The sequence below is a fragment of the Mesorhizobium sp. M0030 genome (genome assembly GCF_040323695.1).
Lineage (GTDB): Bacteria > Pseudomonadota > Alphaproteobacteria > Rhizobiales > Rhizobiaceae > Mesorhizobium.
In genome coordinates this window covers 227,154-284,824 of the sequence record NZ_JAMYVE010000008.1, presented here as the reverse complement: position 1 = coordinate 284,824, position 57,671 = coordinate 227,154, and the positions used below count along the sequence as shown (strand labels likewise).

The 57,671-nt window shown below is 64.6% G+C and carries 45 protein-coding genes and 2 pseudogenes (2 of these 47 cut by a window edge); 31 read left to right on the top strand and 16 right to left on the bottom strand.

The window, feature by feature from the left end:
• From NKJ80_RS18325 to NKJ80_RS18305, 5 genes are all read right to left on the bottom strand, one after another.
• Nucleotides 1–242, bottom strand: partial view of an LLM class flavin-dependent oxidoreductase gene (locus NKJ80_RS18325; RefSeq protein WP_352498085.1) — the 5' end (the start) only. 1,114 nt of this gene lie to the left of the window's left edge; only the first 242 of its 1,356 coding nucleotides appear in the window; the start codon lies at nt 240–242; its stop codon lies off the left edge, out of view.
• A gap of 275 nt (nt 243–517) precedes the next feature.
• Nucleotides 518–3,655: an efflux RND transporter permease subunit gene (locus tag NKJ80_RS18320; RefSeq protein ID WP_352498084.1), complete on the bottom strand. Its 3,138-nt coding sequence runs from the start codon at nt 3,653–3,655 to the stop codon at nt 518–520.
• A 249-nt stretch (nt 3,656–3,904) separates the two neighbouring features.
• The gene (locus NKJ80_RS18315) at nt 3,905–5,044 is read right to left on the bottom strand and encodes an efflux RND transporter periplasmic adaptor subunit (RefSeq protein ID WP_352498083.1); all 1,140 of its coding nucleotides are present in this window, start codon (nt 5,042–5,044) and stop codon (nt 3,905–3,907) included.
• Nucleotides 5,045–5,102: 58 nt separating this feature from the next.
• Nucleotides 5,103–5,708: a TetR/AcrR family transcriptional regulator gene (locus NKJ80_RS18310; RefSeq protein ID WP_352498082.1), complete on the bottom strand. Its 606-nt coding sequence runs from the start codon at nt 5,706–5,708 to the stop codon at nt 5,103–5,105.
• A gap of 449 nt (nt 5,709–6,157) precedes the next feature.
• On the bottom strand, nt 6,158–7,798 hold the full coding sequence (locus tag NKJ80_RS18305) for an acyl-CoA synthetase (protein WP_352498081.1): 1,641 nt from the start codon (nt 7,796–7,798) through the stop codon (nt 6,158–6,160).
• A 190-nt stretch (nt 7,799–7,988) separates the two neighbouring features.
• Between NKJ80_RS18305 and NKJ80_RS18300 the strand changes: the two genes are divergently transcribed.
• The 5 genes and pseudogenes from NKJ80_RS18300 to NKJ80_RS18280 all read left to right on the top strand — a co-directional run bounded on the left by NKJ80_RS18300 (nt 7,989) and on the right by NKJ80_RS18280 (nt 12,295).
• Nucleotides 7,989–8,960 (top strand): sugar-binding transcriptional regulator, encoded by a 972-nt coding sequence (locus NKJ80_RS18300; protein ID WP_352498080.1) that lies wholly within the window; start codon nt 7,989–7,991, stop codon nt 8,958–8,960.
• 94 nt (nt 8,961–9,054) lie between these two features.
• Entirely contained in the window at nt 9,055–11,109 is a 2,055-nt protein-coding gene (locus NKJ80_RS18295) for a bifunctional aldolase/short-chain dehydrogenase (RefSeq protein ID WP_352498079.1), read from the top strand.
• 214 nt (nt 11,110–11,323) lie between these two features.
• A pseudogene (locus NKJ80_RS18290) lies at nt 11,324–11,660 on the top strand (D-alanine--D-alanine ligase A); the annotation flags it as partial.
• A 94-nt stretch (nt 11,661–11,754) separates the two neighbouring features.
• Nucleotides 11,755–12,015, top strand: a complete 261-nt coding sequence (locus tag NKJ80_RS18285) for a ribbon-helix-helix domain-containing protein (protein ID WP_023704832.1) — start codon at nt 11,755–11,757, stop codon at nt 12,013–12,015.
• Complete coding sequence (locus tag NKJ80_RS18280) at nt 12,008–12,295, top strand: type II toxin-antitoxin system RelE/ParE family toxin (RefSeq protein ID WP_023704831.1); 288 nt, start codon at nt 12,008–12,010, stop codon at nt 12,293–12,295. Before NKJ80_RS18285 ends, NKJ80_RS18280 begins: the two co-directional genes overlap by 8 nt.
• Before the next feature lie 71 nt (nt 12,296–12,366).
• Here NKJ80_RS18280 and NKJ80_RS18275 read toward each other — a convergent pair whose 3' ends face one another.
• From NKJ80_RS18275 to NKJ80_RS18265, 3 genes are all read right to left on the bottom strand, one after another.
• Entirely contained in the window at nt 12,367–13,419 is a 1,053-nt protein-coding gene (locus tag NKJ80_RS18275) for a substrate-binding domain-containing protein (protein ID WP_023687049.1), read from the bottom strand.
• A 46-nt stretch (nt 13,420–13,465) separates the two neighbouring features.
• Nucleotides 13,466–14,461 carry an ABC transporter permease gene (locus NKJ80_RS18270; RefSeq protein ID WP_023668572.1) on the bottom strand — a complete coding sequence of 332 codons (996 nt, stop codon included), beginning with the start codon at nt 14,459–14,461 and terminating at the stop codon, nt 13,466–13,468.
• A 74-nt stretch (nt 14,462–14,535) separates the two neighbouring features.
• Nucleotides 14,536–16,047, bottom strand: coding sequence for a sugar ABC transporter ATP-binding protein (locus NKJ80_RS18265; RefSeq protein WP_023807525.1), 1,512 nt, complete (start codon nt 16,045–16,047; stop codon nt 14,536–14,538).
• Nucleotides 16,048–16,185: 138 nt separating this feature from the next.
• On the opposite strand from NKJ80_RS18265, the gene mtnK reads away from it, so the two are divergent.
• The 3 genes from mtnK (at nt 16,186) to fba (ending at nt 19,924) form a co-directional block, all read left to right on the top strand.
• Nucleotides 16,186–17,454, top strand: coding sequence for an S-methyl-5-thioribose kinase (gene mtnK, locus NKJ80_RS18260; protein ID WP_352498078.1), 1,269 nt, complete (start codon nt 16,186–16,188; stop codon nt 17,452–17,454).
• Nucleotides 17,451–18,545: an S-methyl-5-thioribose-1-phosphate isomerase gene (gene mtnA / locus NKJ80_RS18255; RefSeq protein WP_352498077.1), complete on the top strand. Its 1,095-nt coding sequence runs from the start codon at nt 17,451–17,453 to the stop codon at nt 18,543–18,545. The genes mtnK and mtnA overlap by 4 nt, the downstream gene beginning before the upstream one ends.
• A 314-nt stretch (nt 18,546–18,859) precedes the next feature.
• Complete coding sequence (gene fba / locus NKJ80_RS18250) at nt 18,860–19,924, top strand: class II fructose-bisphosphate aldolase (protein ID WP_023729260.1); 1,065 nt, start codon at nt 18,860–18,862, stop codon at nt 19,922–19,924.
• 160 nt (nt 19,925–20,084) lie between these two features.
• Here the strand turns inward: fba and NKJ80_RS18245 are convergent, their stop codons facing one another.
• From NKJ80_RS18245 to NKJ80_RS18225, 5 genes are all read right to left on the bottom strand, one after another.
• Nucleotides 20,085–21,191, bottom strand: a complete 1,107-nt coding sequence (locus NKJ80_RS18245) for an isopenicillin N synthase family dioxygenase (RefSeq protein WP_352498076.1) — start codon at nt 21,189–21,191, stop codon at nt 20,085–20,087.
• 137 nt (nt 21,192–21,328) lie between these two features.
• A complete protein-coding gene (locus tag NKJ80_RS18240) occupies nt 21,329–21,985 on the bottom strand; it encodes a methionine ABC transporter permease (RefSeq protein WP_023668578.1) in 657 nt (218 codons plus the stop codon).
• Nucleotides 21,966–23,054: a methionine ABC transporter ATP-binding protein gene (locus NKJ80_RS18235; RefSeq protein ID WP_352498075.1), complete on the bottom strand. Its 1,089-nt coding sequence runs from the start codon at nt 23,052–23,054 to the stop codon at nt 21,966–21,968. Before NKJ80_RS18235 ends, NKJ80_RS18240 begins: the two co-directional genes overlap by 20 nt.
• Before the next feature lie 83 nt (nt 23,055–23,137).
• Nucleotides 23,138–23,992, bottom strand: a complete 855-nt coding sequence (locus NKJ80_RS18230) for a MetQ/NlpA family lipoprotein (protein WP_023668580.1) — start codon at nt 23,990–23,992, stop codon at nt 23,138–23,140.
• Nucleotides 23,993–24,164: 172 nt separating this feature from the next.
• Complete coding sequence (locus NKJ80_RS18225; RefSeq protein WP_023668581.1) at nt 24,165–24,848, bottom strand: SDR family NAD(P)-dependent oxidoreductase; 684 nt, start codon at nt 24,846–24,848, stop codon at nt 24,165–24,167.
• Nucleotides 24,849–25,061: 213 nt separating this feature from the next.
• On the opposite strand from NKJ80_RS18225, the gene NKJ80_RS18220 reads away from it, so the two are divergent.
• Nucleotides 25,062–26,177: an anhydro-N-acetylmuramic acid kinase gene (locus NKJ80_RS18220; protein ID WP_352498074.1), complete on the top strand. Its 1,116-nt coding sequence runs from the start codon at nt 25,062–25,064 to the stop codon at nt 26,175–26,177.
• Here the strand turns inward: NKJ80_RS18220 and NKJ80_RS18215 are convergent.
• Nucleotides 26,174–26,592, bottom strand: a pseudogene (locus NKJ80_RS18215) (GNAT family N-acetyltransferase). The gene NKJ80_RS18220 and the pseudogene NKJ80_RS18215 overlap by 4 nt on opposite strands.
• A gap of 60 nt (nt 26,593–26,652) precedes the next feature.
• Entirely contained in the window at nt 26,653–27,831 is a 1,179-nt protein-coding gene (locus tag NKJ80_RS18210) for an MFS transporter (RefSeq protein ID WP_352498073.1), read from the bottom strand.
• A 48-nt stretch (nt 27,832–27,879) separates the two neighbouring features.
• Here NKJ80_RS18210 and NKJ80_RS18205 point away from each other — a divergent pair, with 48 nt between their 5' ends.
• From NKJ80_RS18205 to NKJ80_RS18180, 6 genes are all read left to right on the top strand, one after another.
• Entirely contained in the window at nt 27,880–28,419 is a 540-nt protein-coding gene (locus tag NKJ80_RS18205) for an Lrp/AsnC family transcriptional regulator (RefSeq protein WP_023687041.1), read from the top strand.
• A gap of 98 nt (nt 28,420–28,517) precedes the next feature.
• Nucleotides 28,518–29,921 carry an SWIM zinc finger family protein gene (locus NKJ80_RS18200; RefSeq protein ID WP_352498072.1) on the top strand — a complete coding sequence of 468 codons (1,404 nt, stop codon included), beginning with the start codon at nt 28,518–28,520 and terminating at the stop codon, nt 29,919–29,921.
• Nucleotides 29,918–31,351: a DUF5691 domain-containing protein gene (locus NKJ80_RS18195; protein ID WP_352498071.1), complete on the top strand. Its 1,434-nt coding sequence runs from the start codon at nt 29,918–29,920 to the stop codon at nt 31,349–31,351. Before NKJ80_RS18200 ends, NKJ80_RS18195 begins: the two co-directional genes overlap by 4 nt.
• Before the next feature lie 19 nt (nt 31,352–31,370).
• Nucleotides 31,371–32,450 (top strand): ATP-binding protein, encoded by a 1,080-nt coding sequence (locus tag NKJ80_RS18190; protein ID WP_023701533.1) that lies wholly within the window; start codon nt 31,371–31,373, stop codon nt 32,448–32,450.
• Nucleotides 32,451–32,454: 4 nt separating this feature from the next.
• A complete protein-coding gene (locus NKJ80_RS18185) occupies nt 32,455–34,707 on the top strand; it encodes a DUF5682 family protein (protein WP_023834854.1) in 2,253 nt (750 codons plus the stop codon).
• Between the two features lie 2 nt (nt 34,708–34,709).
• The gene (locus NKJ80_RS18180; RefSeq protein WP_352498070.1) at nt 34,710–35,945 is read left to right on the top strand and encodes a VWA domain-containing protein; all 1,236 of its coding nucleotides are present in this window, start codon (nt 34,710–34,712) and stop codon (nt 35,943–35,945) included.
• On the opposite strand, the gene tssH is transcribed toward NKJ80_RS18180, so the two are convergent.
• Complete coding sequence (tssH, locus tag NKJ80_RS18175) at nt 35,946–38,720, bottom strand: type VI secretion system ATPase TssH (protein WP_352498069.1); 2,775 nt, start codon at nt 38,718–38,720, stop codon at nt 35,946–35,948.
• A gap of 324 nt (nt 38,721–39,044) precedes the next feature.
• On the opposite strand from tssH, the gene tssA reads away from it, so the two are divergent.
• The 16 genes in view from tssA to NKJ80_RS18095 are tightly spaced (at most 58 nt apart) and all read left to right on the top strand, a layout consistent with a single transcriptional unit that may run on beyond the window.
• Nucleotides 39,045–40,223, top strand: coding sequence for a type VI secretion system protein TssA (gene tssA / locus NKJ80_RS18170; RefSeq protein WP_023687034.1), 1,179 nt, complete (start codon nt 39,045–39,047; stop codon nt 40,221–40,223).
• A gap of 6 nt (nt 40,224–40,229) precedes the next feature.
• Nucleotides 40,230–40,766 carry a type VI secretion system contractile sheath small subunit gene (gene tssB / locus NKJ80_RS18165; protein ID WP_023673718.1) on the top strand — a complete coding sequence of 179 codons (537 nt, stop codon included), beginning with the start codon at nt 40,230–40,232 and terminating at the stop codon, nt 40,764–40,766.
• A gap of 3 nt (nt 40,767–40,769) precedes the next feature.
• Nucleotides 40,770–42,275 carry a type VI secretion system contractile sheath large subunit gene (gene tssC / locus NKJ80_RS18160; RefSeq protein ID WP_023682611.1) on the top strand — a complete coding sequence of 502 codons (1,506 nt, stop codon included), beginning with the start codon at nt 40,770–40,772 and terminating at the stop codon, nt 42,273–42,275.
• Nucleotides 42,276–42,326: 51 nt separating this feature from the next.
• The gene (locus NKJ80_RS18155) at nt 42,327–42,776 is read left to right on the top strand and encodes an Hcp family type VI secretion system effector (RefSeq protein ID WP_023673716.1); all 450 of its coding nucleotides are present in this window, start codon (nt 42,327–42,329) and stop codon (nt 42,774–42,776) included.
• Nucleotides 42,763–43,518 (top strand): type VI secretion system baseplate subunit TssE, encoded by a 756-nt coding sequence (gene tssE / locus NKJ80_RS18150; RefSeq protein ID WP_023673715.1) that lies wholly within the window; start codon nt 42,763–42,765, stop codon nt 43,516–43,518. Before NKJ80_RS18155 ends, tssE begins: the two co-directional genes overlap by 14 nt.
• A gap of 3 nt (nt 43,519–43,521) precedes the next feature.
• A complete protein-coding gene (gene tssF, locus NKJ80_RS18145) occupies nt 43,522–45,396 on the top strand; it encodes a type VI secretion system baseplate subunit TssF (RefSeq protein ID WP_023682613.1) in 1,875 nt (624 codons plus the stop codon).
• Nucleotides 45,360–46,403, top strand: a complete 1,044-nt coding sequence (tssG, locus tag NKJ80_RS18140) for a type VI secretion system baseplate subunit TssG (protein WP_023673712.1) — start codon at nt 45,360–45,362, stop codon at nt 46,401–46,403. The genes tssF and tssG overlap by 37 nt, the downstream gene beginning before the upstream one ends.
• On the top strand, nt 46,400–47,884 hold the full coding sequence (gene tagH, locus NKJ80_RS18135) for a type VI secretion system-associated FHA domain protein TagH (RefSeq protein WP_352498068.1): 1,485 nt from the start codon (nt 46,400–46,402) through the stop codon (nt 47,882–47,884). Before tssG ends, tagH begins: the two co-directional genes overlap by 4 nt.
• A gap of 3 nt (nt 47,885–47,887) precedes the next feature.
• Nucleotides 47,888–48,340, top strand: coding sequence for a type VI secretion system lipoprotein TssJ (gene tssJ, locus NKJ80_RS18130; RefSeq protein ID WP_023735638.1), 453 nt, complete (start codon nt 47,888–47,890; stop codon nt 48,338–48,340).
• Nucleotides 48,341–48,398: 58 nt separating this feature from the next.
• Nucleotides 48,399–49,733, top strand: coding sequence for a type VI secretion system baseplate subunit TssK (gene tssK, locus NKJ80_RS18125; RefSeq protein WP_023709959.1), 1,335 nt, complete (start codon nt 48,399–48,401; stop codon nt 49,731–49,733).
• Between the two features lie 4 nt (nt 49,734–49,737).
• Nucleotides 49,738–51,063, top strand: coding sequence for a type IVB secretion system protein IcmH/DotU (gene icmH / locus NKJ80_RS18120; RefSeq protein WP_023804377.1), 1,326 nt, complete (start codon nt 49,738–49,740; stop codon nt 51,061–51,063).
• A 1-nt stretch (nt 51,064) separates the two neighbouring features.
• On the top strand, nt 51,065–54,601 hold the full coding sequence (gene tssM / locus NKJ80_RS18115; protein ID WP_352498067.1) for a type VI secretion system membrane subunit TssM: 3,537 nt from the start codon (nt 51,065–51,067) through the stop codon (nt 54,599–54,601).
• Complete coding sequence (gene tagF / locus NKJ80_RS18110) at nt 54,583–55,125, top strand: type VI secretion system-associated protein TagF (protein ID WP_023726336.1); 543 nt, start codon at nt 54,583–54,585, stop codon at nt 55,123–55,125. The genes tssM and tagF overlap by 19 nt, the downstream gene beginning before the upstream one ends.
• Complete coding sequence (locus NKJ80_RS18105) at nt 55,125–56,225, top strand: DUF2169 family type VI secretion system accessory protein (protein WP_352498066.1); 1,101 nt, start codon at nt 55,125–55,127, stop codon at nt 56,223–56,225. Before tagF ends, NKJ80_RS18105 begins: the two co-directional genes overlap by 1 nt.
• Complete coding sequence (locus NKJ80_RS18100; RefSeq protein WP_352498065.1) at nt 56,222–57,247, top strand: 3-oxoacyl-ACP synthase; 1,026 nt, start codon at nt 56,222–56,224, stop codon at nt 57,245–57,247. The genes NKJ80_RS18105 and NKJ80_RS18100 overlap by 4 nt, the downstream gene beginning before the upstream one ends.
• A protein-coding gene (locus tag NKJ80_RS18095; RefSeq protein ID WP_352498064.1) for a DUF4150 domain-containing protein crosses the window boundary here: on the top strand, nt 57,244–57,671 show its beginning. 682 nt of this gene lie beyond the right edge of the window; only the first 428 of its 1,110 coding nucleotides appear in the window; it begins with the start codon at nt 57,244–57,246; its stop codon lies beyond the right edge, outside the window. Before NKJ80_RS18100 ends, NKJ80_RS18095 begins: the two co-directional genes overlap by 4 nt.

Below are 57,671 nucleotides of genomic sequence, written 5' to 3'. Positions count from 1 at the left end.
GGCTCGAACGAGGTCACCGTGTGGCTGCGCCGTAGCGCCTCGATCGGCATGTTGAGAACGGCCAGATGGTCGGCCATGAAGAAGGCGTCGAACTTCGCCGCCTCAAGCGTCTGCGCGAAACGCTTCAGATGGGCGAAGTTGAAGTTGGCATCGGGATATGAGCCGGGATAGCGCCAGGCCCCGGTGTGAAGACTGACCGGACGCATGAAGGCGCCGAGCCGCAATTGCTTATTGTCTACCATGGGATGATCACCTGATGCGAATGAGCGTTGCCGCTCCGATATGTAAGCAGGATCGGACGGCTTTGCCGTCCTGGAAAGGAATTCTGTTTTGCAAAACCGGCGCCGCGAAGCATTTTCATACAGGTGGCCGTTCAACCTATTTTGATGAACCCGCCTGGTGTTGAGATACTTGCCGAGGTGCTCGGTGCCACCGGCAACGAGAAAGCCAGAACGCCGCACGTCAAGCGTACGGCGTTCCAGCCTTTTCCAAGGTGCATCCTGTGCGCCGGCAGCGCTTACTCGGCGGCCAGGGCAAGTGGCGGCCTGTCATTGTCCTGCACCGCCTCATCAGCTGGCTTCTTGCCTTGCTTCGGCTCGCGGCCGAAGAACAGCGCGTAGCCTGCCGGCAGCACCAGGATGGTGAGTACGGTGGCGACGAGGATGCCGCCCATCATGGCATAGGCGAGCGGTCCCCAGAACACCGCACGCGAGATCGGGATCAGCGCCAGCACCGCCGTCATCGCCGTCAGCACGATCGGCCGGAAACGGCGCACGGCCGAGCCGATGATGGCCTCCGATCGGTCCATTCCCCTGGCGATGTCCTGATCGATCTGGTCGACCAGGATGATCGAGTTGCGCATGATGATTCCGAGCAGCGCGATGACACCGAGGATGGCGACGAAGCCGAACGGCGCGCCGCTGATCAACAGAGCCGCCGCCGCACCGATGATGCCGAGCGGACCGGTGGCCAGCACGAGCATCGCCTTGCCGAAATGCTGCAGCTGGATCATCAGGAGCACGACGATGACGGCCAGCATGATCGGCGCCTTGGCAGCAATCGAGGCCTGGCTTTCGGCGGAATCTTCCGCACCGCCCTGGATCTCGATCTTGTAGCCGGGCGCCAGGCCGGCGCGCATGCCCTGCATGTCATTGTAGAGCTTGGTGACGACGTCGTTCGACTGCACGCCATCCGGCAGCGTGGCGCGCACCGAGATGGTCGGCAGGCGGTCGCGCCGCCATTCGACGCCCTGCTCGAGCACCGGCACCACCTTGGCCACCTGCGACAGCGGCACGAAGCCGCCGAAATCGGTCGGGATATAGACCGAGTCGACCGAGGACAGCAGGCTGCGGCTGGCGTCCGGTTCGCGGGCGACGATGGAAACCGTCTCCTCGCCATCACGGAAGTCATCGAGCGGCGCGCCGGACATCGCTGCCTGCAGCATCTGGCGGATGCGCTGCGAGGTGACGCCAAGCGCACGGGCGCGGTCCTGGTCGATGACCAGCTTCATCGCCGGTACCGGCTCCAGCCAGTCGTCATGGACGGCGCCGAGGAGCGGATTTTCGGCGAATTTCGCCTTCACCTGGTCAGCGATGCGGCGCACCTCCTGGCGGTCCGGACCCATGATGCGCATCTGCACCGGCCAGCCGGTCGGCGGGCCGAGGAACAGACGGTCGACCTTGGAGCGGATCGAAGGGAAATCCTGCGCCAGGACTGAGCGCAGCTTGAGGATCAGCCGCTCACGTGCCGGCTCGTCATTGGCCATCACCAGAAGCTGCGCATAGTTCGGATTGCGCAATTGCTGGTCGAGCGGCAGGAAGAAGCGCGGCGCGCCTTCGCCGATATAGGTGGCGATGAAGCGCTTGTCCTTGTCGTCCATCATCCGGGCTTCCAACGCTTTGGCCTGCGTCTCGACTTCCTTGATCGAGGTTCCCTCAGGCAACCAGAGATCGACGAGGATTTCCGGCCGCGAGGATTGCGGGAAGAAGTTTTGTGGGATGAACTGGAACGCCCACAGGCTGGTGGCGAAGGTGACCAGCGTCATCACCAGAACGATGATGCGGTGGCGCACCGCCCAGCCGACCGTGGCGCGCAGCCGCCGGTAGAAGCCGGTGTCGAAGGCGTCATGATGGTTGCCGGCATGCTTGCGCTGCTTGAGGATCATGTAGCCCAGCCACGGCGTGAAATAGACGGCGACGAACCACGACACGACGAGCGCGATCCCGACGACATAGAACAGCGTGCGCACATATTCGCCTGCGGTCGAGGCGGCGAAGCCGACCGGGATGAAGCCGGCGATGGTGATCAGCGTGCCGCTCAGCATCGGGAAGGCGGTCGACGAATAGGCGAAGCTCGCCGCCTCGATCTTGACCAGCCCCTCCTCCAGCTTGCGCTCCATCATCTCGACGACGATCATGGCGTCGTCGACCAACAGCCCGAGCGCGATGATCAGGGCGCCGAGCGAAATGCGCTGCAGATCGATGCCGAGCTCGTACATGATGGCGAAGGTGGCGGCCAGCACTAGCGGAATGGCAATGGCGATGACCAGGCCGGAACGCCAGCCGATCGACAGCAGCGAGACAGCAAGCACGATCAGCAGCGCCTCGCCGAGCGCCTCCATGAACTCGTTGACGGCGTCCTTGACAACCTCGGGCTGGTTGGAAATCTGGTCGACCGCAACGCCGTAGGGCAGCGCTTCCTCAAAGCGCTTGTAGGTCGCCTCGACATCCGTGCCGACGTCCCTGACGTTGAAACCCTTGGCCATGACGACGCCGACCTGGACGCTTTCGTGGCCGTTGAAGCGATACTTGCGCTGATAGGGATCTTCGAGACCGGAACTCACGGTGGCGATGTCGCCAAGACGTGTCACCTGACCACCGGCGCGCAGGCGCAATTCCCTGATGTCGGCAGCCCTGGTGACATCGCCCTCGACCGAGATGCGCACCGAGCGCAGGCCGGTGTCGACGGAGCCCGCCGGATCGACATTGTTCTGGCCCTTGATGGCGTTCTGCAGGTCGGTCAGCGTCAGGCCGCGTTCGGCCAGGGCCTTGGACGAGACGTCGATATAAAGCTTCTCCGGCTGGTCGCCGATGATGACGGCCTTCTCGACGCCCGGCGTCGTCAGCAGCATGTCGCGAGCCTGGGTGGCGAATTTCTTCAGCTCCGGATAGCTGTAGCCGTCGCCGCCGATCGAGTGCAGGGTGATGAAGGTGTCGCCGAACTCATCGTTGAAATAGGGCCCGAGCAGGCCTTGCGGCAGGTCGCCGGAGATGTCGCCGACCTTCTTGCGCACCTGGTAGAAGGCGTCCTTCACCTCCTCTGCATTGGTGTCGCCCTTGATCTGGACGGTGATGATGGCGCTGCCGGCGCGGGTGTAGGAACGGACGAAGTCGAGGTGCGGCGTTTCTTGCAGCTTGCGCTCGATCTTGTTGACGACCTGGTCTTCCATCTCCTGGATCGAGGAGCCCGGCCAGATCGCCTGGACGACCATGACGCGGAAGGTGAAATCGGGGTCTTCCTTCTGGCCCATGCGCATCAGGCCGAGCGCGCCGGCAATGATGATCAGACCGAACAAGAAGCGCGCGATCGAGGGATGGCCGATGGCCCAGCGCGAAAGATTGAAAGGCTGCTTTTCATTGCTGTCGGTGGTGGTCATCGGCGTCAGTCCAATTCGTTGATCGTGAGCGCACACCCTCGGCATGCGGCTTCAGGTATTCCGATGCTGGCTTCCGGGCGGCGAGGCTTTCCGAGCGGAGAGACACTCATCGCGGTGGGACGCGCGGATCGATGCGGGGGAACTCGATCTTGGCGTCTCGACCATCGGGCGCTCGCCGCCCGGAAACCCTGAATTCGCTTGCCCAGCCCTTTCGCCGAAGCGACGATCAAGCCGGCTTCATGCCTGCGGTCAGCGCAGGGCCTTTGCGGCATCGCCTTCCGCAGAGGCGGCCTGGACCGCATCGCCGGTCAGCTTGACCTTGAGATTCTCGGTCATGAACTGGGTGCCGGCGGCAACGACGACATCCCCCGGCTTGAGCCCGTCGGCGACGCTGACGCCGTCGGCGGTGAACTCCGCAACCTTGACCAGGCGCTCGTGCACCGTCTCGCCGGCGCGGTCGACGGTCCAGACAATCTTGCGACCATCCTTTTCCGCAAGCGCGCTGAGCGGGATCGACACCATCTCCTGCTTCTTGGCCACCGAGGCCTTGATGTTGGCGGTCATGCCGAGCAGCACGCGCGGGTCGTCGGGCAGCGAGACGCGGACGGCAAAGGTGCGCGACTGCTGGTCGGCGCTGCCGGCGACTTCACGCACTTTGCCGGAGAGCGCCAGCGCGTCATCGGACCAGAAGCTGGCCTTGACGTCCTTTCCCGGCTTGAAGGCGGCGATGTCCATTTCGGGAACCGCGATCAGCACTTCCTTTTCGCCGTCGACGGCAACGGTCATCACAGGCGTTCCGGCGCCGACCACCTGGCCGACATCGGCCGAGACCGCCGTGACGATGCCGTTCTCGCTCGCCTTGAGATCGGTGTAGACGACCTGGTTCTGCGCCTGGGCAAGGGTAGAGCGGGCGGCATCGCGCGTCGCTACCGCCTGGTTGTAGCTCAGCGTCGCCTGTTCGAGCTGCGACTTGGAGGTGAAGTTCTTGGCAAAAAGCTGTTCGGCGCGCTTGCGGGACAGATCGACCGTCTCGACCTGCCGCTCGGCGGCGTCGAGGCTGGCCTTGGCGCTCTTGACCGACAACTCATAGTCCGTGGGATCGATACGGGCTAGCACATCGCCTGTCGTCACATGCTGGCCGATGTCGACCAGACGCTCAGTGACCTTGCCCGAGATGCGAAAGCCGAGGTTCATTTCGGTACGGGCTCGCACCGAGCCGGAATAGGTGAGTTCGCGACTCTTTTCGGCCTGGCCGATCTCGACCACCTTGACCGGACGGATGATGTCCTGGCCCTCGGTCTTCTCCTGGCTGCAGGCGGCGAGCCCGAGCGTGGCGACGATCAGGCCGGCGACCGGCAGCTTGCGGATGATGGAACTGGACAAAGACACTTTCGTACTCCCGACTGGAGATGAACGGTCGACACCGGCGCCCGGCGGGCGGCGGCTATTACTTCAGAGCCTTGATCGCGTAATCGATGAGATCGTCGGGCATCGCCCGATTGGTCTTGGCAAGGCACTGCGCCACCATTTGCGGGTGGCACAGAATGACGGTGGCGGCGCCGAAGCAGCGCGATGCGATGACCGGATCCTGGTCGGCAAACTCGCCGGCCTCGATGCCCTCGCGGATGACCTCGGCAAACAGGTCGTGAATGCTGTCGATATGCTTGTCGATGACGCCCCAGTCGCGCTCGAGCGCGACGATGACCATTTCGTGGACCTTCTGGTCGTCGAGCATGACTTCCAGCGTCATCTTGTACTGCGCATGCACGTAGCGGCGCAGCCGCTCCTCGGCGCTGATCGGCAACCGGGAAATCTCGTAGGCCATGTTGTAGCTGGCGAGGAGCATGCGGCCGCAGACGGCCTGGTGGATTTCGACCTTGGAGGCGAAGAAACGGTAGATATTGGCCGGCGACATGCCGAGTTCGCGGGCGATGTCGGCGACATTGGTCTTGCCGTAACCATAGTGCCGGAACAGGCGTTCGGCACAGTCGAGAATGCGGGTGACATTCTCCTGGCGGGTGGCGTCGGCCATTACGCTGGCGGCTTCGGACATGGCTCTCTGTCGATTAATGAGTGACGAATTTCAACTTTCGTCAGTCGTAAATCGAAAAGAGGGAAGTGTCAATGCGAATTCGACGTACGCGTATAATTTGGTGACGGATGGTGACAGCGGCTGTGCGATGATCGGCGCTCGCGATTGGCGAACGGCGCCTGTCCGGTCGTCATCCCAGGGCGAAGCAAGGAGCGAAGCGACGCGGCGCAGACCCTAGGATCCATGCCGCGACGCATGGCGAAGAATGCAGCGGTATCAAGAAGTTAATCCAATACCCGCCCAACGTCCGCCGCGGTTGTTCTCGACCGCTGGAGCACTGCCGCAAGGTCGCGGCCTGGATCCTAGGGTTTCCGCGACGTCGCTTCGCGACTGCTCCACCCTAGGATGACGAAGTCGCGGAGGCCTGCGGCAAATTGTCGAGGTCGCTGCAAGACTGCCAATGCCGCCGCCTATGCCCCCTTCGTCATTTCCCGCAGCTGAAACTTCTGGATCTTCCCCGTCGATGTCTTCGGGATCTCGGCAAAAATCACCGCCTTCGGCACCTTGAAGCGGGCGAGCAGCGCGCGGCAGTGTTCGATGATCTCGGTCTCGCTTGCCGCCTTGCCGGGCTTCAACTCGACATAGGCGACCGGCACCTCGCCCCATTTGTCGTCTGCCTTGGCGACGACGCCGCAGGACGCCACGGACGGGTGTTTGTAGAGGGCCTCCTCGACCTCGATCGATGAAATGTTCTCGCCGCCGGAGATGATGATGTCCTTGGAGCGGTCCTTGAGCTGGATGTAGCCGTCGGGATGCATGACGCCGAGGTCGCCGGAGTGGAACCAGCCGCCGGCAAAGGCCTCTTCGGTCGCCTTCCTGTTCTTCAGATAGCCCTTCATGACGATGTTGCCGCGAAACATGACCTCACCGATGGTCTCGCCGTCGGCCGGCGTCTTCTGCATCGTCCCCGGGTCCATCACGGTCAGGCCTTCGAGTGCGGCATAGCGCACGCCCTGCCTGGCCTTTTTGGCGCTGCGTTCACCCTTGTCGAGACCGTCCCACGCGTTGTGCCATTCGTTGACGACCGCCGGGCCATAGGTCTCGGTCAGCCCGTAGAGATGGGTGACGGCAAAGCCGGAATCGGCCATGCCCGACAGCACCGCTTCCGGCGGAGGTGCTGCCGCCGTATTGAAGGTCACCGTCTGGGGGAACGTCCGCTTGTCCTCCTCCCCGGCGTTGATCAGCACCGACATGACGACCGGCGCACCGCACAGATGCGTGACGCCGTGGTCGGCGATGGCATCGTAGATCGGCTTCGGCCGCACCCAGCGCAGGCAGACATGGGTGCCGGCCTGGACGGCCATTGTCCACGGGAAGCACCAGCCATTGCAGTGGAACATTGGCAGCGTCCAGAGATAGACGGCGTGCTTGGCCATGCCGGCATGGATGGTGTTGGTGTAGGCCATCAGGGCAGCGCCGCGATGGTGGTAGACGACGCCCTTCGGGTTACCGGTGGTGCCTGAGGTGTAGTTGAGCGAGATGGCGTCCCATTCGTCGTCGGGCATCGACCAGGCGTAGCCCTCGTCACCGCCGGCGACGAACCCCTCATAGTCGATCGCGCCGATGCGCTCGCCCTTCGGATAGGGTGCATCGGCGGCATAGTCGGGATCGTCATAGTCGATGACCAGCGGCTTGACCTTGGTCAGCGCCAGCGCCTGTTTGACGACAGTGGAAAATTCACGGTCGACGATCAGCACCTTGGTCTCGGCATGGTCGAGCTGGAAGGCGATGACAGCTGCATCGAGCCGGGTGTTGAGCGAATGCAGCACCGCCTTGGTCATCGGCACGCCGAAATGCGCCTCCAGCATCGGCGGCGTGTTCGACAGCATCACCGTGACGGTATCACCCTTGCCGATGCCGCGCTTCGACAGCGCCGAGGCGAGCTTCAGCGAGCGCTGCCAGAAGGTGCGATAGGTGATGCGCTGGCTGCCATGGATGATGGCGACATGATCGGGATAGGTGCTTGCCGCCCGCTCCAGATAAGTGAGCGGCGTCAGCGGCTGATGGTTGGCGGCGTTCTTGCCGAGATCGTGCTCGTAGGGACTGCCCATCCCGTGCTCCCCGAATTTTCATTGTTGAGAACTTCTAACCACAGGTTCCCGCCACGTCACCATCGGCGATTCCCGACCGGGCACATTTGGCGCAATGATCGTCCAGATTCGATCGGCAAAGAGGTATCGTATACCCACGCCAGTTTGACTTTTGTCGAGAGCCGTGAATAATGTCAGCCGAGGAGACGGCATGGCGATCCGACCGGCAGAACAGCTTATTCACAAGGCCGCATGGCTCTATTATGCCCATGGCCTGCGCCAGGACCAGGTCGCCAGCCAGCTTAACATTTCCCGCGCCTCGGTGGCCATGTATTTGCGCAAGGCGCGCGAAACCGGCATCGTCAACATCTCGACCTCGACGCAGTTGTTCACCGACGACGTGCTGGCGCGCCAGATCGAGGATGCGTTGAAGCTGGATGCGGTGTGGATCGCGCCGGAAAACGACTATGTCCTCGATCCATCGACCGACATTGCGGTGCTGGCGGCGAGTGTCTTTCTCGAATTGGTCAAGAAAGGCGACCGGATCGGCGTCGCCTGGGGCCGCACCGTCTACACCATCGCCGACGTCATGTCCTATGCCGACCTGCAGGACGTCACCGTTGTGCAGCTCTGCGGCAATCTCGGCGCGCCCTACTCCTACCGTCCCGACCAGTGCACGATGGAGATCGCCCGCCGGCTCAACGCCAAGGGCCTTAATTTCTACGCGCCGCTGGTGCTGACAACGGAATTGCTGGCGCATGGGCTGCGCGCCGAACCGGTGATCCGCGAACAACTGGCCGATATTGCCAACTGCGATCTGGCGCTCTATTCGGTCGGCACGGTCGATGGCGACAGCCATGTCGTCAAATGCGGCGCGCTCAGCCCCGGCGAGATGGGGCTGTTGCGCGAGGCGGGTGCCGCCGGCGTCGTTGCCGGCCAGATCATCGATGCCGCCGGCAAGGCGCTCGACTGCAGCTACAACCGCCGCGTCATCTCGGCCTCGCTGTCGTCGCTGCGGAAGATCGAAAAGCGGCTGATGGTGGTGCAGGAAGACAGCAAGTTCGAACCGCTGCTCGCCGCACTCGCCGGCGGGCTCTGCACGCATCTCGTCGTCGGCGCCAGCATGGCGCGGCGGCTGCTCGACCATGCCGGAGCCAGTGCGGGGGCAAAAAAGGCTTCCTGACCAACGAAATCCCAGCAGCCGGCGCATTGTCATCAAGGCGTCGCGGCACTCCTGTTCACAGCAACATCAAAGACAGCAAAGCGGACATAGCGACATGAAGAACCTTTGGAATGACGGCGACGCGGAAAGACTGGTTGCCGACTATGCGAAAAAGGGCGTTGCCCGCGACCTCGCGCTGCGCGTCTACACGACCCGGCTGCTCGGCGGCGAGCCGCGGCTGGTGCTGCATGGCGGCGGCAACACCTCCTGCAAGACCAAGGCCACCGATCTCGTCGGCGACGAATGGGATGTGCTGTGCGTCAAGGGCAGCGGCTGGGACATGGGTGTGATCGAGCCGCAAGGCCTGCCGGCGGTCAAGCTCGGCGCGCTGCTGAAGGCGCGTGCGCTGGCCAGCCTCGCCGACGAGGACATGGTGGCGCTGCAGCGGGCGAACCTCATCGACCCCGCCTCCCCCAATCCATCGGTCGAGACGCTGCTGCACGCCTTCCTGCCGCATAAATTCGTCGACCACACGCATTCGACCGCGATCCTCGCCATCGTCGACCAGGCGGACAGCAAGCCGCTGATCAAGACCGTGTTCGGCGACAAGATGGGGTACGTGCCCTACATCAAGCCGGGCTTCGACCTCGCCAAGGTGGCCGCCGATGTCTACGACGCCGACCCCAGCGTCGAAGGCCTGATCCTCGACAAGCATGGCATCTTCACCTTCGGCGACGCTGCGAAGCAGGCCTATGACCGCATGATCCATTATGTGAACGTGGCCGAAGACTATGTGGCGAAGAACGGCAAGCCGAAGACAGCGAAAGCCGCACTGCCGGCCAAGCTCGCAACGCCGGCAGCGATCGCGCCGATGCTGCGTGGCGCGGTGGCGGTGGCGCGTGGCGAAGGCCGCTTCGACCGCATGATCAGCGATTTCCGCACTTCGGACGCCATCGTCGATTTCATCAACTCAGCCGGCATTGCAGACTATGCCGGACGCGGCGTGTCGACGCCCGACCTGTCGATCCGCATCAAGACCGGACCGATGGCGGTTCCGGCGCCAGACGCCGACAAGATTGGCGACTACAAGGCCGTCATCAAGAGCCATGTCGACGCCTTCGCCAACGACTATCGTGCCTATTTCGAAACCAATGACGCGCTGGACGACGTCAAGCGCACCATGCTCGACCCGATGCCGCGGCTGACGCTGGTGCCGGGCCTCGGCATGTTCGGCCATGGCCGCACGCTGAAGGATGCGAAGATCGCATCTGATGTCGGCGAGATGTGGATCGAGGCGGTGCGCGGCGCCGAGGCCGTCGGCAGCTTCCATCCTCTATCGAAGGCCGACCTCTTCCCGCTGGAGTACTGGTCGCTTGAGCAGGCCAAGCTCGCCTCCAACAAGCCGAAGCCGCTGACCGGCCAGGTGGTGCTGATCACTGGCGGCGCCGGCGCGATCGGTGCAGCGACGGCAAAACTGTTCGCCGCCAATGGCGCGCATGCCGTCGTCGTCGATCTCGATGCGGCCAGGGCGGCCGAGGCGGCAAAGGCAGCCGGCAACAATTCGATCGGCGTCGGCGCCGACATCACCAGCCCGGCCGAGATGCGCGCCGCCTTCGACAAAGCTGTCGCTGTCTATGGCGGCGTCGACATTCTGGTCTCCAACGCCGGTGCCGCCTGGGAAGGCCGCATCGGCGAGCTCGACGATGCCCTGCTGCGCAAGAGTTTCGAGCTCAACTTCTTCGCCCACCAGTCGGCGGCGCAGAACGCGGTGCGCATCATGCTGGAACAGGGCACCGGCGGTGTGTTGTTGTTCAACACCTCCAAGCAGGCGGTCAACCCGGGTCCGAAATTCGGCGCCTATGGTGTGCCGAAGGCGGCGACGCTATTCCTGTCCCGGCAATATGCGCTCGACTACGGCGCGCACGGCATTCGCTCCAATGCGGTCAACGCCGACCGCATCCGCTCCGGCCTGTTGACCGACGCCATGATCGCCAGCCGTTCCGGCGCGCGCGGCGTGTCGGAGAAGGAATACATGTCCGGCAATCTGCTCGGACAGGAAGTGACGGCCGAAGACGTGGCGCAGGCCTTCCTGCACCAAGCATTGGCCGAACGCACCACCGCAGATGTGACGACGGTCGACGGTGGCAACATCGCCGCAGCGCTGCGCTAGACATAGACCTGGAGCGGTTCATCGTTCACCAAAACGACGAACCGCTCTCCCACCTGAAGGACTCCAGGCGGAGAACTGCTTTTGCAGGTCGTGCTGAAAAACTGCTCGAACTGGTCAAAATCCACTCCAATCCTTGGCCTATTGCTCGACCACTTTAGGGCGCGCCTTGTGTTTCGCATGCGAGCTCCGACCCTGATCCTTGGTGGAGTTGTCGATGGCTGCGAAGAGACTTCGTGTCGGCTTGCTGTTCGGCGGGCGCTCCGCCGAGCATGAGGTGTCGCTGCTTTCGGCAACCAATGTCATAGCCGCGCTGGACCCGGCGAAATACGACGCCGTTCCCATCTTCGTCACCCGCGAAGGCCAATGGCTGCTGAGCAATTTCAAGGACGGCGCGCTGGCGACACCGTCTGATGGGACGCAGCTTTGCCTGCCGCCGGGCGGGCATGGCGGATGCTGGCGATCCCGCCAAGGGCGCCGCATGACCTGCCTGCCATCGAATATGGTGTTCCGGTGCTGCACGCCTGCATGGCGAGGACGGCGCGGTGGCTGGTGCGCGTCGGGCGGTCATGATGCAGGGGCAGATTCCTAACAGATATTGTTAGATCTTGTTGGCTGCATTATAATGTGGGTATGAAAAACGAACCTATGCGCACCCTCACCATATCCCTTACCGCGCAGCAGATAGCTCGCCTGCAAAGCGCTATCGAAGGTGGCGGTTATGCTTCCAACAGCGAGATTGTCCGCGACGCCCTGCGCTTATGGGAGCAGCGCGAGGAATTGCGCACGCTCGAACTCCAGCACTTGAAGCGGGCCTATGCCGACGGGATGGGCAGCGGTAAGCCAGTGGCTGTCGACCACACCGAGTTCATTCGCAGCCTGAAGGCAGAACGCCGCGCCCGTGGCTAGCCATCGGCTCACACCGCGCGCTTCGCAGGATTTGCGAGACATCTGGCACACCATCGCCGCCGACAATGAAAAGGCAGCAGACAGACTGTTGATGCGCATTTTCGAAAGACTGGAGCTGGCGGCGCAGCACCCCAAGATGGGCAGCGCACGGCCCGAGTTAAGCGCAACGGCCCGCGTGCTCGTCGAAGACCGCTATATCATCATCTACGAGCCGCAGCCCGATGGTGTTATCGCTGTGGCGATTGTCCCCGGGATGCGCGATCCAGACCATTGGTTGTAGGCCGGCAGGCTTACCATCAATATGAAAAGAGCGGCCCATAGCCGCCCTTCGCATCTATCAGACGACCGATCCTACTTCGCGTTCGGGTTCGGCATCCAGGCCGGCATGGCGACATCGGCATGGGCGAATTGCGGCAGCTTGGCCGACAGGTCCTCCATGTTCTTGATGTCCTTGTCGATCAGGTCCTTCTGGGTGATCAGCGTCGGCGGCACGACGACGTTGTGGCCGGGATCTTCACCGGCGAGCAACTGCGCCAGCGCGCGCACCGAGACCTGGCCGACGACGGCAGGGTTGGTGGCGGCGGTGGCGGCCCAGGCGCTGTCGGTCTCGCGCATGGCCGCGATGTCCGAGGTAGAGATGTCGGCGGAGTAGATCTTGATCTTCTTGTTCAGCCCCGCCTCGTCGACGGCGATCTTCACACCCTTGGCGAACTCGTCATAGGGCGCGAACATCACATTGATGTCGGGATGCGCCTGCAGCACCGAGCGCGCCTGGTTGGCGACCGAGTTGGCGATCGGGTTGTCGAGCGTGCCGAACATCGCGACTTCCTTGATGCCGGCATGTTTCTTCTTCACGTCGACCCAGGTCTCGTTGCGGCGGTCGAGCGGCGCGATGCCAGCGACATAGACATAGCCGGCGTTCCAGCTCTCGCCATTGTCCTTGACCGCCTGCTCGAGCGCCAGGCGCGCAAGGTCCTTGTCGGACTGTTCGATCTGCGGGATCTTGGGGTTTTCGACATTGACGTCGAAGGCGACGACCTTGATGCCGGCATCGACCGCGCGCTGGGCGGCGTCCTTCATCGATTCCGTCAGGCCGTGCTGGATGATGATGCCCTGCACGCCGAGTGCGATGGCCTGGTCGACCATGTCGGATTGAAGGGCGGCGTCCTGGCGGCTGTCGAGCACGCGCAGATCGATGCCGAGCGCCTTGGACTGGGACTCGACGCCCGAGAGATAGGCCTGGAAGAAATCGCCGGTCGAGAGATAGCGCACCAGCGCGATCTTGACGCCGGGCTTGTCGAACGGCGCCGGCTTGTCGGCGGCAAAGGCCGGGACCTGCATCAGCATTGTTGCGCCGGCCAATCCGAGCGCGACCTTCCCCAAAAGTCGTCTTGTGATGTTCACGTTCTTTCCTCCGTTTGTTGAACCCAAAACTGTCCCGGCAGCCATTCTATCTCCTGCCCCGGCCGGAAAGGGCGAAGGTAAAGACAAGGGCGACGACGAGAACCACGCCCTTGACGAAATCCTGCGTGTAGTAAGGCGCGTTCATCATCGTCAGGCCTTGCAGCAGGATGCCGACGAACAGCGCGCCGATGGCGGTGCCGAAGGCGTTCGGCTTGGCGGCGCCGAGCACCGCGTAGCCGATCAGCGCCGCGGCAACCGCATCGAGCAGCAGATTATTACCCGACGCGATGTCACCGCGTCCAAGCCGTGCGGCCAGCAAAATCCCGCCGATCGAGGCAAAAACTCCTGAAATGACGTAGGCCCAGATCTTGTATGCCTTGACAGGCGCGCCGGCGAGTTCGGCGGCCCGTTCATTGCTGCCCACGGCATACATCATGCGGCCGAAGCGTGTGTATTCGAGGAAGAACCAGATCAGCACGGCGAGCACGATCAGCACGACCACCGAGACCGGAATGAGGTTCGGGATGAAGAAGTCGAAGCGGTGGCGGCCGAGCGCCAGGAAGGCGTCGGAGAATTTGCCGTTGGCGACCGAGCCGTCCGGCATTGTCATACCGGTGGCGATGGAGCGTCCTTCAGTCGGGATGCGCTGCAGGCCGACGAGCAGGAACATCATGCCGAGCGTCGCCAGCAGATCGGGCACGCGCATATAGACGATCAGCCAGCCATTGATGAGGCCGACAAGGGCGCCGATGAGCAGGCAGATGAGGACAGCGACGACAACGTTCTGCTCCAGCACCACCATGACATAGGCAGCCGCCATCATGGCCGATGTGGCAACCGAGCCGATCGAGAGATCGAAGCCGCCGACAACCAGTGTGGCGGTGACGCCCAGCGCCAGCACGCCGGTGATGGCGACCGACTGGAAAATGAAGACGGCACTTTGCGGCGAGACGAACCCGTCGGCGGCGATGGCGAAATACGCGATCAGCCCGAACAGAAGCACGATGAACCCGTAGCGGATAGCGTAATCGCGCAGCGTCATTCAGCGCCCGCCGTCAATACCCAACTCAAACCCGTGCACTCCATTCCAACCCTCAGTTCTTCAATCATCGTGGCTCAGGCCGCACTGTGCAACGGCCCGCCCGCGACTTCGGCCAGCAGACGGTCGAGATCGACATCGGCGTTGCGGTGTTCGCCGACGATGGTCTGCTCGGACATCACCAATATGCGATCGGCCGTCTCCAGTGCCTCGTCGAGTTCGGTGACGAACAGCAGCGTGGCGCGGCCATTGGCGCTGGCCCTCAGCTTGGCGGCGATGTCGCGCCTGGCGGAGATATCGACGCCCTGGAACGGTTCGTCGAGAATGAACAATCGGGCGTCCTGCGCCATCCAGCGGGCCACCATCACCTTCTGCTGGTTGCCGCCCGACAGAGTGGTCATCTCGTCCTTCTCCGAGCGGCAGACGATGCCGAGATCCTCGATCTGCCGGCGGGCAATAGTGCGTTCAAGGCCGCGTTTGAGAACTGAAAAGCGCGACATGCGCTTGTGGAAGGGCAGGCTGATGTTTTCCTGGATGTTGAAGCCGCCGACGATGCCGTTTTCGCCACGGTCCTTGGCGACCAGAAACACGCCGGCGGCGATGGCTTCGCCGGTCGACGCGGGCGCATAGGGCTTGCCATATAAAGTCATCGTGCCGGACAGCGGCTTGCGCAGGCCGAACAGCGTCTCGGCGAGCGCCGTCTTGCCGACGCCGACGAGGCCGGTAATGGCAACGACCTCGCCGTCGCCGAGCGTCAGCGAGAATGGCCGGGCACCAGGGGCGATGCGCAAGGCATCGACGGTCAGGATCGGCTTGGCAGAACTCCTGGCTTCGATGCGGTCAAGATGGATCTTGCGGCCGAGCATGGCGTTAACGGCACCCTCATAGTCGAGAGGCTTGCTGTCGAAGACGCCTGAGATGACGCCATCGCGCATCGAGACGATGCGGTCGGCCAGCCGCCTGATATCCGACATGCGATGCGAGATGTAGAGGATGGCGACGCCCTGCTCGCGCAAGCGGTCGAGCAGCGCAAACAGCCGGTCGGCCTCGGCGCTGGACAGCGACGAGGTCGGCTCGTCGAGGATCAGCACTTTCGGCTGGTGCGCCATGGCGCGCGCGATGGCCACCATCTGGCGATCGGCCAGCGACAGGTCGCTGATGCGGGCCTTGAGGTCGATGGCGAGCCCCATGCGGTCGGCCACCGCTTTGGCTTCGCGGCGCACCCGGCCGGGGTTGAACAGCAGCGGCGCGCCCTTGCCGCTCAGCCGGTCGAGCGTCAGATTGGTGGCGACATCGAGATCGGCGACGACGCCGTCATTGATGTTTTGGTGCACGGTAACGACACCGGCGCGGATCGCCTCTGCCGGCGTGTTCGGCGCAAAGTTGCCGCCAGCGAGGTGCATGATGCCGCCGTCATGGTCGTAGACGCCGCTGATGATTTTGACGAGGGTGGACTTGCCGGCGCCGTTGGCGCCCATCAGCACAGTGATCTCACCGGCATGCAATTCGAGCGAGACGCCGCCAAGCACCTCGATATGGCCGAAGGATTTCCTCAGCCCGTCCACGCGGAACACGGCATCATTGCCCATTCGTTCCTCCCCTGACGATGACGCTATGGGCTACGTCATCAATTGTCAACTCGATTGACAATTGCCAGTCAGCTTCCTAGCTTGGCCTCACCGCCATCGCTCCACTATGATTGGAGCGAGCAAGCGGGAGGGTTAGGAATGACTGCGAAATTGCCGTTTGAAGCACTGTCGGTGGAGACGCTTGCAACGCGCCTCGGTACGAACGAAGCGCTGTGCGCCAAAATCGGCAAGGGCCCTTGGAAGGTGCGCGAGGTCGGCGACGGCAATCTGAACCTCGTCTTCATCGTCGAGGGCGTGTCGGGTGCGGCCGTGGTTAAGCAGGCCCTGCCCTATGTTCGCCTCGTCGGCGACAGCTGGCCGTTGCCGCTCAAACGCTCCTTCTTCGAGTATCACGCGCTGACGCGGCAAGAGGCGCGCGCGCCGGGCTCGGTGCCGGCGATCCTCCATTTCGACGAAGCCCAGGCGCTGATCATCATGGAATATCTGGCGCCGCCGCACATCATCCTGCGCCGTGCCCTGATCGACGGCCGCGAGTTGCCAAATATCCCCCGCGACATCGGCCTGTTCATGGCCCGCACTTTGTTCCGCGGCTCTGATCTCTCCATGCCCACCAAGGACCGCAAGGCCGACCTGGCGCTGTTTGCCGACAATGTCGAGCTCTGCGGCATCACCGAAGACCTGGTGTTTTCCGACCCATATTTCGATGCCAAGCTGAACCGGCACACCTCGCCGCAGCTCGACGGCCTGGTTGCCGAACTGCGCGCCGACCGCGACCTCAAGGTCGAAGCGCAGCGGCTGAAGCATATCTTCGCCGCCAACGCCGAGACGCTGCTGCATGGCGACCTGCATTCGGGCTCGATCATGGTCACCGACACCGAGACGCGGATGATCGATCCGGAGTTCGCCTTCTACGGTCCGATGGCCTTCGATGTAGGCATGCTGCTCGCCAATTTCTGGATGTCCTACTTCTCGCAGCGCGGCCATGAACAGAAGGGCAAGCGTGACGCCATGCGTGCCTATCTGCTCGGGGTGACCAACGACACCTGGACGGTGTTCCGCGCCGAGTTCTCGCATCTATGGCGCACCGAGCGCACCGGCATGCTTTACCAGAAGAGCCTGTTCGAGGATCAGGGCGACATTCTCGCCTCGGAGCAGGCGCTCGACCATGTGCTGCACCAGATCTGGACCGACCTCTTGGGCTTTGCCGGCATCGAGGTGCACCGGCGCATCCTCGGCCTCGCCCACAATGCCGATTTCGAGACCATCGAGGACGAGGATCTGCGAGCCTCCTGCGAGGCCAAGGCGCTGAAATTCGGCCGTCACATCGCCGTCAACCGGCGCCAGATTCACGGCATGGACGAGGTCAATAATCTGGCCGCTTTGATCGAACGGGAGAGCAGGATTTGAACGTCGGCGAGCGCCACTACCGCACCATCTGGCTGAGCGACGACCAGCGTTCGGTCGAGATCATCGACCAGCGCTGGCTGCCGCACGAGTTCCGGGTCGAGACGATCGGGAGCGTTGCCGGCATCGCCACCGCGATCCGTGACATGTGGGTTCGTGGCGCACCGCTGATCGGCGTCACCGCGGCCTACGGCGTCGCCATCCAGATGGCGGACGATCCGTCTGACGAAGCGCTCGACGCGGTCTGGGAGACGCTGCACAAGACGCGGCCGACTGCGATCAATCTACGCTGGGCACTGGACGAGATGCGGCGGTTCCTCAGGCCGATCGTATTGGGACAGCGCGCGGAGGCGGCCTATAAGCGCGCTGCCGAAATCGCAGACGAGGATGTCGATCTCAATCGCGCCATCGGCGAGAACGGGCTTGCCATCATCAAGGAGATCGCGGCACGCAAGCAGCCGGGCGAGCCGGTCAACATCCTCACCCATTGCAACGCCGGTTGGCTGGCGACGGTCGATTACGGCACCGCCACGTCGCCGATCTATCTCGCCGTCGAGGCCGGCATTCCGGTCCATGTGTATGTCGACGAGACGCGCCCGCGCAACCAGGGCGCCCAGTTGACCGCCTGGGAGATGGCCGGCCAGGGCGTGCCGCACACGCTGATCGTCGACAATGCCGGCGGCCATCTGATGCAGCGTGGCGCGGTCGACATGGTGATCGTGGGCACCGACCGCACCACGGCCAATGGCGACGTCTGCAACAAGATCGGCACCTATCTCAAGGCGCTCGCCGCCTCCGATAATGAGGTGCCCTTCTACGTCGCTCTGCCCTCGCCGACCATCGACTGGACGGTGGGTGATGGCCTGACCGAAATCCCGATCGAGGAACGCTCCGGTGACGAGGTGTCGCTGGTCTGGGGCAAGACGGCGGACGGCAAGATTGCGCAGGTGCGGGTTTCGCCCGAAGCGACGCCGGCGGCCAATCCGGCGTTCGATGTGACGCCGGCACGGCTCGTGACGGGGCTGATCACCGAGCGCGGTGTGGCCAAGGCTTCGCGCGAAGGGTTGAAGGCGATGTTCCCCGAACGCGGATAATCTCCCCCCTTGAAGGGGAGATGTCGCCAAAGGCGACAGAGGGGGTCGGTGCGTCCTGAAGCGTTGACTTTCATCTGCCGCAAGGAGGTCGCACCCAGTCGAACCGACCCCCTCTGGCCTGCCGGCCATCTCCCCCTTTGGGGGGAGATTAGCGCCTCACCGGCTGGCTACCGAATTTCGGCCATGCAACAAGAATTGCGGCCTCGATGGCCGCTGACGGTTGCGGTTCTGGCGAAATCCGGCCAGAAGCATCTAGGCCGGCAACCGGCCGGCCCGCGACGTTGCGCTTGAAACCAGATACGGGAGACTATTGGGTGGCTCGCATAACACTGAGACAATTGCTCGACCACGCCGCCGAATACGGCTACGGCGTACCCGCCTTCAACATGAACAATATGGAACAGGGCCTCGCCATCATGGAGGCGGCCGAGGAGACCAAGTCGCCGGTCATCCTGCAGGCAAGCCGCGGCGCCCGCGCCTACGCCAATGATGTGGTGCTGGCCAAGCTGATCGACGCGCTGGTCGAAATCCACCCCGACATCCCGGTCTGCATGCATCTCGACCATGGCAACAACGAAGCCACCTGCGTCACCGCCATCCAGTACGGCTTCACCTCGGTGATGATGGATGGCTCGCTGAAAGAGGACGGCAAGACGCCGGCCGACTATGCCTACAATTCCGGAATCACCCGGCGCGTCGTCGACATGGCGCATTGGGGCGGCGTGTCGGTGGAAGGCGAGATCGGTGTGCTCGGTTCGCTTGAGAGCGGCGGCGGCGAGCAGGAAGACGGCCACGGCGTCGAAGGCGCCATCAGCCACGACCAGCTCTTGACCGACCCAGTGCAGGCGGTCGAATTCGTCAAGGACACCCATGTCGATGCGCTGGCTGTCGCCATGGGCACCAGCCACGGCGCCTACAAATTCTCGCGCAAGCCGGACGGCGCGGTGCTGGCGATGAATGTCATCGAGGAAATCCACCGCCGCCTGCCCAACATGCATCTGGTCATGCACGGCTCGTCCTCGGTGCCCGAGGACCTGCAGGAGATCATCAACAAATATGGCGGCCAGATGAAGCCGACCTGGGGCGTGCCGGTGGAAGAGATCCAGCGCGGCATCAAGCACGGCGTGCGCAAGATCAACATCGACACCGACAACCGCATGGCGCTGACCGGCGCCATCCGCAAGGTGCTGACCGAAAACCCGAGCGAGTTCGATCCGCGCAAATATCTGACGCCGGCGATGGCGGCGATGCGCAAGCTGTGCAAGGAGCGCTTCGAGCAGTTCGGCACCGCCGGCAATGCCCAGAAGATCAAGCCGCTGCCGGTAGCTGAGATGGCCAAGCGCTACAAGTCGGGCAGCCTTGATCCGAAGTTTGGGTGAAGTACCTGGCGCCTCTTCCTTCTCCCCTTGTGGGGAAGAAAGAAGAGCTCTTGACATAAAAAAGGCCGGGCGCGAAAGCGGCCCGGCCAAAAGAAGGTCAAGAACCTTCAGAGGGGAACACCGCTCGGTGGAATGGGAGGAAACCGCCGAACGATAATTCCTATATGCGCGTATTCGCGGCAGATGGCGACGAACGACTTTCTGAAACAACGCGAGATTCGGAAATTTCGTTCTCGTTTTGAAAGATTTCAGCCGGTGAGGCGTCGGTTTCCAGAAGATCGGCATAGTGCCGGCGCGCCACGTCGGGATGCGAGCGCAGGCGGCTCTTCAGCACATTTGTGCCGACATTGCGAAACAGCGGGTTGTCGGGGTCGCTGGCCGGCCCGCGCGCCTCGGCCGCCAGATTCTCGGGCAGGTCGAGCAGCGGAATCGTGGCGTCGAGCCGGGCGCTGAAGAAGAACGGGACCGAGACGCGCTCGACGCCGGCTGGCGGTGTCACCACACGGTGGACTGTCGCCCGGAGATAGCCGTTCGACGCCAGTTCGAGCAGTTCGCCGATGTTGACCACCAGCGTGTCGGGCAGCGGATCGACGTCGACCCAGGCACCGTCATATTCGACCTGCAGGCCCTTGCTCTCGTCCTGCAGCAGAAGCGTCAGGAAACCGCCATCCTTGTGCGCGCCGACGCCCTGGTCATCGCCGGTGGCGTCCCGACCGGGGTAGCGCACGATCTTCATGCGGTGGTTGGGCTCGGCCCGGTAGATCGGATCGAAGGCATCCTCGGTCTGGTCGAGCGACAAAGCGAAGGCCCTGAGCAGCCGGATCGCTACCGCTGTCGCCTTGGTCTGCCATGCCAGCAGCGCCGGCTTCAGCTCGGGCAGTGCCCCCGGCCACTGGTTCGGCCCTTGCAGCCGCGTCCAGGCGGGCACGCCGGGGCCTTGTTCGATGGCCGGGCGTTCGACGCCGATGTCGAGCTGTTCGCGCCAGTCGGCCTTGCCTTTGGTCAGCTCGCCGCCGGCGCGCGTGTAGCCGCGGAACTGCGAGGACTTCACCATTTCGATCGCCAGTTTGTCGGCTTCCGGCAAGGCAAAGAACCGGCGCGAGGCGTCGAGCACTTCTGCGGTATCCGCAGCCGATATGCCGTGGCCGGTCAAATAGAAGAAGCCGACATCGCGCGCGGCCGTGCGCAGGTCGAAGAGAAACGTTCGCCGTTCCGAAGCGCCCTGTTCGAGGCGGCCGAGATCAAGCACGGGTACGATCCTGGGCATGGTCAAGCTCCTTGTTCCGCTGTCACGGTGGCACGCAGGCCGGTCCGATCAAAGCAACGCGCAATCCAATCTCGGCGCCGATGGAGAAAGCCGGCGCTGCGTTTGGCAGCCTGCCGGCAAATAACGTTCGTGGCCGCTTATCCGCGCCGGTCCAGCCTGGCGACCAGCCGGTCGCCGACCCACTGGATGCCGCAAACGAGGATGATCAGCACAATGACCACGGCGACCATGACGCTGGTCTCAAAACGCTGGTAGCCGTAGCGGATGGCGAGGTCGCCAAGCCCGCCGGCACCGATGGCGCCGGCCATGGCCGAGGCGCCGATCAGCGTTACCAGCGTCACCGTGAAACCAGCAACGATGCCGGGCAAAGCTTCGGGCACCAGCACCTCGCGGATGATCGTCCAGCGATTGCCGCCCATGGCGCGTGCCGCCTCGATCAGGCCGCGATCGACCTCGCGCAGCGACACTTCGGCGATGCGGGCATAGTAGGGCGTCGCCGCAATCGACAACGGCACGATCGCCGCCCAGGTGCCGATCGAGGTGCCGACGATCAGCCGCGTCACCGGGATCAGCGCCACCAGAAGGATGATGAAAGGCACCGAGCGGAAGCCGTTGATGACGGCGCCGAGCGCGCGGTTCACCCACAGGCTTTCGGCAATGCCGCCGCGCTCGGTGGCAATCAATGCCAGGCCGAGCGGCAGCCCGAAGACGAGCGAGATGAGGCCCGATGCCGCCGTCATCAGGACCGTCTCCCAGATCGAGCGCAGCAGAAGTTCAAACAGAACCGGCGACATGGCCAAGCACCTCCACCCGTGCGTCGCGGGCCTTCAGGAATGCGATTACTTTCGACAGATGTTTCGGATCGTTGCCCGCGACCGCAAGGAACAGCGTGCCGACCGGCTGCTGCTGGACATGGTCGATGCCACCATGGACGAGGCGGAAAGGCCCCGGCACCGCCACCGCAAGATCGGACAGCAGCGGACCGCGCGCGGCCTCACCTGCGACGTCGACCCTGAGGATGAGCTCGGCGCCGCCTCCGGGAGCAAGCCGGCCGGCAATCTCGGCCGGCAGTTGCGGGCGGATGCCGCCGAGCAGGCTCCTGGTGATTTCGGAACGCGGCTCGGCAAAGACCGACCACACCGGGCCTTGCTCGACGATGCGCCCGGCATCGATCACCGCGATGCGGTCGGCGATCGAGCGGATCACCTCCATCTCGTGGGTGATAAGCAGGATGGTGAGGCCGAGCTGCCGGTTGATGTCTTTCAGCAAGGCCAGGATGGAGCGCGTCGTCTCCGGATCGAGCGCTGAGGTCGCCTCGTCGGACAGCAGCAGCGCCGGCCGCGCGGCCAGCGCCCTGGCGATGCCGACGCGCTGCTTCTGGCCGCCCGACAGCGAGGACGGATAGGCCTTCGCCTTCTCCGACAGGCCGACGAGGTCGAGCAATTCGGCGGCGCGCGCCAGCCGTTCGGCCTTTGGGCGGCCCTCGATCTTCAGCGGCAGCGCGACATTGTCCTCCACGGTCTTGGCCGACAGCAGATTGAAGTGCTGGAAGATCATGCCGATGCGACGCCGCAGCGGCTGCAATTCACGCTCGCCGAGCCGTCCGATCTCGCGGCCCTCGATGAAGACGTCGCCGGAGTCCGGCCGCTCCAGCCCGTTGAGGCAGCGGATCAGCGTCGACTTGCCGGCGCCGCTGCGGCCGATGATGCCGAGGATCTCGCCCTTGCGCACCGTCAGCGAGACGCCGTCGAGCGCAGGCGTCGCGCCGAAGCGGCGCTTGAGGTCGACCAGGCGTACGACATCTTCCTGCCCGGCCGATATATTGACCGGACCGGATGCTTCGGCCGTGACGTGCTGGTTCATCTCACTGTCCGTTTCAACGCTCGACAAATGCGACAGCGGCCCGCTCAACAGCGGGCCGCCTGCTCCTGACAACCAGGCGCCAATCAATAGGCGCTGATCCCGGTGCCCTTGTAGACCTTGTCGAACTCGGCCTTGACCGCCTCGTTCTGGTAGGACGCGACCAGCGTCTTCACCCACGCCTCGTTCTCGTTGCCGGATTTCACGGCGATGAAGTTGCGGTAGGGGTTGTCGGCCACCGGCTCCTGGGCGATGCGGTTGTCCGGGCCGAGACCGCTCTTCAGCGCCCAGTCGGTGTTGACGACAGCCGCGTCGAGATCCTCGACCGAGCGGCCGACAATGCCGGCGTCCAGTTCCTTGATGACGACCTTCTTCGGGTTCTCGGCAATGTCGGCGGTAGTCGCCAGGATGCCGGTGCCGTCCTTCAGCTTGATCACGCCTTCGTTCTGCAGAACGCGCAACGCGCGGCCCTCATTCGAGGGGTCGTTGGGCAAGCCGATGACGGCGCCTTCGGGCAGGTCGGCAACCTTGGTGTATTTCTTGGAGTAGAGGCCGATCGGCCAGACGCCGGTGTAGCCGACGCGCACGATGTGGTACCCTTGGGTCTTGATCTGGTTGTCGAGATAGGGCTGGTGCTGGAAGGCGTTGGCGTCGATCTCGCCGCGCTCGAGCGCCTCGTTGGGCTGGGTGTAGTCGTTGAACACCACGGTCTCGACAGTCAGGCCTTTTTCGGCGGCCTGGGCGACGACGACGCGCCAGACATCCTCATCCTCGCCGCTGATGATGCCGACCTTGATAGACTTCTTGTCCTCGGCGAAGGACGGCGTCGGCTGAGCCAGACCGGCAAGCGTGACGGCCGAGGCAAAAAGTGCCGCAAGGGCAGCTCGCCGGCTGATGGCTGAAAAAAGAAGAGAGCTGGAAGCGTTTCCGCGTTCGGACATTGTCGATCCCTCGTAATCCTGAAGTCATTGCGGCGAGGTGGAATACCAAGCCTTGACGACATCATCGGCAATGCTGCTTGCCGGATCAAAGAACCGCATTTCTTCTCAAACACGAAGCCGGGAATATTCTCTCAAAGATTTCGCAATTGCGAGAACGGTCACGCCGGACCGGTCAGAATGTCTCGACAAAGGGCCGCAGCTCGACCTCGAAGCTCCAGGCGCTGCGATGCTGGCGATGGGTCGCGAGATAGGTCTGCGCGATCGCATCGGGCGACAGCTGGCTGTCCGGTCGCTCGGGCTTCGTCCCGACCGGCTCGATCTGGCCGTCGATAATGAAATGGGCGACATGGATGTTCTTCGGGAAGAGTTCGCGCGCCATCGACTGAGCCAGACCGCGCAGGCCGAATTTCGGCATGGCAAAGCCGGCCGAGTTGGGAAAGCCCTTGATGCTGGCGGAGGCGCCGGTGAAAAGAATCGAACCGGAGCCGCGCGCAAGCAGCCGCCGCGCCGCTTGCTGGCCGACCAGGAAGCCGCCATAGGCGCCGACAAGCAAGGCTTGTTTGACCGCATCGGGATCGACCTCGGCGATCGGGCCGCGCGTGCGGCCGCTGGCATTGAAGACCGCAAGGGCCAGCGGGCCTTGCTTGTCGGCGGCGTCGAACAGGCCGGCGACGGAGGCCGGATCGGCGACGTCGGTTTCGACGGCCAGCGCGCCGGTTTCCCCGACCAGCGCCGCGAGTTTGGCCGTGTTGCGGGCGGCCAGCACCACACGATAGCCTTCCGTGGTGAGAAGGCGTGCCAAAGAGGCGCTCAGGCCCGCACCCGCGCCGGCGATCACTGCGACTTCGGATGCCATGTCGTTTCTCCTTGGCGATGACCTGTTCGTCTCATAGCTGGCGTCTTGAGCGGCGAGACGCAAGAACGGCGTTGCTCGATTTTCGCTGTTCGGTGAAAAACTCTGCCGGCAGGTTCGGAGCAATCGACCGCGGCCAGGGTCTTGCCTGGCGAGACAATCCGTCCGACAGGTGATTGCGTTGGAATCGCAAACGGTGTCGCAAGGGAGTCGACCGTGGAACCAATCTGGGCGGTCGGCCTGATGACCGGCACCGTGCTTGACGGCAATATCGACGTCGCGCTGATCAAGACCGATGGCGAGCGGATCGCCGATTTCGGCACCTATACGCTGGCCCCCTACCCCGCAGCGATCCGTGCCTTGCTGGAGGAGACGCTGCGTCAGGCCCGGGTGTGGAATTTCGACGGGCCGGAGCCGGCGATCTTTGCCGAAGCCGAGGAGGCGCTGACGCGGGCGCAGTCGGCGGCGGTGAAGGACCTTGTCGAAAGCTACGGCCTGACCATGGGCGATATCGGCGTGGTCGGTTTTCACGGCCAAACCGTGCTGCATCGTGCCCCGCAACCCGGGCGGCGCGGCGATACGCGCCAGTTGGGCGATGGCGCGCTGATGCATTCCATTTTGGGCGCCAAGGTCGCCTATGATTTCCGCTCGGACGATGTGCGCGCTGGCGGCCAGGGCGCACCACTGGCGGCTGCCTACCACGCGGCGCTTTTGAGGGAAGCCGACGCCAGCGGCGACACGGCGGTGCTCAATCTCGGCGGTGTCGGCAACGTCACCTGGTGGGACGGCAAGGACAACATCGTCGCCTTCGACACTGGCCCGGCCAACGCACCGCTCAACGATTTCATCAAGGCAAACGGCCTCGGCGAGATGGACCGCGACGGCGCACTGGGCGCGGCCGGCACCGTCGATGAAGTGCGGCTGGCCAAATTGCTCCAGCATCCGTATCTGACCAAGCCCTATCCGAAATCGCTCGACCGTTTCGACTTCGGCGCCGCCATGGCCGACGGCCTCAGCGCAGAGGATGGGGCGGCGACGCTGACGGCCTTCACCGTCTCGGCCGTCGGCAAGGCGCTCGATTTGTTGCCGCGCCGGCCGAAGCGCCTAGCGGTCAGTGGCGGCGGCCGCCGCAACCCGACGATGATGGCGATGCTGGCGAGGCGCGCCAACGTCGAGGTGGTGCAGGCCGAGACACTGGGCTGGAAAGGCGATGCGGTGGAGGCCGAATGCTTTGCCTTCCTTGCCGTGCGCGTGCTGCGCGGCCTGCCGATCAGCTTTCCCAGCACCACCGGCGTGCCGCAGCCGATGCAAGGCGGGCGGCTGGCAGGTTAGAGCTTCTTCTGCAGGAAGATGCGGCTGCGGCCGGTGGGAAAGTCAGGCAGTTCGCCGAAGCGCCGGTAGCCTTGCCGCTCATAGACTTTGGCCGCTGTCGGATTGAACGTGTCGATCCAGGCGTTCTGGCAGCCCCGGGCGACTGCTTCGCGCTCGGCAGCGTCCAGCATGTCGCCGGCCATATGCTGGCCGCGCAGGCGTTCGTCGACCCACAGCCATTGCACATAGAGCCAGCCCCAGGCGGTGTATCCCGAAATGCCGGCGACGACAGCGCCGTGCTCGTCACGAACGAAGACCGCGATCGGCTTGCGGCCGGAGGGCCGACATCGCCGTCATTGAACGCCGTCAGCCGCTCGGCCAGGAAGGCGAGGTCGTCTGACGAGGGGTCGGCAGTGGTTTCAAGCGTCGTCTTCATCCGGGCGGGGCTCGCATGGCAAGCCAAGCTCTAGCGAAGGACGGGATGAGGACGCAAGCTTTACGGCTTGATGGGCGGAGGCGACCGCCATGACCCCGCTGCTGCCGCAACCAGCATCAGCACGGCGGCGACGATCGCGCAGATGGCAAAGCCGAACGATGAATAAAGCGGCCCGAAGCTGGTGGTGCCGATGAAGACGGCGAGGTAGGTGACCGAACTGTTCAGGCCCATGATGGTGCCACGGCGCGACGGATCGAGCGCGGTAAGGCGCATCACCAACACGTTCAGGCCGAAATGATTGGCAAGGCCCCATATGGCGATCATAGCCAGGATCAGCACAAAATTGCTGCTTGCGAGCGCGATGGCGACATAGACGACGGCGACCAGCAGATAGGCGAAGGGCATGACGCGCCGCGCGCCGATGCGGTCGATGACGCCGTCGAGGAAGGCCGCGGCGCCGAAGCCGGCGCCATAGGCGAGCGCGGCCAGCGCATTGGCGCTGACGGGCTCGCCCAGATCCTGGTGCAGATGATCGCCGAGATAGCCGTAGACGCCGTAAAAAGCGGTCATGAAGGCGGTGCAGGCGATGAGCAGCGGCACGATCCCCGGAATGGCCAGCGCAACGAACGGCGACGGTGCCGGGCCGCTCTTCCTGACGTCGCTGAGCGAGGTCATCGACAAGGCAGCAAGCGCAATGGCGGAAAGCACCGCGACGGCGGCGAAGACGGCGCGCCAGTGCACGAGATCGGCAAGCACGGCCGACAGCGACACGCCGGCCACCATGGAGACCGTCCAGCCGGTCAGCACGACGCCGATCGTGCCGCTTTCGCGGCCGGGCGGCGCAATTGCCGCTGCACTGGCATAGATGGCCGGCATGGCGACGCCGGCGGCGATGCCGGCGACGGCCTGGGCCGCGACCAGCATGATCACCGTCGGCGCCAGCGCGCTGGCGAGAAGCCCAACGGCCAGAAGAAGCAGCGCGCCCTTCAGCATGCGGCGGGCGCCGACGCCGTCGATATAGCGGGCGAGGAACAACGCGCTGGCCGAAGTGCCGAGGCCGAAGGCGGCCGACGCGGCCATCACCGCCGGCACGCTGGTGCCGAAGGATGCGGCGACTGCCGGAGCAATTGGACCCAGGACCAGCGAGTTCGAGCCGATGACGGCGATGCAGCCGGTCAGGAGATAGGCCAGCGCCGGGATCGGCTGATGGAGCGTTGCAGCTTGATGCGCGTTCGTCATCGGGTCATAATGGCCGAACTGAATTCCGCGACAACAAGGAATTTCGATATGGACGAAGAAACAGATGGGGTTCTGCAGAACAAGGTAGCTCCCCGAGAGCTCGACGCAATCGACCGAAAAATATTAGGCGTGCTGGTCGAGGATGCGACGATCAGCTACGCCGAACTTGGCGAACGCGTCTGCCTGTCGCCGCCGGCGGCGCATGAGCGGGTCAAGCGCCTGCGGCGCAGCGGCGCCATCCGCGGCACGGCTGTGATCATCGACCCGAAGGCGGTGAAGAAGCCGCTGCTCACCTTCGTGCATATCGATACCAAGGGCTGGGGCAAGACACCGGAGCTGATGGCCGTCTCCCAATATCCTGAGGTCGAGGAAATCCATTCGGTGGCCGGCGACACCTGCATGCTTCTCAAGGTCCGCACCGAGGACACCAGGGCGCTCGAAGGCCTGCTGGCGCGTCTCTACGAAACGCCCGGCGTCACCTCGACGCGAAGCTATGTCGTGCTGTCGACCTATCTCGAGCGCCCGGTGCAGCCCGAGATCACGGCGCAATGGCCGACGCCCCGGCATATGGCCACGCCGCTGTACTGATCTGCGCTATCTTCGTCTTGCCGGGGCCACAACAATCCTTCACAAAAGGCACCCTATATTGATGCCAGGCATTGATTTGGGGTGACGAGAGGCGCGGCTTGGAATTCGAACTGAAAACCATCGAGGCGCTGGCCCCCGATCAGGCGTCGCTAAGCGCCGCCTCGAAGCTCACCAAGCGCTCGAACTGGCCGCGGCTGGAGAAGAACGAGCAGCAGGCGCTGATCTGGGGCGAATGCCAGGGCTCGGGATCCAACCCCTATCGCACCGTCGTCGACACCGGCGACCACGGCTACAAATGCACCTGCCCGTCGCGAAAATTTCCCTGCAAGCACACGCTGGCGCTGATGTGGATCGCCGCCACGGCGCCGGCCAGCTTCACATCAGCCGAAACAACGCCGGAATGGGTCAATGACTGGCTTGGCCGGCGCTGGAAGAGTGCGCCCCCGCCGGTCGACGCAAAGGCTGGCAGGGGCGCGTCTGGCAAGAGCATTGGCGAGGCCTCGCAGGCAGAGGAAAGCACCGTCGATGACGCCGCCGCGACGGAGCGCCGCGAGACGGCGCAGCGCAAGCGGGCGGAAGATACGCGCACCGCGGTGGCAGGCGCGCTGGACGAACTCGACCAGTGGATTGCCGACCAGCTGCGGCTCGGCCTTTCCGCCTTTGCCGACGCCAGCAGCGAGCGCTGCCGCCGCATTGCCGCCAGGCTGGTCGACATGAAAGCAACGGCGCTTGCGGGACGCATCGACGAAATCCCGGCCCGGCTAATGGCGCTGCGCAGCGAGGAACGGCCGGACGCGGCGATCCGCGAACTCGGCAAGCTGGTTTTGCTGGCCAAGGCCTGGCGCTCGGCGCCAGACGATCCCGAATTGAAGCGGCTGGTGTCGGCATCCGAAACCCGCGACCAGGTGCTGGCCAATCCCGATGCAAGACAGGTCGACAGCCAGTGGGAAGTCATCGGCGAGAAGATCGAGACCCGCCGCGACGGCCTTGTCAGCCATTCTACCTGGCTGCTCGACCTGAAAAGCCCGACGCCGCAATTTGCGCTGCTACTCGATTTCTTTCCGGCCTCGGCCGGCCGCCGCTCTGCCGCGTTCACACCTGGCGACCGGTTCGATGCAAGGCTGGTGTTCTATCCGTCACGCCAACGGCTGCGGGCGCTGGTAGCGGAGCGCAAGGGCGATGTCGTGTCGGGCGCCTGGCCGGATTTCGGCCTCGGCATTGTCAAGGATCCGCTGGCGGCGCATGCGGCGCACCAGGACGCAGCACCCTGGTCGACCGATAGCCCGCTGATGCTGCCTGCCGGCGCGATCCTGCTCGATGAGCGCGGCACCGCCTGGTGGCAAGCGGCGCACGACCCGCAAGGGATCGCCCTGCCTGTTAGCGGGACCGTCGATCAGACCGTGCTTGGCCTCGACCTCGCGGCCACGGCAGCGCTTTGGAACGGCGCGCGGCTCGATCTGCTGGCCGCGCAAAGCGGCTTCGGGAGGCTCGATCTGTCATGAACGAGCTCGAACTAACCGGCCTGGCGACGATGCGCGACTGCTGGATCACCGGCGGAACCGCGTTCGATCTGGCGCCAACCGCATGGAAGGAGATCGCGCGTGGCGCAAGCCCGGACGAACGGGAGCGACGTCTGCTGGCGATCGCGGCGCAGGCGCTCGATGTGGGCTTAAGGCCAGCCGCGCCGAAGACGCTGAAGCGGCGCCCGCCGCTGCCGAGGCTTGGCCTGCCACTGCTGCCGGAGCGGTTGCGGCCGCTGTTGCGGGCGGCCCTGAAGAACGCCGCCGATGCGCGGCGCAAGTCGCGCGTCGCGACGCTCGTCGCCAGCCGCGGCTACGTGCTGCATCCGATGGACTGGATGCCGTCGGCATCAGACCAGAACAGCCCTGACATCTATGCGCCGTGGATCGACTGGCAGGCCAGCGTCGAGGGGCTGAAGATTGCCCCGCAGGAGCAGCTGACGGCGCAGAACTGGGATGACTTTTACCCCGCCGCGCGCCGTATCGCGTTGGCCGAGATGCGCCGTCGCGATCCGGCCACGGCCCGCAGCCTGATGGAAGCCAAGGCGACGGGCGAGCCGGCTGAAGTCCGGCTGGCGCTCATCGAACTCATGCATTTCAACCTGACGCCCACGGACGCGCCATTCCTGAAAAGCCTGGCCACCGACCGCTCCGGCAAGGTGCAGGAGCTGGCGGGCCGGCTGCTGGCAAGGCTGGGCGAGCATGGCCGGCCGGGCAACGACGGAGCCGACGACCCCGTTGCCGAACTCGCCGCCTTCATCACAGAAGGCAAATCCGGCTTCATCCGCCGCCGCACCACATACACGCCGGCAAAACTCAAATCGGCTGCGCAAGAAAGTCGTCGCGTCGACCTGTTCGCAAGCTGTTACCTGGTCGATCTTGCGGCGCATTTCGGCAAAACAGAGTCCGATTTCATCGGGGCATGGCAATTCGGTGCCGATGACAGAGCGGATCTGTCTCTCGTTCGGATGGTCGCCGTGTCCGGCAGCGATGCCACGGTGGCGCTGTTGGCGGATACGCTTGTCGCCGAAGGTGGCAAGTCGGCATTGTTTGTCTTCCACCTCATGTTGCGTTTGGACAGCGGCAGGAAGCGGAACCTGATCAGGCGGATCCTGAAGGACGCTCAAAATCTTGAAGCGCTCAACCTGGTCGAAGGCGCCGAAGCGAGTTGGCTTGAATGGGACGATTTGACAAATGGCAAGGCGCTGTCGGCACTGCGCACCATGGTTGCGGGAAACGACGAGCCCGCGAAGCGAAGCGCGGACCACGCCCTGGAAACGATAGGCTTTCTTGCCAGAGCGGAGACCGCTGAACGGTTGATCGGCGACATTGTTGCGGCCGGCATGCTGCCGGCGGCAGCCTCGCTCGTTTTCCTGCGCCTCAACGCGGCAATGACGGGAACCAAAACATGACAATCCGGAGAACAGCACCATGAACGCAGCCATCCGCCTCCCTGTCGAGCAGGCCTATGCCGCTGAACTGCAGGCGCTGGCGCGCAATGACGAACGCCAGAAGCCGGCCGGATGGAGCTTGTCGCCGAAGGCCGTGCTGACCTATCTGCTCGGCGGCAAGGCAAGCGACGGCACCGTGATATCGCCGAAATATGTTGGTCGCCGCCGGCTGATGGAAACCGCGGTGGCGACACTCGCTACCGACCGCGCGCTGCTGTTGCTCGGCGTTCCCGGCACCGCCAAGTCCTGGGTGTCGGAACATCTCGCCGCCGCCATCATGGGCAACTCGACGCTGATCGTGCAGTGCACGGCCGGCACCGACGAGAACCAGATCCGCTACGGCTGGAACTATGCGCAGCTTTTGGCCAAAGGGCCGAGCCAGGAGGCGCTGGTGCCGACGCCGCTCTACCGCGCCATGGAGAGCGGCAAGCTATGCCGGCTAGAGGAACTGACGCGCATGGGCTCGGACGTGCAGGACACGCTGATCACCGTGCTGTCGGAAAAGATGATGCCGATCCCGGAGCTCAACACCTCGCTCTATGCCCAGCGCGGCTTCAACATCATCGCCACCGCCAACAATCGCGACAAGGGCGTCAACGAACTGTCCTCGGCGCTCAAGCGCCGCTTCAATGTGGTGGTTCTGCCGCTGCCCGAAGACATGGCCGAAGAGGTGGCGATCGTCTCCAAGCGGGTCGACGAGATGGCCGGCGGCCTCGACCTGCCGGTGCCGAAGAATGTCGGCGAGGAGATTGCGCGCGTGCTGACCATTTTCCGCGAGCTGCGCTCGGGCGCAACCGCTGACGGCAAGGTGACGCTGAAGACGCCTTCGGGTTCATTGTCGACCGCCGAGGCGATCGCCACCATGGTCGGCGGCCTCAGCCAGGCGGCGTGGTTCGACAGCGGCAAACTCGGCGCCGAAGGCCTCGCCGCCAGCCTTGTCGGAGCGATCGTCAAGGACCCGGTGCAGGACAAGGTGGTGCTGGAGGAATATCTCGAAACGGTGCTCAAGAAGCGGCCGGACTATGCCGGCTATTACGCGGCACTGAACGCAGCGATCTGAGGTCATGAGCGACGTCGCCTATTTCGGCATCCGCCATCACGGGCCGGGCTCCGCCGACAGCCTGGTGCAGGCGCTGCGGGACTTGCAGCCGGTCGCGGTGCTGATCGAAGGGCCGAGCGACGCGTCCGCCCTGCTGCCATTGCTGGCGCGCCCGCAGATGCAGCCGCCGGTGGCGCTGCTCTGCTACCCCGAGGACGATCCGGCCGCGACAAGTTTCTGGCCGTTCGCCGAGTTCTCGCCGGAATACCAGGCGGCGGTGTGGGCGGTGGAGAACAAGGCGGCATTGCGGTTCATCGACCTGCCGTCATCGGCACGGTTCGCGGCACCGGCAACCGACGACACCGACAAAACGGCTGACGCCGACAAGCCCGAACCCAAGGACGAAACCGGTGAGGATGGCGAGCCCGCATCGCATCGCGACCCGATCGGCACGCTGGCTGCGGCCGCCGGCTATGAAGATGGCGAAAGCTGGTGGGCCGACATTATCGAGCAGAATCCGCAGCCGGGTCCAATCTTCGCTGCCATCACCGATGCGATGACGACGCTGCGCGACGGCGAAGGTGCGATCGCGCCGTTCGAGGCCAAGCGTGAAGCGCATATGCGATTGGAAATCGCCGCCGCGCGCAAGGAATTCGCCGGACCGATCGCCGTCGTCTGCGGCGCATGGCATGTGCCGGCCCTGCAGGCCGCGCACACGCAGAAGAACGACCAGGCGCTGATCAAGGGAATTGCCCGGCGCAAAAGCATCATGACATGGGCGCCATGGACCGGGCCGCGTCTTGCGCTGGGCTATGGTTATGGCGCTGGCGTCGTCGCGCCCGGCTGGTGCAAACATCTGTGGCGCACACGAGGGCGGCGCGACGCCGCGACGCTGTGGCTGGCGACGATCGCGGCGGTGCTGCGGGCGAAGGGCCATCTGGTGTCGACCGCGTCGCTGATCGAGGCCGAGCGGCTTGCGCGCACACTGGCTGCCATTCGCGAGCGGCCGAAGCCCGGCTTCGAGGAATTGCGCGATGCCGCGATCGCGGCGCTGTTCAACGGCGAAGCGGTGCTGTGGGCGCTGGTCGAGGCCGAGCTGCTTTTGGGCGCGGATGTCGGCGAGATTCCGCCCGACACGCCGCTGGCGCCGCTGATCGAGGACCTGCAGCGCAACCAGAAGGCGGCGCGGCTGAAGCCGGAGGCGCTGGAACGCGAGCTGTCGGTCGATCTGCGCAGCGAAAGCGGACTGTTTCGTTCGACATTGCTGCACCGGCTGAACGTGCTTGGCGTGCAATGGGGCAGGCTGGCCGACGCCGGCCGCAGCCGCGGCACCTTTCGCGAAAAATGGACGCTGGCCTGGGAGCCGGAATATGCCGTGCGCCTGGTCGAGAACCTGATCTACGGCCCGACTATCGAAAAGGCCGCCAATGGCCGCCTGATCCAGATGCTCGGTGCGGCCGCGAGCCTCGACACGCTTGCCGCCCTTGTCCAGAGCGCCATTACGGCGGATCTGTCGGAGGCCGCGAGCGCCGGCCTTGTAGCGTTGGAGGCGCGCGCAGCGCACAGCAGCGAATGCCTGGAGATGCTGGCCTCGGTGCCGCCGCTTGCCGACATCATCCGTTACGGCGAGGCGCGCAAGACCGAAACCAACCGGCTGTCCGGTTTGTTGGAACGGTTGATCGTCGAGGGCGCGATCGCGCTGCCCTATGCGGTGCGCGACCTGGACGAGCAGGCCGCCACCACGCTGGTCGGTGCTGTGCGCAAGGCCGACACGGCGATCCGGCTGGTCGAGCCCGGCGAAGGCGTGCTCGATGCCTGGCGCAACGGCCTGACCGGCGTGCTGGAAGGTCCGCGCTCGACGGCGCTGCTCGCCGGCTGCGCCGCGCATCTGCTCTATGAAGCCGGCCAACTGTCGGCAGAGGACGCCGCCGGGCTGCTCGGACGCAGGCTGTCGCCGGGGACGCCGGTCGCCCAGGCAGCGGGGTTCTTCGAAGGTTTCTTCAGCACTGCCGGCCAGCGGCTGATCTATGACGAGGGCCTGCGCGGCGCCGTCGATGGGTGGCTGAAATCGCTCGACGAGGACGCTTTCATCGCGCATCTGCCATTGCTGCGCCGCGTCTTCTCCAATCTGGACTCGATGGAGCGGCGGCGGTTGATCGAGGCCGTGCTCGGCCGCACCGCAAGGTTGCCGGCCGGCCTGACGCCGGCGCCGGATGGCGGCGAGGGCTGGCGCCGTCACCTGGAGCGGCTTGGGCCATTGCTGGCGGGCGGAGTGTGACAATGGATGACGAAGCCGAAGTGCCCGAACCCGGCCCGGCATCCTCCGATAGCGGGCGCGAGCGCCGCTGGCGGCTGGCGATCGGCGCCGATGACGAGGCTTCCTCCGCCCTTTCCAGTGATGACAAAAAACTGTCTTCGGCGCTCGATGCGCTTTACGGCGACGGCGCCAATGCCGATGCCGACCCGCGCAAGCGGCGCGGCGGGCTCGGCCGCTCGGCGCCACGCGTGGCGCAATGGATGGGCGATATCCGCTCCTTCTTTCCCGCCCAGGTGGTCCAGATCGTCCAGAAGGATGCCTTCGAGCGGCTGAACCTGAAGCAGATGCTGATGGAGCCGGAATTCCTCAAGGCGATCGAGGCCGACGTCAACCTCGTCGCCGACCTGATCTCGCTGCGTTCGGTGATGCCGGCCAAGACCAAGGACATCGCCCGCACCATCATCGCCGACATCGTCGCCAAGCTGATGCAGCGGCTGGAGCAGAAGACCGCCGAGGCGATCCGTGGCGCGCTCGACAAGTCGCGACGCACCAACCGGCCGCGCCAACGCGACATCGACTGGCCGCGCACCATCTCGGCCAATCTTCGCCACTACCAGCCTGAGCACAAAACCGTCGTGCCGGAAAAACTGGTCGGCTTCATGCGCAAGCAACGCCGGCTAGTCGATCTCGACGAAGTGGTGCTGTGCGCCGACCAGTCCGGCTCGATGGCGAGTTCGGTGATCTACGCCTCGATTTTCGCCGCGGTGATGGCGTCGCTGCCGGTCGTGCGCACCAAGCTGGTCTGTTTCGACACGGCCATCGTCGACCTGACCGAAGAGCTCAGCGACCCGGTCGAGGTGCTGTTTGGCGTGCAGCTCGGCGGCGGCACCGACATCAACCAGGCGGTCGCCTATTGCGCCGACCGCATCGAGCGGCCGACCAAATCCCACTTCGTGCTGATCACCGACCTCTATGAGGGCGGCAACGGCCAGGACTTGCTGCGGCGGCTTGCGGCGCTGGTCCGGTCCGGCGTCAATGTCATCGTGCTGCTGGCGCTGACCGATCAGGGCCGGCCGGGCTATGATCCGGCGATGTCGGCTTCGGTCGCGGCACTTGGCATACCGGTCTTCGCCTGCACGCCGGACCTGTTTCCCGACATGATGGCGGCGGCGTTGCGGCGCGAGGATATCGGCGCCTGGGCAGCCGGCGCCGACATCAAGCTGATCCGCGCCGAGACGGAGCCGAGCAGTCAGGCCTGACTATTCGAACGAATAGGCAAACCCGTCAGTGGAAGCGCTGACGGTCACCTTGGTCATCTTCTCGCCGTCGAGCGACCGGTTCAGCACGCCGCGGCTGAGTTCCGGCAACAGCGTGTTGGTGAGGATGGCGTCGATCATGCGGCCACCGGACTCGATTTCGGTGCAGCGCGCCTTGACCAGCGCCATGACGCCGTCGCCGATCACCAGTTCGGCGTCGTGGCTGGCGCGCAGCCGCCGCGCGATCTTGCCGAACTGATGGCGGGTGATGGCCTCGATCATCGAATCCGAAAGCGGATAGTAAGGGATGGTCACGACGCGGCCGAGGAAGGCCGCTGGAAACACCTTCAGCAGTGGAGCGCGCAGGGCAGCATCGAGGCCGTCGAGCCCTGCCCTCACCGTGCCGTTGCCGGTCCGCTCCATGATGACTTCGGACCCGACATTGGACGTCAGCAGGATCAGCGTGTTCTTGAAGTCGATGCGCCTTCCCTCGCTGTCATCCATCATGCCCTTGTCGAAGACCTGGAAAAAGATCTCGTGGACGTCGGGATGCGCCTTCTCGACCTCGTCGAGCAGGATCACCGAATAGGGTTTTCGGCGCACGGCCTCGGTGAGAATGCCACCCTTGCCGTAGCCGACATAGCCGGGCGGTGCGCCCTTGAGCGTCGAGACGGTGTGCGCCTCCTGGAATTCGGACATGTTGATCGAGATCAGGTTCTGCTCGCCGCCATAGAGCGTCTCGGCCAGCGCCAGGGCCGTCTCGGTCTTGCCCACACCGGAGGGGCCGCAGAGCAGGAACACGCCGACCGGCTTTTCCGGCGCTCCGAGCCCGGCGCGGCTGGTCTGCACGCGCTTGGCGATCATCTCCATGGCGTGATCCTGGCCGACGACTCGTTCGGACAAAGTGTCGGCGAGCTTGAGCGCCTTTTCGGTCTGGCTGGACAGCATCCGTCCCGTCGGGATGCCGGTCCAGTCCTGGACCACGGCAGCGACCGCATTGCGGTCGACCGATGGCAGGATCAGCGGCGTCTCGCCTTGCGCGGTGGCAAGCTCGGCCATGAGTTCACGCAGCCGCGCCAGATCGGCGACAGGATCTGACGGCGCAGCCTCGGCAGCCGGCGCTTCGGTCTCGGACGCTTCGGCCTTGGGCGTCTCGGCCTTGGGCACCTTGGTCTTTTCTTCGTCCGGCGCTGCCGGTTCGGCATCGGCCTCAGCTGTCGCCACCGCATCGAGCGGGACGCCGTCGCCGCGCAGCCGCGCGCGCAGTTCGAGGATCTCGGCAACCAGCGCCTTTTCGCGCTCCCAGCGCTCCTCGGCGGCGGCGAGCATGGTCCCCGTCTCAGTGAGCCCGGCCTCGACCCGCGCCTGCCGGTCAGTTACTTCGATGCCGATCGCTGCCTCGCGGCCGATGATGCCGCTTTCGACCTCGAGCGCCTGGCGGCGCCGCAAAATGTCCTCGACCTCGGCCGGCGTCGCATGCTGCGAGATCGCCACCCTGGCGCAAGCGGTGTCGAGCAGGCTGACCGCCTTGTCGGGCAATTGCCGCGCCGGGATGTAACGATGCGACAGGCCGACCGCCGCCTCGATCGCCTCGTCCAGGATCTGCACTTCGTGATGCTGTTCGAGCACGCCGGCTACACCGCGCAGCATGAGCACAGCGACCGCTTCCGACGGCTCATCGATCTTGACCACCTGGAAACGGCGGGTCAGCGCCGGGTCCTTTTCGATGTGCTGCTTGTACTCGGCCCAGGTGGTTGCGGCGATGGTGCGCAATTCGCCGCGCGCCAGCGCCGGCTTCAAGAGATTGGCGGCATCGCCGGTTCCGGCGGCACCACCGGCGCCGATCAGCGTGTGCGCCTCGTCGATGAACAGGATGACCGGCGTCTCGGATGACTGAACTTCGTCGATCACCGCCTTCAGGCGCTTCTCGAACTCGCCCTTGACGCTGGCGCCGGCCTGCATCAGGCCGATGTCGAGCATGCGTACGCTGATACCCTGGAGTGGCGGCGGCACGTCGCCCTGGGCGATGCGCAGGGCAAAGCCCTCGACCACCGCAGTCTTGCCGACGCCGGCCTCGCCGGTCAGGATCGGGTTGTTCTGCCGGCGCCGCATCAGGATATCGATGATCTGCCGGATTTCCGGATCGCGGCCGACGACCGGATCGATCTTGCCGTCATGGGCGCGCTGGGTCAGGTCGGTGGCGTATTTGGCGAGGGCCGAATCCCCGCCCGGAACCCGCCGCGGCGCCTCGGCAGTGGGAGCCGCGGCGGCAGTGGCGCCGGCTTCGAGCGAGCCCTCCACCACCTCGGCAAAGCGGGCGATGACCGCGTCGGCGTCGATCTTGTCGAATTCGCCGCTGATCTTCGACACCAGGCCTTCCAGCACCGGCGTCTTCAGGCAGGCGAGCACGACATGGGCGCTGCGGACCTCCTCCATGCCGAATTCCAGCGTCGCTAGGTTCCAGGCCTCCTGGATGGCGTGAAAGATGTGGTCGGAAAATTCCTCGATCGAGGTGGCGCCGTAGGGCAGCTTGTCGACGGCGCGGGTCATTTCGCTGGTAAGCCGGCTGGCATCGACGCCGGCATCGGCAATGATCATCTGCACATCCGAACGCTCGGACAGCACCAGTTGTTCTATGAAATGGACGAGTTCGACGTAAGGATTGCCGCGCAGCTTGGCGCTGTCGGCGGCGGCCTTGAAGGCGCGCAGGCAGACCGGATTGAGCTTGCCAACCAGTTCCTTGCGTTTGAACCCCTGCGACGACCGGCGCTGTTCCATCGAACGTGCTCCTGCAATCTGCCCGTCGACAGCCTGCCACATAAGCAGCCGCTTGACAAAGCGCTTGATGCAGCCGGCCTTTTCCCTTTGTGGAGAGTCCCGCGCCGCCAAATGCAGACAACCACGATTTTTTCTAATCCTATGCGATGCGCTTCACATACGAGGTTGGCCAAGCACGCCATGAATTGCGCCATCCGAGACGCAGTTGCACCGACATTCATTAGCGCTCGTTAACTTTTGAGCGGATGGCGAATTGTGGGAATATGCAACCGTGTGCTAACGTTGGGTCACGTACGGTTTTAGAGCCGGTCGCCGGGGGTATCTGTGATCGATCTCGCACTCTGGCTTGCTCCGCTGGACGGTGAAAATCCGTCAGGCGAAGACTTGCGCAACGATCCGGCTTTTCATGAGCTGGAGCGGCTCACGGAGCCGCAGGTCAAGGTCGTCCATGACGGGCGCAACAAGCCAGCCGCGCAATCGACCATTCCGGTCGACTGGCCTGCCGTGCTCGGCAAGGCCGAGGAGTTGCGTTCGCATGGCCGCGACCTGCGCCTGCTCGTCATTGTCGCCCGGGCGCTGGCCAATGAAGAGGGATTGGCCGGACTGGCACAGGGCCTGACCCTGATTGCAAGGACCTTCGAGACGCATTGGGAGACGATGCACCCGGCGCTGCGGGCCAGCCCCCAACCACGCGAGGCCGCCTTGCGCCGCCTCAACGCGCTGGCCGACCTGCAGAACGGCCAGGAAGGCCTGCTGGCGAACCTCAGGCAGATGGTCTTCTTCGCGCCGCGTCCCATCGGGCCGATCAGCGGACGCGATCTCGAACAGGGTGCGCTCGACGATCGCGTCATGCTTCAGGAAGCGGCGTCGGGATTGAATGCCACGGAGAAGGCAGCACTGGTCAGCGCGCACGGACAGCTCCTGAACCGGGTGGGCAGCGGTTGTGCCGCCCATCAGGACCAGGCCGGTGAACAGATGACGGCGCTCATCGCCGGGGCGCACGCAGCGATCGAGGCGCTCGACGCGGTCGATGCGGCGCTGAATGCCCGCCTTGACAGCAACGGGGCCGCCGTCCCGGACCTGAAACGATTTTTGCAGCGCGTGCTGACGACGCTGGAACGCAATACGGCGGTCGAGACCACGGAAGAGGCAGCGACGAAGGGGGCGGCCAGCCCGGCTGCTCCCCCGGCAAGCCCGGCCGCGCCGGTCAGAAACGGTCATGGAGCCGAGACGATGGCAAGCTACGCGGAGACCGGTGCGGGGCTCCCGGACAGGATTTCCTCGCGCGACGATGTGGTGAAGTGCCTCGACCTTGTGGTCGCGTTCTACGACCGCACCGAGCCGTCGAGCCCGATCCCGCATCTCGCCCGCCGGGTGCGCAGGATGGTGCACATGGATTTCGTTGAACTGATGGAAGACCTCGCCCCGTCGGGGCTCAAGGAATTCCGGCTGCTCGCCGGCGTTCCCGACGCCAAGAAGACTGCCCAGAAGGATGAAAGGTAGCAACACATGCCAGCCGAAAGCAAAGCGAAGGTCATCGAGCGAAATCGCGCCCCGCGCGTGCAGATCGCCTACGATGTCGAAACCTACGGCAGCCCGACGACGATCGAACTGCCGTTCGTCATGGGCGTGATGGCCGACCTGTCGGGCGCATCGCAGACCAGGGAAGCGTCCAAGACGGTGCTCGACCGTTCCTTTGTCGAGACCGATGCCAACCGCTTCCCCAAATTCATGGAAGCGCTGGGACCCAGGGTCAAGGCGCGGGTGAAGAACACGCTGCCGCAGGCCGAGGGACAGGAGCGCGACGAAGAACTGGCGCTCGACCTGACCTTCACCAAGATGGGCGATTTCGCCCCCGACAAGATCGCCGAACAGGTCCCGCAACTGGCCGAAATCCTCAAGATGCGGCGCCAGCTCGAGGAGCTGCTCGGCTTCATGGACGGCCGCGTCGATGCCGAAAAGCGCATCGCCCAATTGCTGAACAACCAGCCGCTGCTTGGCCAGATCGCCGCCCAGGCGCTGTCCGACGACAAGGGTGAGGAATAGATCATGGCCGAACAGCAAAAGACCGCAGCATCCGTCGCCGAGGCCGAGGCCGTCGATCTCGGCGAATTCAGCCAGCTCTTGGAGAAGGACTTCAAGGTCAAGAAGGACGACAGCGAGAAGCTGCAGCAGCTGGTTCGCAACCTGGCTCTGGCGGCGCAGTCGCGCTCCGAGACGACGACGATTTCGTCCAACTCGATCAAGTCGATCAAGTCGTTGATCGCCGGCATCGACAAGATGCTGACGACCCAGGTCAACGAAATCCTGCACGCGCCGGAAGTGCGGCAGATGGAAGGCACCTGGCGCGGCCTCTGGTACCTCATCAACAACACCGAGACGGATCAGAAGCTGAAGATCCGGGTGATGAACATTTCCAAGGAGCAGCTGGCCGATACGCTCGAAGACTATGAAGGCCAGATGTGGGACCAGAGCCCGATCTTCAAGAAGGTCTACACCGACGAGTATTCGATGCTCGGCGGCGAACCGATCGGCTGCGTCATCGGCGCCTACGAGTTCTCCAACCACCCGCGCGACGTCGGCCTGTTGCGCAACATCTCCGGCATCTGCGCCTCGGCGCACACGCCATTCATCGCCGCCGCCTCGCCACGGCTGTTCCGCATGGACAGCTGGCAGGAACTGCCCAACCCGCAGGACCTGCAGCAGATCGTCTCCAACCCGGCCTACGCCTCGTGGCAATCGCTGCGCGAGAGCGAGGATGCGCGCTATATCGGGCTGACCATGCCGCGCGTGCTGGCGCGGCTGCCCTACGGCTCGGAGACAGTCCCGGTCAAGGGCTTCTCCTTCGAGGAGGAAGTGCAGGGCGATCACAACAAATATGTCTGGATGAACGCTGCCTTCCCGATGGGCGTCAACATCAACCGCAGCCACAAGCTCTATGGCTGGGGCACCCAGATCCGCGGCGTCGAAAATGGCGGCACTGTGCTTAACCTGCCGGTGCACTCCTTCCCGACCGATGACGGCTCGATCGCGATGAAATGCCCGACGGAAGTCGCCATCGACGACCGGCGCGAGGCGGAACTGGCCAAGCTCGGGCTGATGCCGATCCTGCACCGCAAGAACACCGATCTCGCGGCCTTCATCGGCGCCCATTCGCTGCAGGACGATGAGACGCGGGCGGGCCGCCTGGTCGACCCCGACGCCCAGTCCAACGAGCGGCTCTCCGCCAACCTGCCCTATCTGTTCCCGGTCTCGCGCTTTGCGCACTACCTCAAGGCGATTGCGCGCGACAAGGTCGGATCGTTCAAGGAACGCACCGACATGCAGATCTGGTTGACCGAATGGATCAACCGGTACGTGCTGGCCAACCCGGCCTTCGCCGACGACAAGGCGCGCGCCAAGCGTCCGCTTGCCGCCGCCGAGGTGCAGGTCGACAGCGTGGAGGGCCGGCCGGGCTACTACAACGCCCGCTTCTATCTGCGCCCGCACTACCAGCTGGAGGGCATCAATGCCTCGCTCAGGCTGGTGTCGGAATTGCCGTCCGTGAAGACCTGATTGCAGCAACCAAACCTTTGTTTGAAAGCGTGGAGAACGAAAATGCCCACAATGAAGATCGACGGTTTTCTGAAAGTTCCGGATATCAAGGGGCCCAGCACGCGCGACGGCCATGACGACGAGATCGAAATCCATGGCGTCGATTACAAGATGGTCGCGCCCTACGACCCCAATTCCCTCTCGCGCCGAGGCCGCGTGTCGATGGGCATGATCAAGTTCACCAAGCACTACGACAAGGCCTCACCCTATCTGGCCAAGGCCCTGTTCGAAAACAAGGCGCTGGACGAGGTCAAATTCTCCGCTCGGCGGACCATCGACGGCGAGAGCAAGGACTATCTGGTCGTTACCCTGACCGACGCCTCGATCATGGAATACGACATGTCGCAGGCCGATGATGAAGCCGACCTGATCCAGGAGGAAGTCTCCTTCGCCTACAAGAAGATCAAGTTCGTCTATGACGACAATGACGAAGCCGAAATGGATGTCTATGTCGGCAAGTGAGGGGCGAGCAAAGCGCCCTGCCGCCGACAAGGTACAGGCGGGCGGTTCACGGGCCAAGCGCGAGGCGGTACAGCCTTCGCTGTGGGACCGCCTCGTCAACGACCTGCCGGGCCTGAGCTCGGAGATAGACGGGCTCAGGCAGGCTCTGCAGGAGGAGCTTGGCGCAGAGCGCCTGGACGAGCTGCTGGCAGACGGACCGAGGCGCATCGACGCCGATGACGCATTGAACCCCGATCAGAAGCGCCGGCTGCACCGGCTGGCGTTTCAGAACCGGCACCGTGGCGAGCTTGAAAGCCGAGGCATCGTGGTGTCGCCCGATGTGCTGCGCGAGGCCGTGCGGCGCGACATCGAGGCGCTGTTCAACACCGAGCGTTTCGAATCCGCGCCGCTGCTATCCGATCTCGAGGCCGAGCAGATGACCGACAGTCCGACATCGCTGGCCGACTTTCCGGAGGTGCGCCGCAGCGTTGTCAATTATGGCGTGCCGTCCTTCTCCGGCCGGTCGTCGCGCGACTTCGATCGCGATGTTCTGGCACGCGAGATCCGCGCCGTGCTCGCCGCATTCGAGCCGCGGCTGAAGGAGAGCGCGACGAAAGTCACGGTCAACCTCGGCGACAAGACCGGCCTGAAGATCGAGATCGACGCCGTGCTGATCATGACGCCGACGCCCGAGCGCATGCGCCTGCGCACGACGATCAATCTCGACAACGGACTGGCGCGCACCGAGTTCAGGGAAGCCTGAGAGATGGACCGGGTCTTCGTAGAATATTACGAGGAGGAACTGTCCCACATACGCGGGCTGGCGGCGGAGTTCGCCGACATGCATCCGGCGGTTGCCCGCAATTTGTCGCTGGATACGGTGCCGTGTCCCGACCCCTATGTCGAGCGGCTGCTCGACGGCGTCGCCTTCCTCGCCGCGCGCACGCGCCTGAAGGTGGATGCCGAGCGCTCGCGGTTTTCGCGCAGCATCCTCGACGTGCTTTATCCCGATCTCGTCACGCCGGTGCCGGCAACCGCCATGGTGGTGCTGAAGCCCGGCCAGCAGGTGCAGACAATGCTTGCCGGCCACGTCGTCAAGCGCGGCACGCGGCTGGTCTCCAGCCTGCAGGCCGGCCTGTCGACACGCTGCACCTTCACCACCGCGCAGGACATGACGCTGTTTCCGATCGCGATCAGTTCGGTCGGCTATTTCCAGGACCGCAGCGCGCTTGCCGCCGCCGGCATCGGCCCGATCGCCGGCAAGGCCGGCGAAGCGGCACTTCGCATCACGCTGGCGCGGACCGGCAAAGGCAAGCTCGACGAACTGGCGCTCGACCGGCTCGACTTCTATTTCGCCAACCGCACCAAGGCGCCGCTAATCTTCGACGCCATCTTCGGAGTCTGCTCTGGTGTCGGCGCTCGACCGGAAGGCAAGACCAATCCATTGTCGCCGCTACCGCCGCCGGAGATGGTCGGCATTGCCGATGCCGAGGCGCTGATGCCGCGCACGCGGCCGACCTTCGAAGGCTACCGCCTGCTGCGCGAATATTTCATGATGCCCGAGCGCTTCCATTATGGGCGCGTCACCGGCTTGCTGCCGGTCGTGCGCAAATGCCAGGCCGGGCTCGAAATCATCTTCCTGTTCCGGCGTCCGGTGCCCGAACTCGCCGATCTGACGCCGGCGGATTTCGATCTCTTCGCCACCCCGATCATCAATCTCTTCGAGCGCGAGTGCAACATCGTCGAGCTCGACCAGCGCAAGACACGCCAGGTGCTGCATGCCGACCGCACGCGGGCGCGCGACTTTGAAATCTACCGCGTCATCCGCGTCGAAGACGCCGATGCCGAGGGACCCGACGCGGAGATACCGGAACTCTTCAGCCTTGGGCAAAATCGCGGCAGCGGCTGGGTCTATTCGACGGAGCGGCGGCCGCGCCGGCCGACCGAGGACGAGCGGCGCCAGGGCGTGACGCGGACCTCCTATGCCGGCGACGACGTCTTCCTGGCGGTGTCGCGCCCAGTCAACAGTCAGGCCAACCGGCCGCTCAAGCGCGTCGATATCATGGCGCTTTGCACCAATCGCGACCTGGCCATCCTCGACGACACGCCGACCCTGACGCTGGAAGCCGGCGACCCTGTGGAGACGGTCCGGCTGCTCGGCGCATTGCGTTCGCCGCAGCCGGCGATCCCGGCAGCGCTGCCGACCGGCGCCGACGGCGAGTCGCGCGCCGACGACCTGGCCTGGCGGCTGGTGTCACAGCTGGCGCTCAACTTCCTCAGCCTGGCCAAGGAAGGCCGCGGCGTCGATCCGCTGCACGCGCTGCTCGATCTCTATGCCGAGCGCGGCGACCCCGGGCTCGCCCGCAATGTGCGCTCGATCGTGCGCATCGACTCGCGCGCGGTGATCGAAAGGCTGGCGATCGAAGGGCCGATGTGCTTCGGCCGCGGCACGGAAGTGACGCTGCATGTCGACCAGTCGGTGCTGGCGGGACAGAGCACTCTGCTGCTGTCGGGCCTGCTGTCGCGGCTGTTTGCCCGCCATGCCGGCATTAACGGGTTCGTGCGCACGCGCACGCGGTTGCTCCAGAAACAGGAGGATGTGCCATGGCCGATGACGCCCGGCAATCGCTACCTGATCTAGAGCGAGCCGCAACCCTGTCCGAGAGTTTCGACTTTTTCGAACTGCTGCGCCGGCTCGAACGGCAAGGCGGCCTGTTCGGCCATTCCGGCCGGCCGGACCGCGAGCCGGCAAGGCTCGGCCAGAATGTGCGGCTGTCCTTCGCAGTGCAGGACGTGGTGGATTTCCGCGAGCCGACGGACAAGTCGCCGGCACGCGTCACGGTCAACAATCTCGGCCTGCTCGGACCCGAAGGGCCGATGCCACTGCATCTGACGCGCTGGGTGCTCGATCGCCTGTCGCAACGCTGGTATGCCGGCGCCGAGGCGCGGCAGACGAGCGACACGACCTTCGTCGATTTTGTCAATATCCTGCAGCACAGGATGATCGCGCTCTACTATCGGGCCTGGGCGGATGCGCATCCGGCTGTGCAGGTCGAACGCGGTGTCGGCGGCCGCGTCCGTTCCATGCTGGAAGCGATGGCCGGCATCGGGCTGCCGGGCACGCAGGATGCCGAACTCGATACAGTAAAACTTCGCCAGGCCGCCTCGCTCGCTGCCCAAGTCGACGGCCCCGAGCGACTGACGCTGTTCCTGGCCGAAGCCTTCAAAGTGCCGGTGGTGCTGAAGGAGTTCGTCGCGGCCTGGATGACCATCCCCAAGGCGCTGCAGACGCGGCTTGCCGGCAGCTATGCCACGCTCGGCCGCAGCGCCACCATCGGCCCGCGCAGCTTCAGCCGGCAGAGCCGCATCGAGCTGCGCATCGGCGCGCTCAGCTATATCGATTACAAGGCCTTCCTGCCGGGCGGTGAGCGGCTGAAGCTGTTGAAGCAGGCGGTGCGCGACCTGATCGGCGAGACCATCGATGTCGATCTCAGGATCGTGCTTGCGGCAAAGGCAGTGCCGCCGGCGAAGCTCGGCACCGTCCAGCTTGCCCGCACCACCTGGCTGGCGCGACCGGTCGAAAAGGGGGACGCCGACGACATGCGGTTGCGGACCATCGTCGGCTGGCGGGAAGAGGTGGCGGCATGAGCCTGCTTCTGATTCTCGAACAGGGACCACGCGCGCAAGTCACGCGGCAGGCGCGGCTGGACGAGGGCGAGCTGGTAATCGGCCGCAGCGCCGACGCCGACTGGCAGATCAACGATCCCGACATGTTCGTCTCGCGCGCCCACTGCAAGATCACCAGCAAGCAGGGCGGCTATTTCGTCACCGATACCTCCAGCAGCGGGTTGTTCATCGACGATGCCGCCAGCCCGCTCGGCGCGGGAAATACCGCGCGCCTGCAAAGCGGCATGCGACTGCGACTGGGCGACTATGTGGTGTGGGTCGATTTGCAGACGGCGAAGACCGAGGCGCCGGCCTCCAGGCCTTCAGCGCCTGCCAGTAAGCCGGCGGCGTCGCGGGCGCCGGTCAGCCTCGGCGGCGACGATTTCTTTTCGTCCACCACGGAAGAAGAGCCGGGACGGCCACGCCCTGCCAACCTGCCCGATCCATTCGAAAAGCCGGTGCCCGGCGCATTCGCGCGTGCGCGGTCCGATGAACGCAGCTCGCAGGCGTTCGACGATCCGTTCAGCCTCGACCCTGTGGCAACGCCGGTGGCCGAGCCCACTGACAGAAACGGCGCCAAGCCATCGTTCGACGATCCCTTCGGCCTCGACTCCGCGCCGCGGTCGAGAGAGCCGAGCAGATCCAATCCTGAGAAGCTGCCGGCCTACGATGACGGGTTTGGTTTCGGCCCTGCCGGGTCCACCAGCCTCGACGCCGGCGTGACGGATGGCGGTGCAACCGATGCGCCCTCGCCTGCCCCCTCTGCAGCGCCCTGGGATCTGCCAGTCCGCGCGGTCGAGCCATCGCCACCGCAGCCACCGCCTCCCCCGTCTCCACCGCCACCACGCGCTCCTGTCCGCCAATCCGCGGCGCGGCCGTCAGCCGGACCGTCGGACGCGGAATTGCGCGCCGCTTTCCTGCGCGGCATGGGCATGGACGAGGCCGATTTTCCCGGCGGCGATCCGGTGGCCGACATGGAAAAATTCGGCCGCGAGTACCGGCTGATGATGGAAGGGCTGATGCAGCTTTTGCGCAAGCGCGCCGAAGAGAAGGGCAACGCTCGCGTCGCGCAGACCGTGGTTGGCGCGTCCGAGGTCAACCCGCTCAAATTCCTGCCCTCGGTCGACGATGCGCTGGTGACCATGCTGGCCGAGCGCAGCCCCGGTTTCCTCGGCGCCGAAGCGGCGATCAAGGACGCGGTGCGCGATCTGGCGCAGCATCACGTTCGCGCCTGGCGCGGCGTGCAAGGCGCGCTCAAGCGCATGATCGACCGCTTTGATCCGGCGGCGATCGAGCAGGAACTGAAGTCGAGCTCGGCGATCGGCAATCTGCTGACCGGCGGGCGCGGCGCCAAGCTCTGGGAATTGTACCAGAAACGCCACCGTGAAATCGCTCACAGCGCCGAGACGCGCTTTCTGGGCGAGATCGGCGCTGATTTTCGTGATGCATATGAGGAGGACTGAGACATGATCGACAGACGCGAATTTATCCTTGCCATCGGGGCGACGGGACTGCTGACGGCTTGCCAGAGCGGCCCGCCCAAACCATCCGTCATCACAGTGAATCTTGCCGGCGGCGCCGGCATGAACCCGGGACCGGGCGGCGGCGACAGGCCGGTGACGGTGATGATCTTGCGGCTGAAAAGCACCGGCGCCTTCAATTCGGCCGATTATTTCGCCCTGCAGGGCGGTGCCGGCTCCGCACTTGGCGGCGATCTCATCGGCTCCGACACGATTTCCGTCGGACCCGGCAAGACCGCATCGAAGACCATCACGGTCGAACCGGAAGTGGCCGCACTCGGCTTCGTCGCGCTGATCAGGGAACCCACCGGACGCAACTGGCGCACGACCAAGTCGGTGTCGCCGGGATCGAAGTTCACCGTCAATGTGAAGCTCGGCAGCGGCGGCATTTCCGCCTAGCGGCGGCGGGTCCGCAAAGCCGCGCCAAGGTGACGAGCAGGAAGCAGAGAGTGCCGGCATGAGCGATGCAAACAGGGTGCTGTGGTCGGAGGGGCTTTTCCTTCGCACCCAGCATTTCCAGCAACAGGACCGCTTCTTCGAAGCGACGGTGCGCGGCGCCTTGCAGGCCGGGCATCTGCATACGTTCGGCTTTCGAACGCTGACGCTCGATCAGGCACAGCTCGATGCCGGCCAGATTTCGGTGCTCTCGGCACGCGGCATCTTTCCAGACGGGACGCCGTTCGCGATCCCCGAGACGATGGATGCGCCGCGGCCGCTGGCGGTGACGCCGGAGATGGGCGCTGGACCGGTGCTGATAGCGCTGCCGCTCGAGCCGCCAGGCGGCGTCGGCTTCGACCCTGCTCACGCCGAGCCGTCCGGCGCGCGCTATCGCGGCCGGATCGTGTCGGTGCGCGACGCCGTGCATGGCGGCTCCGATCCCGAGGAAATCGAGATCGCACGGCCGCAGGCGCTGTTGCTGGCGCCGGGCACGGCCGTCGGCGGCTACACCGCGCTGCCGGTGGCCGAACTCAAGGGCGTGCGCGCCGATGGCGGCGTGGCCTTGGACGACACCTTCCTGCCGCCGACCTTGGTCATCGGCGCGGCGTCCTGGTACAGCCGCCTGCTGCAGGAAGTGGTCACCGGCCTCGACCAGATCGCCGAGGCGCATGGCAAGATGGTGCTGGGCGGCCCCGGCCGCAGCGTCGAGGATCTTCTGATCCTCAATTTGGTCAACGCCGCGCGGCCGCGGCTGGCGCACATGCTGGCGCAGGACGTGTTCCATCCGGCCGAGGTCTATATGGAGCTGGCCGGTCTCGCCGGCTCGATGGCGACCTATGGCTCGAGTGCAAGGCGGCTCGGCGAACTGCCTGTCTACGACCACATGGCGCCAGGCCCGGCCTATTCGGCGCTGGCCGACGCGCTGCGTTCGCTGATCCTCAGCCTGCGCTACATCGAGCCGAAATCCCGCGCCCTGCCGGTCATGCGCCATGCGACCAATGTGTGGAAGATCCGCATCGACAACCCGAAACTTCTGGTGGCGAGCCGCATCGTGGTGCGGATCGGCTCCGAACTCTCGGAGGATGCCTTGCGCAAGATTTTCGTCAACCAGGCGACCGTCGGCTCGGCCAGCGAATTCGAAGGGCTGTGGAAATCACGCCTGCCCGGCATTCCGCTGAAGCCCCTGCATTCGCAGCCGCGCGAAATTCCCTATGACGGCGACCGGCTGTGCCTCGAACTGGACCAGAAAAGCGAGCACTGGGCCTCGCTGCTCGAAGCGCCCGGGTTTGTGATCGGCGTTTCGGGCGTGCTGCCCAGCGAACCGCAGGTCGACTGCTACTCGGTCAACAGGTGAGATGATGAGCAGGGACGATCCATTCGGACTGTCCGAGGATCGGGAGCGGACGCGCATTCGGCTGAGCGGAGCGCCAACGCCGCGCGCCATGCCGCTGCCGGCGTCAGGGGTGACCGCGAAACGCTCCGCGCGCGCGCATCCGAACGTGCTCGTCAACGCGTTCTCGCCGCTGCTGGAATTTGCACCCGAACTCGAAAACGCGCAGCCGCCTGAGAACCCGGAAGCCCTGCGCACCAGGCTGCTCGACGAACTCGTGCGCTGCCGCGACGCCACCATGGCACAGGGATCGTCACTTGAGCGCGCCGACCAGGCCGCGTGGCTGGTGGCCGCGTTGCTCGATGATCTGGCGCTGAACACGCCGTGGGGCGGCGCCAGCGCATGGCCACGCCAGCCGCTGGTGGTGATGCTGCGCGGCGACGTCGATGCCGGCGCGCAGTTCTTCGCCCGTCTTGAAGAGCTGGAGCGCCATCCCAATCGCGACCGCGAAATGCTGGAGTTGCAATATCATTGCATGGCGCTCGGCTTCCGCGGCAAATATCGCGTGCCGGGCCGCTCCGGCGACCGTTCGCTCAATGCCGTGCGTGTGGCCGCGGCGCGCTTCCTGCGCGACAGCGACGCCGAAGGCGCACAGCTTTCGCCCAACTGGAAGGGCGTGATCGCCTCCGACGAGCCGCAGCGCTTCATCGTGCCGATCTGGGTGATGGTTGCGGCAGCGGCGGTGATCGCCACCGCCATTCATATCGGGCTGTCGATGAGCCTGAGCAGCCAGGCGGTCGAGCTTTCGGCGCTGGTTCGCGCCTTGCCGCCGCCGACGCGTACGGATGTCACCCGCGCTTCGCCGAAGGTCGACGCGCCGCCGCCGGTGGCGGTGGATTTCGCGCTGCTGCCGGAATTCCAGGCGGCAGCACCCGACGAGCTCAAGAGAGCGCTGAGCGGCACGGAGAGCGTGTCGCTGGCGCGGCTGGTCATCCAGGCCTCCAATCCCGAACTCTTCCAGTCGTCGCGCGCGCAGCTGACAGACGGCTTCGATCCGCTCATCGCCTCGGTCGCCAAGGTGATCCTCGAGAACCAGGAGCTGATCGGCGATATCACCGTGGTCGGCCACACCGACGGCGTTCCGTTGCAGAAGACCAACCCACTGTCCACCAACCAGCGGCTGTCGGAAGCCCGCGCCGCGGAAATTGCCGATATCCTGATTCAGAACGGCGTGCCGAAGGAGCGCGTGCGCTCCGAAGGCCGGGCCGCCACCGATCCGGTGGCCGACGACGGCACACGCGAAGGCCGGGCCTTGAACCGCCGCGTCGAAGTGCTGGTCGAAAAGAGGCTGTGACATGTTCATCCTGCGCTTCCTCTGGGCGGTCCTGACTTCGCGTTTCCTGTGGACGCTGATCGGCCTGGCGCTGCTGTCGCTGATCATCTGGGTATTCGGCCCGATCGTACGGGTCGGCGACTATGTGCCGATGGCGTCGGAGACGGTGCGCATCGTCATCATCGCTCTTCTGGTGATCTTCTGGCTGATCTGGCTGATCGTCGCGCAGCGCCGCGCGATCCGCGCCAACCGCATGTTCGTCGCCGAGATTTCCGCCCCGGTCGAGGAAAAGCGGCTCAGCCCGGGCGAGGAAAACGTCGCCGCGGTCGGCGCCAAGTTCCAGGACGTCATGGTCGAGTTGAAGCGCCGCAAGCTCGGCGGCCGCAAGTTCCTGCGCGAGATGCCGTGGTATGTGATCGTCGGCCCCCCGGCGACCGGCAAGACGACGGCATTGCGCCAATCCGGCCTCAACTTTCCGATCGACCTCACCGACGATCTGCAGGGCATCGGCGGTACCCGCAACTGCGACTGGTTCTTCTCCGAAAACGCAGTGATGATCGACACCGCCGGGCGCTATGTCCAGCAGGAAAGCCAGCCCGATGTCGACGCCGTGGAATGGCTGGGTTTCCTCGATCTGTTGAAGAAGCATCGTGGCCGTCGTGCGCTGAACGGCGTCATCGTTGCGCTTGGGATCGACGCGCTGTCCGAGGGCGACGAAGCCGTCAAGGCGCATGGCCGCAAGATCCGCAGGCGCCTGGCCGAGCTCGAAGAGCGGCTGGAAATCCGCCTGCCAGTCTATCTGATGCTGACCAAGGCCGATCTGATCAGAGGCTTCGAGGCCTTCTTCGGCGGCCTGTCGACGGCGGCGCGCGAACAGGTATGGGGGACGACCTTCCCGCTCGATGCACGCGTCGACGCCAAGACGATCGCGGGCGAAATCACGACGCTGTCGAGGGAGCTGGAAAAGCGACTGGTGCCGCGGCTGGAAGACGAGGATAAGCTGGCCGAACGGGCCGAGATCTTCCGCTTTCCCGCACAGCTGCAAAGCCTGTCCGAGCCCATCCAGGTGCTGGTCGAGGCGATGTTCGGCGAGAGCCGCTACGAGGAGGCAGCCTGGCTGCGCGGCCTCTATCTGACCTCGGCGACCCAGGAAGGCGCGCCGATCGACCGGCTGACCGCGGCGCTCGCCTCCTCCTTCGGCCTGCCGGCACGACGCACGATGCCGGCGCAGCGCTTCGAGAAGCGCAGCTTCTTCCTCAAGAACCTTTTGACCGAGGTGATCTTCAAGGAGGCCGGGCTCGGCACCTTCGATCCGCTGGCGCAGCGCCGCCGCAGCTGGGTCTGGCGCGGTGCCGCCGCTGCCAGCGCGGCTGCGGCCATACTCGCCGGCGGCCTGTTCACCTGGTCCTACTACGACAATCGCAACGCCATCGCCGCGCAAGCCGGCCAGTTCGAAGCGCTGCAGGCGCCGCTGACGTCGACCGCCGCGACGCCCGCCTCGGTGCTGCAGCCGGCTATGGACGTTGCCCTGACCGCCATGGACGAAGTCGCCAATGCCAGGACTGCGCCTCCGAACAAGGCACAGGACCTGCTCGGACCATCGGCTTCGGCCGAGATGATGCGGGCGCAGACCGACACCTATGACCACGCTCTGCGCAACGTGCTGGAGCCGCGGATGGTGGCGTTGCTCGAAGCGACCATGTGGCGGCAGATCCGCGATCCGGACTTCATGCTGGGGGCGCTCAAGACCTACCGCATGATGACCGGCCTGTCTCAGATGGACTCCGACTTCGTCGAGAATTGGTGGGTGAACGACCTGCCCGAATTCGCGCCGGCCGCGCCTTTCCCGACAGCCGATGCGGAAGAACACCAGCTGGCAGCGATCCGCCGCATGGCGGTCGACGACAGCTACATCGCGCCCGACCAGGCGCTGGTCGCCGAAGCGCTGAAAACGGTCTGCACGATCTCGCTGCCGGCGCGGGCCTACAAGCAATTGCTGGCCGATCCGGCGGTGGCCGGATTGAAGGAATGGATCCCCGCCAATTTCGCCGGGCCGAACGGCGCCAAGGTGTTTTCGCGACGCTCCGACAAGACGCTGCGCGTCGGCATATCAGGCGCCTTCACCTATGACGGCTTCCACGATGCGATCCTCGACCGGGTCGAGGATGTCGCCGCCCAGGCGGCACTCGACCGCGCCGTGTTTGCCGGCGGCTGCTCGGAAAATTCCGAGACGTCGGTGTCGGCGCTATCGGAAGATATCCTGAAGCTCTACTATGACGATTACATCGCGCAGTGGGACAGTTTTTTGCGCGACATGCGGCTGGCGCCGCTCAGCGACCTCAACATTGCCAGCGAGAATCTGAAGGACCTTTCCAGCGCCGATTCCGCGCTGAAGCGGCTGTTGACGGCGGTGGTCCAGGAGGTCGACCTCACCCGCTCGGACGAGGCGCCGACCGACGACAAGGCGGCGGCGAAGGGCGGCTCGAAACTACTGGGCAAACTCGGCAAGCTGGGCAAGATCGTCAAGACCGGCGCCAAGCTGTTGCCGCGCGCAGGCTCGGCGAGCGAAGTCGACCTGACCGGCACGCTGGTGGCCGAACACTTCAAGCCGCTCAAGAGCACGATTGCCGAGGTCGACGGCCAGCCGCCGGCGCTCGATGCCGCGGTCGTTGCGCTGACGGCGCTGTCCAATGTGCTGCAAACGGTGACCGCCAATCCCGACCCGCAGGACGCGATCAAGAAACAGGGCGGGCTGGCCGAACTGACCGGCGCCGTCGCCCGCCAGGCACAAATCCTGCCCGACCCGGTCAACACCTGGCTGAGCGGCATTGCCGGCGACACCAGCGGGTTGACGCAGAAGGCCGTGGCCTCCGAGCTCAACGCCATCTGGCGCGCCGATATCCTGCCCTTCTGCCAGGCCGCGCTCAACGACCGCTATCCGTTCAGCCCAGACAGCGCCGTCGACGTCAATGTGCGCGACTTCGCCCGCCTGTTCGGACCGGCAGGGATGATCGACGGCTTCATCAACGACCATCTGATCAGCTATGTGGACACCTCGGCGCAGCCTTGGAAATGGCGTGCCGATTTCGGCCTCGACCCATCGGCGCTCGCCGCCTTCGAGCAGGCGCGGCGCATCCGCGACGATCTCTTTCCCGGCGGTCAGGGCCCGGTGATGGCGTTCACGCTGGAGCCGACCGACCTGTCGCCCAACGTCACCCGCGTGACGCTCAACCTCGACGGCCAGAACCTGGTCTATTTCAACAATGCGACGCGACCTCAGCCGATGACGTGGCCCGGCAAGGACGGCACCGGCGTCATCTCGCTCGCCTTCCAGCCGATCGACGGCTCGCCCGAAATTATGCTCAACGAGACCGGCAGCTGGGCGTGGCTGAGGATGCTGCGCGGCGGCCGCTTTACCGGCACCTCGCTGTCCGATGTCTACAGCCTGCGGCTGGGAACGAAAGGCATGTACGCCGACTTCAAGCTCAAGGCGGCGAGTGTCGAGAACCCCTACAACCTCCAGATGTTCAAGAAATTCTCATGTCCGCCGCAGATCTGATCCTGCCTGGCTTCTACGGCAAAATGCCCGCCACCGGCGACTTCGTCAGCCGGCGGCTGACGGGCGAGTTCGTGCGGCTTTGGGACCGCTGGCTGGCGCAGCATCTGGTGCCGCTGTTTGGCCAGGACATCTGGCCGCCGGCCACGGCGCTGCGGTTTCTGGCCGGCCCGAACTCCTTCGGCGCGTCGGCGGGCATCATCCTGCAGAGCGCCGACAAGGTGGGCCGGAAATTCCCCTTGAGCGTCGTTGCCCTGCTACCCGAAGCGCCTGTCGCGCTGACGCATGCCGAGGCATGGTTTGCCGGAATCGAGGAGGCCGCCACCGCCGCCCAGCAGGGCGAGCTGACGCCCGAAGAACTGGATGCAGCTTTGACGGCACTGCCGATGCCACAGGCCGAGCCGGGCGAAGAGCTGATCGCCGACATGGTGATGTGGACGGCGCACTCCGACATTTTCGACATCGGTCCGCACGCGCCGCAACCGACGCTGGAGACAATCCTCGCCGGCAGCTGGGAGACCAGCTGATGCAGATCTGGAACCAGATGGGGTATCCGCACGAATTCACGACTGCCACCGATGTTGCCGGACACGACTGGCTGGTCGTGGTCGTGAAAGGCACATTCGACTTCCCGTCGAAGCCGGGCGAAACGGTACGAAGATCGGCGGAACAGGTTCCGCTGGTCATGGCTGACACGCACACGGGCATCCCGGGATATTCGGCTACATTGTGGGAGACAGATTTTGCCTTTCGCAAGCCGCGCTGCGATGTGGTTGCCAACGGGTTTGCTTACGCCCCAAACGGCCGACCAGCCGAACGTGTGCCGGTCGGTCTCAAGGTTGGTGGTTGGTCAAAGCTGTTCGAGGTTGTCGGCCATCGCGAATGGCGCTCCATCGGCCCGGTGTTTACCGCCACATCGCCGCAACCGTTTCTGAAACTGCCCATCTCCTACGACGTTGCCTGGGGCGGCATCGACAGGCTGGATCCGGAAGACAAGCTGCCTGGCAGCTATAAACACAACCCCGTGGGAACCGGCTGGTCGCGCGCGCAGAACCAGCGGCGGATCCCAGGCCTACGGCTGCCGAATACCCAGGCAATGGGCGAGGATGTACGCTCGCCCTTCGGCGACTACCAGCCGATGAGCTTTGGTCCGATGGGGCGTGGCTGGCCGGGACGCATCGAATATGGCGGCACCTACGATGACAACTGGACCAAAAACATATTTCCGTTCCTGCCTCCGGACTTTGACGATCGCTATTTCCAGATGGCGCCTGCCGACCAGCAGATTGACCTGCCGAAGGGCGGCGAAGACGTGCAGCTCGTGAACCTGACGCCTGAAGGACGGGTGAGCTTTCGCCTGCCGCAGACTGCGCTGCCCGTGGCGCTACTCAAAGGTCAAAGAAAATCTCTCGACGCAAATATCAACCCGGACACTATACTTTTCGACCCGGAGAACGGGCGCTTCTCGCTGGTCTGGCGGGTGTCGCAGCGACTTCACCGAACCATACTCGACTTTTCTGAATGCTGGATCGGGCCGCCTACCGAAGCGATGATGCGGGCGCATGCCACGGGGCGTGTCTATTCCCGCTCCGATGAAACGATTGTGCTGGAGGCCGAGACGACGTGAAGCCGGCACTGGATATTATTTCGGTCGGCATGGTTACGGCGGTTGGCCTTGATGCGCCATCGGCCTGCGCAGCGATGCGAGCCGGCATTGATGGCTTCCAGGAAACACGTTTCAAGAACGACAAAGACGAGTGGTTGATCGGCGCACCTGTACCCCTGCCTCGCAACTGGGTTGGCGAGAAGCGAATGGCGCATCTCGCCTCAGGCGCCATTGTCGAGGCATTCGAGGACGTTCCGGAAGCGAGAGGGCAGACCGCTCTGATCCTTTGCGTGGCAGAAGAAGACCGTCCAGGGCGGCCGGTAAGAAGCACGCTGCGCCTGCTCGACCGTATTGCGGAGATCACCGAAGTCGAGAAGCATTCGCGATCGCGGGTTATCGCCTATGGGCGACCGTCCGGACACGTGGCGCTTGATTATGCACGCCGGATGATTTCATCGGGCGAAACGCCTTATGTGATGATTGCTGGGGTCGATAGTTACCTGACTACCTTGGCCACCACGCACTATCTCAAGGAGCGCCGCCTCCTAACGCTCAACAATCCAAACGGGTTTATTCCTGGCGAGGCGGCAGCAGCGGTTCTTTGCGGACCGCCAAGGCACGGCGGATTTCGGCTGAGGGGGCTGGGTTTGTCGCGAGAGCCTGGCTTTATTTACAACAAGCAAGACTTGCCGCTCAGAGGCGACGGAATGACGGCGGCCTATCGCCATGCGCTGGATGAGACCGGAATAGAGATGAACCGTCTCGGTTACCGGATCTCAGACCTCATCGGCGAGCAATACTGGTTCAAGCAGACGGCGCTGGCGTCGATACGACTGGTGCGCAACCCCTGTCCGTCTCAGGATTTGTGGTCACCTGCCGAGACCCTCGGCAATATTGGTGCGGCGGTGACGCCGCTGATGCTGGGGATGGCGCTGACGGCGGCAAGAAAGAACTACGCGACAGGCAACCCGGTGCTTATCGAAGCTTCCAACGATGCCGGCGCCTGTGGAGCTGCCGTGCTGGCCGCGAGGGCTGCGCGGTGACTGTCTTCGCCAACGGACTGGAAGTGGCTGCCAAGGCCCAGGGCAACAAGGTTATCGCGGCCTTCCCGGATGTTTGTTTCACCCCGCCCGAAAATCCGGCGACACCGCCTGGGGTACCGATCCCATATCCGTCATTTGGAATGGACTCCGATACAGAGAAGGGTACCGGAACGGTCAAAATCGGCGGAGAAAACATCACCCAAAAGGACAAATCGGATTACAGCCAGACGACAGGCACGGAAGCCGGCAGCGCAGCCAAGAAGGGTGTCGTCTCTTCCACCAACACCAACAAGGAGTACGCGCGGGCCTGGTCTGGCAACGTAAAGGCGGACAACCTCCCGGTCAGCCGCTTCACGGATATCTCGACCAACAATCATTCAAGCAGTCAGGTTGGAAACTCGCCTCCCCAAACGAAGGTTGGAAC

Coding starts and splice junctions, on each gene's coding strand:
- tssE (WP_023673715.1), top strand. CDS start 42,763: ATGTCGGCAAGTGAGGGGCGAGCAAAGCGCCCTGCCGCCGACAAGGTA.
- NKJ80_RS18320 (WP_352498084.1), bottom strand. CDS start 3,655: ATGACCACCACCGACAGCAATGAAAAGCAGCCTTTCAATCTTTCGCGC.
- NKJ80_RS18230 (WP_023668580.1), bottom strand. CDS start 23,992: ATGTCCGAACGCGGAAACGCTTCCAGCTCTCTTCTTTTTTCAGCCATC.
- tssG (WP_023673712.1), top strand. CDS start 45,360: ATGGCCGATGACGCCCGGCAATCGCTACCTGATCTAGAGCGAGCCGCA.
- NKJ80_RS18310 (WP_352498082.1), bottom strand. CDS start 5,708: ATGTCCGAAGCCGCCAGCGTAATGGCCGACGCCACCCGCCAGGAGAAT.
- icmH (WP_023804377.1), top strand. CDS start 49,738: ATGAGCAGGGACGATCCATTCGGACTGTCCGAGGATCGGGAGCGGACG.
- tssJ (WP_023735638.1), top strand. CDS start 47,888: ATGATCGACAGACGCGAATTTATCCTTGCCATCGGGGCGACGGGACTG.
- tssK (WP_023709959.1), top strand. CDS start 48,399: ATGAGCGATGCAAACAGGGTGCTGTGGTCGGAGGGGCTTTTCCTTCGC.
- NKJ80_RS18195 (WP_352498071.1), top strand. CDS start 29,918: ATGAACGAGCTCGAACTAACCGGCCTGGCGACGATGCGCGACTGCTGG.
- NKJ80_RS18225 (WP_023668581.1), bottom strand. CDS start 24,848: ATGGCATCCGAAGTCGCAGTGATCGCCGGCGCGGGTGCGGGCCTGAGC.
- NKJ80_RS18285 (WP_023704832.1), top strand. CDS start 11,755: ATGCGCACCCTCACCATATCCCTTACCGCGCAGCAGATAGCTCGCCTG.
- NKJ80_RS18245 (WP_352498076.1), bottom strand. CDS start 21,191: ATGCCCAGGATCGTACCCGTGCTTGATCTCGGCCGCCTCGAACAGGGC.
- NKJ80_RS18240 (WP_023668578.1), bottom strand. CDS start 21,985: ATGTCGCCGGTTCTGTTTGAACTTCTGCTGCGCTCGATCTGGGAGACG.
- tssB (WP_023673718.1), top strand. CDS start 40,230: ATGCCAGCCGAAAGCAAAGCGAAGGTCATCGAGCGAAATCGCGCCCCG.
- NKJ80_RS18270 (WP_023668572.1), bottom strand. CDS start 14,461: ATGACGCTGCGCGATTACGCTATCCGCTACGGGTTCATCGTGCTTCTG.
- NKJ80_RS18155 (WP_023673716.1), top strand. CDS start 42,327: ATGAAGATCGACGGTTTTCTGAAAGTTCCGGATATCAAGGGGCCCAGC.
- NKJ80_RS18205 (WP_023687041.1), top strand. CDS start 27,880: ATGGACGAAGAAACAGATGGGGTTCTGCAGAACAAGGTAGCTCCCCGA.
- tagF (WP_023726336.1), top strand. CDS start 54,583: ATGTCCGCCGCAGATCTGATCCTGCCTGGCTTCTACGGCAAAATGCCC.
- NKJ80_RS18190 (WP_023701533.1), top strand. CDS start 31,371: ATGAACGCAGCCATCCGCCTCCCTGTCGAGCAGGCCTATGCCGCTGAA.
- NKJ80_RS18185 (WP_023834854.1), top strand. CDS start 32,455: ATGAGCGACGTCGCCTATTTCGGCATCCGCCATCACGGGCCGGGCTCC.
- tssC (WP_023682611.1), top strand. CDS start 40,770: ATGGCCGAACAGCAAAAGACCGCAGCATCCGTCGCCGAGGCCGAGGCC.
- NKJ80_RS18180 (WP_352498070.1), top strand. CDS start 34,710: ATGGATGACGAAGCCGAAGTGCCCGAACCCGGCCCGGCATCCTCCGAT.
- tssM (WP_352498067.1), top strand. CDS start 51,065: ATGTTCATCCTGCGCTTCCTCTGGGCGGTCCTGACTTCGCGTTTCCTG.
- tagH (WP_352498068.1), top strand. CDS start 46,400: ATGAGCCTGCTTCTGATTCTCGAACAGGGACCACGCGCGCAAGTCACG.
- NKJ80_RS18235 (WP_352498075.1), bottom strand. CDS start 23,054: ATGAACCAGCACGTCACGGCCGAAGCATCCGGTCCGGTCAATATATCG.
- NKJ80_RS18210 (WP_352498073.1), bottom strand. CDS start 27,831: ATGACGAACGCGCATCAAGCTGCAACGCTCCATCAGCCGATCCCGGCG.
- NKJ80_RS18305 (WP_352498081.1), bottom strand. CDS start 7,798: ATGGGCAGTCCCTACGAGCACGATCTCGGCAAGAACGCCGCCAACCAT.
- NKJ80_RS18265 (WP_023807525.1), bottom strand. CDS start 16,047: ATGGGCAATGATGCCGTGTTCCGCGTGGACGGGCTGAGGAAATCCTTC.
- NKJ80_RS18300 (WP_352498080.1), top strand. CDS start 7,989: ATGGCGATCCGACCGGCAGAACAGCTTATTCACAAGGCCGCATGGCTC.
- tssF (WP_023682613.1), top strand. CDS start 43,522: ATGGACCGGGTCTTCGTAGAATATTACGAGGAGGAACTGTCCCACATA.
- mtnK (WP_352498078.1), top strand. CDS start 16,186: ATGACTGCGAAATTGCCGTTTGAAGCACTGTCGGTGGAGACGCTTGCA.
- NKJ80_RS18105 (WP_352498066.1), top strand. CDS start 55,125: ATGCAGATCTGGAACCAGATGGGGTATCCGCACGAATTCACGACTGCC.
- NKJ80_RS18295 (WP_352498079.1), top strand. CDS start 9,055: ATGAAGAACCTTTGGAATGACGGCGACGCGGAAAGACTGGTTGCCGAC.
- tssH (WP_352498069.1), bottom strand. CDS start 38,720: ATGGAACAGCGCCGGTCGTCGCAGGGGTTCAAACGCAAGGAACTGGTT.